Annotated in this window: 49 protein-coding genes, 3 tRNA genes and 1 pseudogene (2 of these 53 cut by a window edge); 34 read left to right on the top strand and 19 right to left on the bottom strand. The window is 60.7% G+C overall.

The window, feature by feature from the left end; translation table 11 throughout:
- The 13 genes from QD356_RS09075 to ihfA all read left to right on the top strand — a co-directional run.
- A protein-coding gene (locus QD356_RS09075) for a sulfatase-like hydrolase/transferase (RefSeq protein WP_192837595.1) crosses the window boundary here: on the top strand, window positions 1-1,238 show its 3' portion. It extends 613 nt beyond the left edge of the window; 1,238 of the gene's 1,851 nt are visible here — the last part of the coding sequence; its start codon lies off the left edge, out of view; the stop codon is at window positions 1,236-1,238.
- 1 nt (window position 1,239) lies between these two features.
- Entirely contained in the window at window positions 1,240-2,592 is a 1,353-nt protein-coding gene (locus QD356_RS09070; protein ID WP_192837596.1) for a UDP-glucose/GDP-mannose dehydrogenase family protein, read from the top strand.
- Complete coding sequence (locus QD356_RS09065) at window positions 2,589-3,722, top strand: glycosyltransferase family 4 protein (RefSeq protein WP_192837597.1); 1,134 nt, start codon at window positions 2,589-2,591, stop codon at window positions 3,720-3,722. The genes QD356_RS09070 and QD356_RS09065 overlap by 4 nt, the downstream gene beginning before the upstream one ends.
- Before the next feature lie 231 nt (window positions 3,723-3,953).
- Complete coding sequence (locus tag QD356_RS09060; protein ID WP_082388255.1) at window positions 3,954-4,466, top strand: DUF2489 domain-containing protein; 513 nt, start codon at window positions 3,954-3,956, stop codon at window positions 4,464-4,466.
- A gap of 20 nt (window positions 4,467-4,486) precedes the next feature.
- Entirely contained in the window at window positions 4,487-5,641 is a 1,155-nt protein-coding gene (locus tag QD356_RS09055) for an amidohydrolase (RefSeq protein ID WP_192837598.1), read from the top strand.
- Between the two features lie 277 nt (window positions 5,642-5,918).
- Window positions 5,919-6,794, top strand: a complete 876-nt coding sequence (locus tag QD356_RS09050) for an OmpA family protein (protein WP_043335655.1) — start codon at window positions 5,919-5,921, stop codon at window positions 6,792-6,794.
- 338 nt (window positions 6,795-7,132) lie between these two features.
- Window positions 7,133-9,031, top strand: a complete 1,899-nt coding sequence (gene thrS, locus QD356_RS09045) for a threonine--tRNA ligase (protein ID WP_043335653.1) — start codon at window positions 7,133-7,135, stop codon at window positions 9,029-9,031.
- A 34-nt stretch (window positions 9,032-9,065) separates the two neighbouring features.
- Entirely contained in the window at window positions 9,066-9,605 is a 540-nt protein-coding gene (gene infC / locus QD356_RS09040) for a translation initiation factor IF-3 (protein ID WP_082388253.1), read from the top strand.
- Between the two features lie 100 nt (window positions 9,606-9,705).
- On the top strand, window positions 9,706-9,900 hold the full coding sequence (gene rpmI, locus QD356_RS09035; protein WP_043335648.1) for a 50S ribosomal protein L35: 195 nt from the start codon (window positions 9,706-9,708) through the stop codon (window positions 9,898-9,900).
- Window positions 9,901-9,945: 45 nt separating this feature from the next.
- Window positions 9,946-10,299, top strand: a complete 354-nt coding sequence (rplT, locus tag QD356_RS09030; protein ID WP_043335644.1) for a 50S ribosomal protein L20 — start codon at window positions 9,946-9,948, stop codon at window positions 10,297-10,299.
- A 358-nt stretch (window positions 10,300-10,657) separates the two neighbouring features.
- Complete coding sequence (pheS, locus tag QD356_RS09025; RefSeq protein WP_166018712.1) at window positions 10,658-11,677, top strand: phenylalanine--tRNA ligase subunit alpha; 1,020 nt, start codon at window positions 10,658-10,660, stop codon at window positions 11,675-11,677.
- Window positions 11,678-11,733: 56 nt separating this feature from the next.
- Window positions 11,734-14,118, top strand: a complete 2,385-nt coding sequence (gene pheT / locus QD356_RS09020; RefSeq protein ID WP_192837599.1) for a phenylalanine--tRNA ligase subunit beta — start codon at window positions 11,734-11,736, stop codon at window positions 14,116-14,118.
- A gap of 26 nt (window positions 14,119-14,144) precedes the next feature.
- Window positions 14,145-14,501, top strand: coding sequence for an integration host factor subunit alpha (gene ihfA, locus QD356_RS09015; RefSeq protein WP_107336300.1), 357 nt, complete (start codon window positions 14,145-14,147; stop codon window positions 14,499-14,501).
- 163 nt (window positions 14,502-14,664) lie between these two features.
- Here ihfA and QD356_RS09010 read toward each other — a convergent pair whose 3' ends face one another.
- Both QD356_RS09010 and QD356_RS09005 read right to left on the bottom strand, forming a co-directional pair.
- Window positions 14,665-16,059 (bottom strand): potassium transporter TrkG, encoded by a 1,395-nt coding sequence (locus tag QD356_RS09010; protein WP_192837600.1) that lies wholly within the window; start codon window positions 16,057-16,059, stop codon window positions 14,665-14,667.
- Complete coding sequence (locus tag QD356_RS09005) at window positions 16,056-16,709, bottom strand: TrkA family potassium uptake protein (RefSeq protein WP_043335637.1); 654 nt, start codon at window positions 16,707-16,709, stop codon at window positions 16,056-16,058. The genes QD356_RS09010 and QD356_RS09005 overlap by 4 nt, the downstream gene beginning before the upstream one ends.
- Before the next feature lie 463 nt (window positions 16,710-17,172).
- Between QD356_RS09005 and QD356_RS09000 the strand changes: the two genes are divergently transcribed.
- Window positions 17,173-18,636 carry a sodium-dependent transporter gene (locus tag QD356_RS09000; protein ID WP_192837601.1) on the top strand — a complete coding sequence of 488 codons (1,464 nt, stop codon included), beginning with the start codon at window positions 17,173-17,175 and terminating at the stop codon, window positions 18,634-18,636.
- 143 nt (window positions 18,637-18,779) lie between these two features.
- On the opposite strand, the gene lapB is transcribed toward QD356_RS09000, so the two are convergent.
- From lapB to QD356_RS08985, 3 genes are all read right to left on the bottom strand, one after another.
- Window positions 18,780-19,958 carry a lipopolysaccharide assembly protein LapB gene (gene lapB / locus QD356_RS08995; RefSeq protein WP_043335632.1) on the bottom strand — a complete coding sequence of 393 codons (1,179 nt, stop codon included), beginning with the start codon at window positions 19,956-19,958 and terminating at the stop codon, window positions 18,780-18,782.
- Complete coding sequence (locus QD356_RS08990) at window positions 19,959-20,264, bottom strand: LapA family protein (RefSeq protein ID WP_054555462.1); 306 nt, start codon at window positions 20,262-20,264, stop codon at window positions 19,959-19,961. It abuts the gene before it with no gap.
- Window positions 20,265-20,506: 242 nt separating this feature from the next.
- On the bottom strand, window positions 20,507-20,803 hold the full coding sequence (locus QD356_RS08985) for an integration host factor subunit beta (RefSeq protein WP_043335630.1): 297 nt from the start codon (window positions 20,801-20,803) through the stop codon (window positions 20,507-20,509).
- 269 nt (window positions 20,804-21,072) lie between these two features.
- Between QD356_RS08985 and QD356_RS08980 the strand changes: the two genes are divergently transcribed.
- Window positions 21,073-21,348, top strand: coding sequence for a succinate dehydrogenase assembly factor 2 (locus QD356_RS08980; RefSeq protein ID WP_043335628.1), 276 nt, complete (start codon window positions 21,073-21,075; stop codon window positions 21,346-21,348).
- Window positions 21,308-22,201 (top strand): hypothetical protein, encoded by an 894-nt coding sequence (locus tag QD356_RS08975; protein WP_192837602.1) that lies wholly within the window; start codon window positions 21,308-21,310, stop codon window positions 22,199-22,201. Before QD356_RS08980 ends, QD356_RS08975 begins: the two co-directional genes overlap by 41 nt.
- Window positions 22,202-22,254: 53 nt before the next feature.
- Here the strand turns inward: QD356_RS08975 and nadB are convergent, their stop codons facing one another.
- The gene (nadB, locus tag QD356_RS08970) at window positions 22,255-23,961 is read right to left on the bottom strand and encodes an L-aspartate oxidase (RefSeq protein ID WP_192837603.1); all 1,707 of its coding nucleotides are present in this window, start codon (window positions 23,959-23,961) and stop codon (window positions 22,255-22,257) included.
- Window positions 23,958-25,262 carry an FUSC family protein gene (locus QD356_RS08965; RefSeq protein ID WP_192837604.1) on the bottom strand — a complete coding sequence of 435 codons (1,305 nt, stop codon included), beginning with the start codon at window positions 25,260-25,262 and terminating at the stop codon, window positions 23,958-23,960. The genes nadB and QD356_RS08965 overlap by 4 nt, the downstream gene beginning before the upstream one ends.
- 567 nt (window positions 25,263-25,829) lie before the next feature.
- Here QD356_RS08965 and QD356_RS08960 point away from each other — a divergent pair.
- Entirely contained in the window at window positions 25,830-27,221 is a 1,392-nt protein-coding gene (locus QD356_RS08960; RefSeq protein WP_192837605.1) for a class II fumarate hydratase, read from the top strand.
- A gap of 105 nt (window positions 27,222-27,326) precedes the next feature.
- Here QD356_RS08960 and glpD read toward each other — a convergent pair whose 3' ends face one another.
- Window positions 27,327-28,829: a glycerol-3-phosphate dehydrogenase gene (glpD, locus tag QD356_RS08955; protein WP_192837606.1), complete on the bottom strand. Its 1,503-nt coding sequence runs from the start codon at window positions 28,827-28,829 to the stop codon at window positions 27,327-27,329.
- Window positions 28,830-29,455: 626 nt separating this feature from the next.
- A complete protein-coding gene (locus QD356_RS08950; protein ID WP_192837607.1) occupies window positions 29,456-30,247 on the bottom strand; it encodes a DeoR/GlpR family transcriptional regulator in 792 nt (263 codons plus the stop codon).
- 471 nt (window positions 30,248-30,718) lie between these two features.
- On the opposite strand from QD356_RS08950, the gene glpK reads away from it, so the two are divergent.
- From glpK to QD356_RS08920, 6 genes are all read left to right on the top strand, one after another.
- Window positions 30,719-32,251, top strand: coding sequence for a glycerol kinase GlpK (gene glpK, locus QD356_RS08945; RefSeq protein ID WP_192837608.1), 1,533 nt, complete (start codon window positions 30,719-30,721; stop codon window positions 32,249-32,251).
- Window positions 32,252-32,253: 2 nt separating this feature from the next.
- The gene (locus QD356_RS08940; protein ID WP_052384798.1) at window positions 32,254-32,976 is read left to right on the top strand and encodes an MIP/aquaporin family protein; all 723 of its coding nucleotides are present in this window, start codon (window positions 32,254-32,256) and stop codon (window positions 32,974-32,976) included.
- 216 nt (window positions 32,977-33,192) lie between these two features.
- A complete protein-coding gene (locus QD356_RS08935; RefSeq protein ID WP_192837609.1) occupies window positions 33,193-33,915 on the top strand; it encodes an MIP/aquaporin family protein in 723 nt (240 codons plus the stop codon).
- 352 nt (window positions 33,916-34,267) lie between these two features.
- Window positions 34,268-34,344, top strand: a tRNA-Val gene (locus tag QD356_RS08930).
- Between the two features lie 37 nt (window positions 34,345-34,381).
- A tRNA-Val gene (locus tag QD356_RS08925) sits at window positions 34,382-34,458 on the top strand.
- 50 nt (window positions 34,459-34,508) lie between these two features.
- Window positions 34,509-34,585, top strand: a tRNA-Val gene (locus QD356_RS08920).
- A 114-nt stretch (window positions 34,586-34,699) separates the two neighbouring features.
- Here QD356_RS08920 and QD356_RS08915 read toward each other — a convergent pair.
- From QD356_RS08915 to QD356_RS08895, 5 genes are all read right to left on the bottom strand, one after another.
- Entirely contained in the window at window positions 34,700-35,740 is a 1,041-nt protein-coding gene (locus tag QD356_RS08915) for an alpha/beta hydrolase (RefSeq protein WP_192837610.1), read from the bottom strand.
- 164 nt (window positions 35,741-35,904) lie between these two features.
- Window positions 35,905-36,393, bottom strand: coding sequence for a GAF domain-containing protein (locus tag QD356_RS08910; protein ID WP_131432461.1), 489 nt, complete (start codon window positions 36,391-36,393; stop codon window positions 35,905-35,907).
- A gap of 218 nt (window positions 36,394-36,611) precedes the next feature.
- Window positions 36,612-37,430: a MetQ/NlpA family ABC transporter substrate-binding protein gene (locus tag QD356_RS08905; RefSeq protein WP_043335679.1), complete on the bottom strand. Its 819-nt coding sequence runs from the start codon at window positions 37,428-37,430 to the stop codon at window positions 36,612-36,614.
- A 160-nt stretch (window positions 37,431-37,590) separates the two neighbouring features.
- On the bottom strand, window positions 37,591-38,244 hold the full coding sequence (locus QD356_RS08900) for a methionine ABC transporter permease (RefSeq protein WP_107336314.1): 654 nt from the start codon (window positions 38,242-38,244) through the stop codon (window positions 37,591-37,593).
- Window positions 38,225-39,268, bottom strand: a complete 1,044-nt coding sequence (locus QD356_RS08895; RefSeq protein ID WP_192837611.1) for a methionine ABC transporter ATP-binding protein — start codon at window positions 39,266-39,268, stop codon at window positions 38,225-38,227. The genes QD356_RS08900 and QD356_RS08895 overlap by 20 nt, the downstream gene beginning before the upstream one ends.
- A 691-nt stretch (window positions 39,269-39,959) precedes the next feature.
- Between QD356_RS08895 and QD356_RS08890 the strand changes: the two genes are divergently transcribed.
- The 8 genes from QD356_RS08890 (at window position 39,960) to QD356_RS08855 (ending at window position 46,990) form a co-directional block, all read left to right on the top strand.
- On the top strand, window positions 39,960-40,571 hold the full coding sequence (locus QD356_RS08890) for a riboflavin synthase subunit alpha (RefSeq protein WP_192837842.1): 612 nt from the start codon (window positions 39,960-39,962) through the stop codon (window positions 40,569-40,571).
- A 300-nt stretch (window positions 40,572-40,871) separates the two neighbouring features.
- A complete protein-coding gene (locus QD356_RS08885; RefSeq protein ID WP_192837612.1) occupies window positions 40,872-42,173 on the top strand; it encodes an NCS2 family permease in 1,302 nt (433 codons plus the stop codon).
- A complete protein-coding gene (locus tag QD356_RS08880; RefSeq protein ID WP_043335609.1) occupies window positions 42,173-42,718 on the top strand; it encodes an adenine phosphoribosyltransferase in 546 nt (181 codons plus the stop codon). Before QD356_RS08885 ends, QD356_RS08880 begins: the two co-directional genes overlap by 1 nt.
- 171 nt (window positions 42,719-42,889) lie before the next feature.
- On the top strand, window positions 42,890-43,387 hold the full coding sequence (gpt, locus tag QD356_RS08875) for a xanthine phosphoribosyltransferase (protein WP_043335607.1): 498 nt from the start codon (window positions 42,890-42,892) through the stop codon (window positions 43,385-43,387).
- A 1-nt stretch (window position 43,388) separates the two neighbouring features.
- Complete coding sequence (gene ung / locus QD356_RS08870; protein WP_192837613.1) at window positions 43,389-44,090, top strand: uracil-DNA glycosylase; 702 nt, start codon at window positions 43,389-43,391, stop codon at window positions 44,088-44,090.
- Between the two features lie 67 nt (window positions 44,091-44,157).
- Complete coding sequence (gene neuC / locus QD356_RS08865; RefSeq protein WP_192837614.1) at window positions 44,158-45,282, top strand: UDP-N-acetylglucosamine 2-epimerase; 1,125 nt, start codon at window positions 44,158-44,160, stop codon at window positions 45,280-45,282.
- The gene (locus QD356_RS08860) at window positions 45,279-45,956 is read left to right on the top strand and encodes an acylneuraminate cytidylyltransferase family protein (RefSeq protein ID WP_192837615.1); all 678 of its coding nucleotides are present in this window, start codon (window positions 45,279-45,281) and stop codon (window positions 45,954-45,956) included. Before neuC ends, QD356_RS08860 begins: the two co-directional genes overlap by 4 nt.
- Window positions 45,953-46,990: an N-acetylneuraminate synthase family protein gene (locus tag QD356_RS08855; RefSeq protein WP_192837616.1), complete on the top strand. Its 1,038-nt coding sequence runs from the start codon at window positions 45,953-45,955 to the stop codon at window positions 46,988-46,990. The genes QD356_RS08860 and QD356_RS08855 overlap by 4 nt, the downstream gene beginning before the upstream one ends.
- A gap of 61 nt (window positions 46,991-47,051) precedes the next feature.
- Here the strand turns inward: QD356_RS08855 and QD356_RS08850 are convergent, their stop codons facing one another.
- Window positions 47,052-48,035, bottom strand: coding sequence for a polysialyltransferase family glycosyltransferase (locus QD356_RS08850; protein WP_192837617.1), 984 nt, complete (start codon window positions 48,033-48,035; stop codon window positions 47,052-47,054).
- Between the two features lie 309 nt (window positions 48,036-48,344).
- Entirely contained in the window at window positions 48,345-49,277 is a 933-nt protein-coding gene (locus tag QD356_RS08845; protein WP_192837618.1) for a glycosyltransferase family 8 protein, read from the bottom strand.
- A 332-nt stretch (window positions 49,278-49,609) separates the two neighbouring features.
- Between QD356_RS08845 and upp the strand changes: the two genes are divergently transcribed.
- The 3 genes from upp (at window position 49,610) to QD356_RS08830 (ending at window position 53,061) form a co-directional block, all read left to right on the top strand.
- Window positions 49,610-50,239: a uracil phosphoribosyltransferase gene (gene upp / locus QD356_RS08840; protein WP_043335602.1), complete on the top strand. Its 630-nt coding sequence runs from the start codon at window positions 49,610-49,612 to the stop codon at window positions 50,237-50,239.
- A gap of 121 nt (window positions 50,240-50,360) precedes the next feature.
- Complete coding sequence (locus tag QD356_RS08835) at window positions 50,361-51,647, top strand: uracil-xanthine permease family protein (protein WP_192837619.1); 1,287 nt, start codon at window positions 50,361-50,363, stop codon at window positions 51,645-51,647.
- Between the two features lie 190 nt (window positions 51,648-51,837).
- On the top strand, window positions 51,838-53,061 hold the full coding sequence (locus QD356_RS08830; protein ID WP_225996321.1) for a glycosyltransferase: 1,224 nt from the start codon (window positions 51,838-51,840) through the stop codon (window positions 53,059-53,061).
- A 523-nt stretch (window positions 53,062-53,584) separates the two neighbouring features.
- On the opposite strand, the pseudogene QD356_RS17840 reads toward QD356_RS08830, so the two are convergent.
- The 3 genes and pseudogenes from QD356_RS17840 to QD356_RS08815 all read right to left on the bottom strand — a co-directional run.
- Window positions 53,585-53,794: pseudogene (locus tag QD356_RS17840) on the bottom strand (helix-turn-helix domain-containing protein); the annotation flags it as partial.
- A 183-nt stretch (window positions 53,795-53,977) separates the two neighbouring features.
- Window positions 53,978-56,248, bottom strand: a complete 2,271-nt coding sequence (locus tag QD356_RS08820; RefSeq protein WP_192837621.1) for a cache domain-containing protein — start codon at window positions 56,246-56,248, stop codon at window positions 53,978-53,980.
- Window positions 56,245-57,671 carry the 3' portion of a sigma-54 dependent transcriptional regulator gene (locus QD356_RS08815; RefSeq protein WP_192837622.1) on the bottom strand. 151 nt of this gene lie beyond the right edge of the window, so only the last 1,427 of its 1,578 coding nucleotides appear in the window; the start codon falls outside the window, past its right edge — the gene reads right to left on this strand; its stop codon occupies window positions 56,245-56,247. Before QD356_RS08815 ends, QD356_RS08820 begins: the two co-directional genes overlap by 4 nt.

Genomic DNA, 57,671 nt, shown 5'->3' with positions numbered 1-57,671 from the left:
AGGAGCGCTACAAGGCGCTGATGGCGGATGACTATGATTTCGGTGGCGTCTCGCGCAGCCCCGAGGTGTCGGATGATGCTGTCTTCGTCCTGATCATCGGCGAATCCCAGCGCCGCGATCAGCTGTCGCTGTATGGCTATTCCCGCGCCACGACGCCGAATCTCGATGCGCGTCGCGACGAGCTGGTGGTCTTCGATCAGGCCATCGCGCCGGCGCCGCAGACCGTGCTGGCGGTACCGATGCTGGCCAGTCTGACCGACCCGCGAACCTTCTCGCCGCGCTACCTGGACGCCAATCTGATCTCGTTGGCCAATCAGGCCGGCTATCATACCGAGTGGCTGTCGCGCCAGGGGCTCGATATCACTTCCGAGCGTACCTGGATCACCGCCATCGCCCAGCGTGCCGATGTCGCTCGCACCATCATGACCGACTATGACGATGGCTTGCTGGATGCACTTGATGACGCGCTGGCGCGCGAGGTCGAGGGGCCGCGGCTGATCGTGCTGCATCTCTACGGCAGTCACCCGCCGGCCAGCCTGCAGTATCCGGACTCACTGCGCTATTTCCTGACCCCGGACAGCCGCTCGCCGCTGACCGATGCCTACGATGACAGCATCCGCTTCACGGATCAGGTGATCGAGGGCGTCTTCCAGCGCCTGGAGGGGCGACCCGCTGGCGTGCTCTATCTATCGGACCACGGTCTCGAGCATGACCCGCTCAGTGACGCCTATGTGCATGGCGGTGATCGCCCCAGTCAGGCGCCGTACCGCATTCCGCTATGGCTGTGGCAGACGGGGCAGGCGCCCAATCCCGCGCGCGAGCTGACACGCCTGCGCTCGCACGCCGATGAGCCTTTCGCCAGTTTTGACCTGCCCTATCTGGCCAGCGACTGGCTGGGCATCCGTTTCTCCGGTGACAAGCCGTGCCTGTCCCCCTGGGCGGTCTGCTATCAGCCGCGTGAGCGTCATCCGGTGCTGGACCAGCTGGGACGATTGAACTTCTATGAAGCCCTGCCGTCGGACTTTCTTTCCCGACCTCTCGCACCGGGTGCCGAAGAGCTCGAGGAAGCGGTCGAGGCGACCACCGAGCTGCTGGAGCGTCCGGAGTTCATGTCCGGGCAGGGCGCGAAACGCGACGGGCAAGCCCCACAACCGGATTCCCGCGTGACGCCGTCGGAGGATTCGTCGGCGTTCACCTTGTCACCTGCTTCATTACCTTCAGAAACCCTCAAGGACTGACATGAAAATCACTGTCTTCGGAACAGGCTACGTAGGCCTGGTGACTGGCACCTGTCTGGCCGACGTCGGCCATGACGTGATCTGCATGGACGTTGATGCGGCCAAGATCGATGGCCTCAAGCAAGGCGAGATCCCTATCTTCGAGCCGGGGCTGGAGAGCATGGTGCTGCGCAATGTCGAGGCCGGCCGCCTCAACTTCACCACTGACGCCCGTCAGGCCGTCGAGCACGGCGTGCTGCAGTTCATCGCCGTGGGCACACCGCCGGACGAAGACGGCAGCGCCGACCTCAAGTACGTGCTTGCGGTGGCCGGCACCATCGGCGAGCACATGAATGACTACAAGGTCATCATCGACAAGTCCACCGTGCCGGTGGGCACGGCAGATCGTGTCACGGCGCGAGTCGCCGAAGTGCTTGCCGAGCGCGGCGAACGTGTCGACTTCGATGTCTGTTCCAACCCGGAATTCCTCAAGGAAGGCGCGGCGCTTGAGGACTTCACGCGTGGCGCGCGCATCGTGGTCGGCACCGATTCCGAGAAGGTGCGTGAGCGCATGCGCGAATGCTACGCCCCCTACAACCGCAACCATGAAAAGCTGATGTTCATGGATGTGCGCGCCGCCGAGCTGACCAAGTACGCCGCCAACGCCATGCTGGCGACCAAGATCAGCTTCATGAACGAGATCTCCAATCTGGCCGAGCGCCTGGGCGCGGACATCGAGGAAGTGCGTCGCGGCATCGGCAGTGACCCGCGTATCGGCTACCACTTCATCTATCCCGGTTGTGGCTATGGCGGTTCCTGCTTCCCGAAGGATGTCCAGGCATTGGCGCGTACTGCCAGTCAGGTCGGCTATGACGCCGAGCTGCTGACCGCCGTGGAATCCGTCAACAAGCGCCAGAAGGTCACGCTGTTCGACAAGCTGTCGCGGGCCTTCGATGGTGATCTCAAGGGCAAGACCATCGCCGTCTGGGGGCTGGCCTTCAAGCCCAACACCGATGACATGCGCGACGCGCCGAGCCGCACGCTGATGGAAGCGCTGTGGGCCGCTGGTGCGACCGTGCAGGCCTATGACCCGGAAGCGATGAAGGAATGCCGCCGCATCTACGGCGAGCGCGACGACCTGGTGCTGGTCGCGGACCGTCAGCAGGCGGTCAAGGGTGCCGATGCGCTGGTGGTGTGCACCGAGTGGAAGGAATTCCGCACCCTGGACGGTGAGTGGCTCAAGGCGCAGCTCGGTTTCCCGGTGGTGGTCGATGGCCGCAACCTGTTCGAGCCCGCCGCCATGAAGGCCGCCGGCCTGATGTACTACGCGGTCGGTCGCGGTGACTCCATGCGCCGTGTGCAGGAGGCGTCGTGAGCACTGGTGCAGGCAAGCTGGCCGCGATCGCCATTCGTCAGGTCGAGAAGAATACCGGTGCCAGCCGCAATGCCTTCGAGCAGGCGGATGCGTTGCGCGCACTGGGCTATCGGGTGGTGATTCTCGCCGAGCGCGGCAAGCCTGAGCTGGCTCGCTCCCACGGCGCGGAGCTGGTGCGCCTGTGGCGGTGGCCCTTCAAGGGGGCGTATCGACGTTTCTGGTTCAATCGCCGTGTTCAGGCCTGGGTCAGCCGTCATGCGCCCGACCTGCTGATCAGTCATGGTGACTGCGAAAGCCCGGATACCGTCTATCTGCACAATTGCGTGCACCTTGCCTCGCAGTGCATCCATGGCCGTGAGCTGCCTCGCGACCACGAAGTGGCGGCGATTCATGATCACGTGCTCAAGGGTGGCAAGTTCCGTCAGGTCGCGGTCAATTCGCGCATGATGGGCGAGGACCTGATGGCGCGCTACGGTATTGCGCCTGAGCGGATCGAGATCAGCTACCCGGGCTATGGCCCGGTGCAATTCACGGTAGATCGCGCGCGCGCAGGGCGCACCGCCCAGCGTGAGGCATTGGGCGTGGCTGAGGATGAGCTGCTGGTCGGTCTGGTGTCATCCGGCAACTTCACCAAGCGCAACGTGGCAGGCTTCGTGGCGATGGCAGCGCTGATGGAGCAGGCCTCACCGGGCCGCTATCGCTTCCTGGTGGTAGGCAAGGATGATGCCGCGCCTTACCAGCAGCAGGCCAGGGAGGCGGGCATCGCCGAGCGCATGATCTGGCGCTCGACCATTCCCGAGGTCGAGACGCTCTACGGTGCGCTGGACCTGTTCGTGATGCCGGCCCATATCGAGGAATTCGGGCGTGTCGCGCTGGAGGCGATGGCCTGTGGTGCGCCGGTGCTGCTCAATGCGCGTGTCGGCTCGGCCGAGCTGCTCGATGACTACCCTGAGCTGGTCATGGCGGCAGAGTCCACGCCACAGCAGTGGGCCGAGCGCTGCATCCATCTGCTCGAGAGCGACACGCAGGCGCTGAGCGCTGCGCTGGCCAGCCTGGCACGCAATTACTCGCATCAGGCGCAGAATCTCAAGCTCAAGGCCAGCTTCGAGGCCTTGATGGCGGGGCGGTGAAGATCTGTGCTGACAGATTGACCGCTCGCGTGCCGGACGAAGCATGAGTGCGACAGAGAAAAGCGTGCAAGAGTGAATGACACGACTGGCCCCGTATCCCTGATGCGGGGCCTTTTGTTGACGCAAGGCGTGGGTGAGGGCGGGCTACGTGGTCATCGGTCGCAGTGCCCCGCCTTGGGTGTCGCGTGTGCAGTCCCTATACTCATGGCTTGTTTACCGCAGGAGAAAGGCATGTCCCTGACTATCAGCATCATTCTGGCCGTCATCGCGATCATCATCATCGCGGGATTGGCGTTCTATGCCCTCAAGCTGCGCCGCGAGGTCAAGGTGCGTGAGGCGCGTCGCGAGCAAGAGCTCATCCAGGCGCGCGCCAACTGTCTGGAAAGCCTCGAAGCCATCGCACGCGCCATGCAGGCCGGGCAGGTCGACATGGTGGAAGGCGGTCTGCGCTGCAAGGTGTTGATCGAGATTCTCGATACCAGTCTGGCCGAAGATGACGTGCTCTCGGTCTTTGGTGTCCTGCATGGGCGGGTGTCACACCTGCACACCCATTCGGCGCGCAAGGAGCTGTCGCCGCGTGAGCGTCTGGCCGAAGACAAGGAGCGCATCGCCGTCGAGGAAGCGCTGGCGGAGCCGCTGCAGCTGGCGGCGAGTCGCGTGCTGAGCAACATGGAATTCTGGCATCAGCATTACCTGGGGCGCAAGCGTCCCGCTTCGCCAGCAGATCTGGGGCAGGCCGTCTGATGAGACTTCAAGAGGCAGGCATGAACACGACACTTTCCTTGCTGGGCACGCCGCTGGCCGAGCTGCGTCACGCGCTGCACCGTTCACCGGAACTCTCCGGACAGGAAGCCGCCACGGCCTCCTGCATCGCCGGCTGGATGCAGGAGGCCGGCGCCGAGGTGGTCAGCGGGCTGGGCGGGCATGGTCTGGCCGCCATCTTCCGCGGCGCCGAGCCAGGCCCGCGCGTCATGCTGCGCTGTGAGCTGGATGCGCTGCCCATCGATGAGGCGCCGCGCGGCGACTGGTCCTCCTGCCATCCGCATGTCGGGCACCTGTGCGGCCATGACGGCCACATGAGCTGGATGCTGGGCGTGGCGCAGCGCCTGGCGGCGTCTCCGGTTGCCATGGGCGAGGTGGTGTTGCTGTTCCAGCCCGCCGAGGAAACCGGTGAAGGCGCGCGCGCCGTCGTGCGCAGCAAGGCCTTTGCCGCGCTCAAGCCGGACTATCTCTATTCGTGCCACAACTTGCCGGGGCGCCCCCTCGGGGAAGTCAGCGTGCGCGACCATGCCTTCACCTGTGCCTCACGCGGCATGATCGTGCGGCTTTCCGGGCTCTGTGCACATGCGGCCCACCCGGGAAATGGTCGCAGCCCGGCGATGGCCATGTGTCGCATCATGCAAGGCCTGTCGCGTCTGCCGTTGCAATTTGCCGATGAGACCGGACTTGCGATGGTGACCCTGATTCATGCGCGCCTGGGCGAGGTCGCGTTCGGCACCTCACCGGGCGACGCCGAGGTGATGGTCACCCTGCGCACCGAGAGCGATGACATGATGAAGGCGCTAGCCGAAGCGGCGGTGTCACTGGCGCGCAGCGAGGCGGAAGAAGACCGTCTGGGCATCGATGTGGACTGGTGTGACACCTTCGATGCGACCTGGAATTCGCCTGAGGCGAACGACATGATTCGCCGCGTGGCGCGACAGCAAGGGCTTGATTGCGTGGAACTTTCTCAGGCACATCGCTGGTCCGAGGACTTTGGCGTGCTGGCACGTGACTGCCACGCCGCCATGTTCACATTTGGCGCAGGTGAGGAAATGCCGGGGCTTCACCACCCCGATTACGATTTTCCTGATACGCTGTTGGCGCCCGGCGTCGAGATTTTCGAGGGGCTGGTTCGCCAGCACCTTGGAAGAGAGTAAAACAGGGGTTTTACAGCGTCGCCATTCTGATACAGTTAGTGTCAAAGTTTTTCGACGTTGCAAAAAACACTGTTTTCCTTCACCGTATGCCTGAGGATCGGTACCGTTTTCAAGGGAAACAGACCCGATCAGAGCTGGAAGGACGCACCTGCATGTGCTTTCTTCTTAAAGGAAGATTTGAATAAAATTCCTTTCATCGTAACGAGTTCGGCTCTTATACTGAGTCGATACGTAACACCCTCGTTACATATTGCGCTGTGTTAAGAAGGAGTCTTACATGAAAAGATCTACGACTGGCCTGGTTCTGGGTTCTGCATTGGTTGTTGGCCTGTCTGGCTGCGCAAGCTCTGCTTCCCAGTCTTCATCTGCTGAGAAGCCCTGGTACAGCCAGCCGTTCGTCTGCGGTCTGGCCGGTGGCCTGATCGGTGGCGGGATTGGTTACGGCGTCTCTGGCGACAGCGACGAAGACACCGGCGCTTCTCTGGGTGCTGTCGGCGGCGCGACCGCTGGCGCACTGCTGTGTGCTGACGATGCTCCGAAGTCCATGGACGACGATGGCGACGGCGTGCCGAACGACCGTGACGAATGCCCGGGGACTCCGGCAGGCGTCGCTGTTGATGCGAAAGGCTGCCCGCTGGACACCGACGGTGACGGCGTTGCTGACTACAAGGACCAGTGCCCGGGTACTCCGGCCGGCGTCACTGTTGACGCGAAAGGCTGCCCGCTCGATTCCGACGGTGACGGCGTGCCGGACTACCAGGACCAGTGCCCGAACACCCCGGCCGGCGCCAAGGTCAATGCCCTGGGCTGTGTCGCTGACCTCGTCCTGCGTGACGTGAACTTCGAGTTCGACTCCGCCAAGCTGACTGCCAACGCCGAGAAAGTGCTGAACGGTGTGGCGGCCAAGCTGGTCTCCAACGAGAACGTCCGCGTTCGCGTCGAAGGTCACACTGACTCCGTGGGTTCTGACTCCTACAACAAGCAGCTGTCCCAGAAGCGTGCTGACTCCGTGAAGGCCTACCTGGCTTCCGAAGGTGTTGGCGCCAACCGTATCCAGACTGTGGGTTACGGTGAAGAGCAGCCGGTCGCCAGCAACGATACCGCTGCAGGCCGTGCCGAAAACCGTCGTGTCGAGCTTGCTGAAGTCAAGTAAGCCGAACGCGGTAAGCTGAATCAGACGGGGCGCCTCAGGGTGCCCCGTCTGCGTTCGTGTCGTGCATGGCCTCCAGTGGCTCAAGCGTATCTTTACGACTTTTGAACGGGCTGCTAAGGTCTTGCCTCGTTCATGTTCCCGCGTTATGTGTCCACACCCTGACTGGTCGCTCGATCATCATGGGGCAGTGGGCGGCGCCCCAGGCATTGTAGGCCGGGGTCAGTAGCGTGAGGGGCGTGATCGTCATTGCCCCCATTTCGAGCCGACGCCCCGCGTTCGGCCAAATTCGCTTCACGTGACCCTTGGTAAGGGCCACCACTGAACGCAAGGAATTCTTCATGCCTATCGTTACTCTGCCTGACGGCAGCCAGCGTACCTTCGATACCCCGATTTCCGTGATGCAGCTGGCCGAGTCCATCGGTCCCGGTCTTGCCAAGGCCTGTGTGGCCGGCAAGATCAATGGCGTCGAGGTCGATGCCGCTGACATGATCACCGAAGACGCCAACGTCGCCATTCTCACGGCGCGTGATGCGGAAGGCCTGGACGTGATTCGTCACTCCTGCGCGCACCTGATCGGTCATGCCGTCAAGCAGCTCTACCCGGAGGCCAAGATGGCCATCGGCCCGGTCATCGATGACGGTTTCTATTACGACATCGACTTTGGCCGCTCGGTCACCCCGGAAGATCTCGAGACCATCGAGAAGCGCATGAAGCAGTTGATCGACAGCGAGTACGATGTGGTGCGTGAGTATGTCTCGCGTGACCAGGCCATGGCCGCCTTCGAGAAGCGCGATGAGCCGTACAAGCAGGAGATCATCGAGGGCATCGGCGAAGGCGACACCATCCGCCTTTACCACCACGAAGAATACACCGACATGTGCCGCGGCCCGCACGTGCCGAATACCCGTCACCTGAAGCACTTCCAGCTGCTCAAGCTGGCCGGTGCCTACTGGCGTGGTGATTCCACCAAGCCGATGCTGACCCGCATCTATGGCACCGCCTGGCCAGACAAGAAGCAGCTCAAGGCCTACCTCAAGCGTCTCGAGGAAGCCGAGAAGCGCGATCACCGCAAGCTGGCCAAGAAGCTGGACCTCTTCCATATGCAGGAAGAAGCGCCGGGCATGGTGTTCTGGCACCCGAATGGCTGGACCATGTATCAGGTGCTCGAGCAGTACATGCGTCGTATCCAGCGTGCCAATGGCTACCAGGAGATCAAGACGCCGCAGGTGGTCGATCTTTCGCTGTGGAAGAAGTCCGGGCACTGGGGGCATTACAACGAGCTGATGTTCACCACCGAGTCCGAGAAGCGTGAGTACGCGGTCAAGCCGATGAACTGCCCGTGTCACGTCCAGGTCTTCAATCAGGGTCTGAAGAGCTACCGTGACCTGCCGCTGCGTCTGGCCGAGTTCGGCTCCTGCCACCGCAACGAGCCGTCCGGCTCTCTGCATGGCCTGATGCGTGTGCGTGGCTTCACCCAGGATGACGCCCACATCTTCTGTACCGAGAATCAGGTCGAGTCCGAGGCCGAGGACTTCATCCGTCTGACGCTGGAAGTCTACCGTCAGTTCGGTTTCGAAGACGTCGAACTGAAGCTCTCCACCCGTCCGGAATCCTTCATCGGTGAGCCGGAAGCGTGGGACAAGGCCGAAGCCGGCCTGCAGGCAGCACTGGATGCGACTGGCCTGCCGTGGGAGCTGCAGCCGGGTGAGGGTGCCTTCTATGGACCAAAGATTGAATTCTCTCTGCGAGATTGTCTGAATCGTGTCTGGCAGTGTGGTACTCTACAGCTCGACTTCAATCTGCCTGAGCGTCTCAGTGCCCAGTTTGTCGATGAAAGTGGAGAGCGTCGCATGCCGGTCATGTTGCACCGCGCGATTCTCGGCTCCTTCGAGCGCTTCCTCGGCATCCTGATCGAGCACCACGCAGGCGCGATGCCATTCTGGCTCGCCCCGGAGCAGGTTGTCGTAATGAATATCACGGATTCCCAGGCAGAATATGCCAAGGATCTGGTCTCCCGCCTCGAGAAACATGACATCCGTGTCAAAGCAGACTTGAGGAACGAGAAGATCGGCTTTAAAATCCGTGAGCATACTCTGCAGAAGGTTCCTTACCTCATCGTCGTTGGCGACAAGGAAGTGGAAGCTGATGCAGTAGCTGTCAGAACCCGTTCCGGTGAAGACCTCGGCACCATGAAAGTTTCAGAATTCATGGAACGCCTGAAGGAAGAACAGGTCTGACAGTAACGAATTTCAGCCAAACGGAGACGCAACGATCAAGCGGAATAATCAGCGCGGACGCCCCCAGGAAAAGCGGGCTCCCATCAATGACCGTATTCGTGCGGACGAAGTCCGCCTCATCGACGCAGATGGCGAGCAGGTTGGCGTAGTGTCAACCAAAGATGCGCTTGTCAAGGCCGAAGAGGCAGGGCTCGACCTCGTCCAGATTTCCAATGCCGACCCCATCGTCTGCAAGATCATGGATTACGGCAAGTTTCTTTTCGACGAGAAGAAACAGAAGAATCTGCAGAAGAAGAAGCAGAAACAGATCCAGGTCAAGGAAGTCAAATTCCGTCCTGGTACCGATGAAGGCGATTATCAGGTCAAGCTACGCAACCTGACTCGCTTCATCGAAGGCGGAGACAAGGGTAAGGTAACCTTGCGCTTCCGTGGTCGCGAAATGGCGCACCAGGACATCGGCCGCAAGCTGATGGAACGGATCGCCGGCGACCTCTCGGAGCTCGTGACCGTCGAGTCCTTCCCGAAAATGGAAGGCCGTCAGATGATCATGATTCTCGCGCCGAAAAAGAAGTGATCCATAGGCAGTAAAACGGACACATCAGGGTCACGCCTGCGGGCGTGGCTCTTTTTGTCGGCCCTGGATTTTCTCAAGAAACCGAGCGGAGTTAATACTCATGCCGAAGATCAAGACTAACCGCGGCGCTGCCAAGCGCTTCAAGAAGACTGCCAACGGCTTCAAGCACAAGCAGTCCTTCCGTAGCCACATCCTGACCAAGAAGTCGACCAAGCGTAAGCGTCAGCTGCGTGGCATGAAGCAGGTTCACGCTGCAGACAAGGCGCTGATCCAGCGCATGCTGCCGAACCTGTAAGCCGTCCTTACCTCGGTCCAACTTTCTTAATATCAGGAGTACGCTATGTCCCGCGTCAAGCGTGGCGTCGTCGCACGTCGCCGTCACAAGAAGATCATGAAGCAGGCCAAGGGTTACTACGGAGCGCGTTCACGCGTCTTCCGCGTAGCCAAGCAGGCTGTCATCAAGGCCGGCCAGTACGCTTACCGTGACCGTCGTGTCCGCAAGCGTCAGTTCCGTGCCCTGTGGATCGCGCGTATCAACGCTGCGGCCCGCATCAATGGCATGTCCTACAGCCGCTTCATCGCTGGCCTGAAGAAGGCCAATATCGAGATCGACCGCAAGGTCCTCGCCGATATCGCGGTTCACGAAAAAGCTGCCTTTGCTGCCATCGTCGAGAAGGCCAAGGCTGCTCAGTAAGTGACCGGATCAGATGTCGCCCAGTCCCGGCGAGCCGCTCAGGTGGCGAACCGGGCCGTGACTGTCGAATGCTTGCATTGGACAACTCAGGCGGTATCGAGATGACGTGTTACGTCACAGGGGAAGAGCAGCCGCTCTTCCCCTGTTTTTGTTTGGCCTGCCGTCAGAGAACCGGCGGTGGGTCAGCAGCGACATGAACGGGACTGGCCGCGTTGTGGGCCGGTCTCTGGCAAGGGCGCGATCGTCTGTGTGACTCACCGCAGGCGGAGCGCTCTCCCTGCCGACCTTCGGGTCGGCGCGACTTCCATTGGTGGCGGACATTGCCGCGCCAGTGACTCAAGCGATCGGAGCTGAACGGATGGAACATCTTTCCACCCTGGTGGACGAAGCACGCACCGCGATCCAGGCGGCCGAAGACGTCCAGACCCTCGACGAGGTACGGGTACGTTTTCTCGGCAAGAAGGGCGAGATCACCGCACTGCTCAAGGGCCTCGGCAAGCTGTCCCCCGAAGAGCGTCCCAAGGCCGGTGAGACCATCAACGAAGCCAAGCAGCTGCTGAGTGGCGAGTTGGATGCACGTCGCAATACGCTGGAAACGGCGGCGCTCAATGCGCGTCTTGCCGCCGAGCGCGTCGATGTGACCCTGCCGGGCCGTGGTGAGCCGGTAGGCGGCCTGCACCCGGTCACCCGCACGCTTGAGCGTATCGAAAGCTTCTTCTCGCACATCGGTTACGGTGTCGCAGAAGGGCCGGAAATCGAAGATGACCATCACAACTTCGAAGCGCTGAACATCCCGTCGCATCACCCGGCGCGCGCGATGCATGACACCTTCTATTTCGACGCCACGCGTCTGCTGCGGACCCACACCTCACCGGTGCAGGTGCGCAGCATGAAGGCCAGTGAGCCGCCGCTGCGCATCGTCTGCCCGGGCCGCGTCTATCGCTGTGACTCCGATCTGACCCATACCCCGATGTTCCACCAGGTCGAGGGTCTGCTGGTCGACGAGAATGTCAGCTTCGCCGACCTCAAGGGCACCGTCGAAGAGTTCCTGCATGCCTTCTTCGAGCGTGATGACCTGGAAGTGCGCTTCCGTCCGTCCTACTTCCCGTTCACCGAACCGTCCGCTGAAGTCGATATCCAGTGCGTGATGTGTGCCGGTGACGGCTGTCGTGTCTGCTCCCACACCGGCTGGCTCGAGGTGATGGGGTGCGGCATGGTGCATCCGGAAGTCTTCCGTCACTCCGGTATCGATAGCGAGCGCTTCCGCGGCTTCGCCTTCGGCATGGGCGCGGAGCGTCTGGCGATGCTGCGTTACGGCGTCAACGACCTGCGGTTGTTCTTCGAGAACGACCTGCGTTTCCTTCGCCAGTTCAGCTAGGCACTCATTCACGTATCGCGCCTTGAGGGCGTGAACTTACGGAACAGGACAGCAAGATGAAATTTTCCGAACAGTGGCTGCGTGAGTGGGTGTCGCCGGAACTGAACACCCAGCAGCTGGCCGATCAGGTCACCATGGCCGGTCTGGAAGTCGATGGTATCGAAGCGGTCGCCGGTGAGTTCACCGGTGTGGTCGTGGCCGAGGTCAAGGACAAGCAACCGCACCCGGAGGCTGATCGCCTCAATGTCTGCCAGGTGGATGATGGCAGCGGTGCACTGGTGCAGGTCGTCTGTGGCGCGCCGAATGTCGCCGCTGGCCAGAAGGTGCTCTTCGCTCAGGTCGGCGCCAAGCTGCCGGGCGACTTCAAGATTCGCAAGGCCAAGCTGCGCGGTGTCGAATCCCGCGGCATGATCTGCGGTGCCTCCGAGCTGGGTCTGGAAGCCGAAGCCTCCGACGGCATCATGGTGCTGGCCGCGGACGCGCCGGTGGGCCGTGATGCACGTGACTTCCTGAGTCTTGACGACAACGCCATCGAGGTCGATCTGACCCCGAACCGCGGCGACTGCCTGAGCGTCAAGGGTCTGGCGCGCGAAGTCGGCGTGCTCAACCGTCTCGCCGTCACGGCGCCGAGCATCGAGCCGGTCGCCGCCCAGATCGACGATACCTTCCCGGTCACCGTCAGCGCGCCAGAGGCGTGCCCGCGCTATCTGGGACGTGTCGTGCGTGACGTCAATGTCGCCGCGACCTCGCCGCTGTGGCTCGAGGAGCGCCTGCGTCGCAGTGGTATCCGCAGCATTGACCCCGTCGTCGACGTCACCAACTACGTGCTGCTCGAACTCGGCCAGCCGATGCACGCCTTCGATCTGGCACGCCTGAACGGTGGCATCGAGGTGCGCATGGCAGCCGCTGAAGAGCCGCTGACGCTGCTCGACGGTCAGGAAGTCGCACTGCGTGACGACACCCTGGTTATCGCCGACGAGAAGGGCCCGCTGGCCATCGCTGGCGTGATGGGCGGCGAAGGCAGTGGTGTGAACGCCGAGACGCGCGACATCTTCTTCGAGTCGGCCTTCTTCGCGCCGTTGAGCGTCGCTGGCAAGGCGCGCAGCTACGGCCTGCACACCGACAGCTCGCATCGTTTCGAGCGTGGTGTGGACGCCCAGCTGCAGCGTGATGCCATCGAGCGCGCGACGGCCCTGCTGCTCGAGATCACCGGCGGCAAGCCGGGCCCGATCATCGAGGTCGCCAGCGACGCAGCGCTGCCCAAGGCCGCCGTCGTCAGCCTGAGCGGCGCCAGTGTCGAGCGCACGCTGGGCATGGCGCTGCCGGATGACGAAATCGTCGAGATTCTCGAGCGTCTGGGCATGCAGGTCGCCGCGAATGGCGATAGCCAATGGCAGGTGACGGTGCCGAGCTGGCGTTTCGATGTCAGCATCGAGGCTGACCTGATCGAAGAGCTGGCGCGCATCCACGGCTACAACAATCTGCCGGTCAGCCGTCCGAACGCGCGTCTGGCACCGGCCGTGGCCAATGAGACCACCCAGCCGCTGACCAGCCTGCGTCGTCAGCTGGTGGCGCGGGGCTATCAGGAAGCGATCAGCTACAGCTTCGTCGCCCCTGAGCTGCAGAAGACGCTGGACCCGCAAGGGGTGGCGCCGGCACTGGCCAACCCGATTTCCAGCGACATGGCCGTGATGCGCAGCTCGCTGCTGCCGGGGCTGGTCAAGGCGCTGAGCCACAACCTGAATCGTCAGCAGTCGCGCGTGCGCCTGTTCGAGACCGGGCTTGTGTTCCGCGGTGAGCTGGACTCCCTCGAGCAGACGCCGATGATCGGCGGCCTGATCACCGGTGCACGTCTGCCGGAAGGCTGGAATGGCGGTCGTGACAAGGTCGATTTCTTCGACCTCAAGGGCGATGTCGAGGCACTGCTGGCACTGGGCGGCAATCTGGATGCCTGGCGCTTCGAAGCCGCCGAGCATCCGGCACTGCACCCGGGTCAGTGCGCTCAGCTGTTCTTCAATGGCGAGCCGGCGGGCTGGATGGGTGCCCTGCACCCGGCGGCGCGCGCCGAGCTTGGCCTGAAGGTCGAGGTGTTCGTGTTCGAGATCACGCTGGCCTCTGCCTGCGCAGGCCGTCTGCCGCGCTTCGCGCCGCTCTCCAGGTATCCGGAAGTGCGTCGTGACCTGGCCTTCGTGGTCGAAGAGGGCGTTCACGTGCAGTCGCTGCTCGACGCCATCCGCTCGCAAGCCGGTGAATGGCTGACGGACCTGCGCCTGTTTGACGTCTATCAGGGGCAGGGGGTAGCCGATGGTCACAAGTCGCTCGCCCTGGGCTTGACCTGGCAGCATCCTTCGCGCACGCTGAATGATGAGGAAATCAATCAGTTAGTCGATGCGATCGTCACCGATGGCCACACACGTTTCGGGGCGGCGCTGAGAGCATGAGTCGCCACTTGAACGAGGGAGCGGACATGGGAGCGTTGACCAAGGCGGAACTTGCCGAGCATCTGCACGCAGAACTCGGCATGTCCAAGCGCGAAGCCAAGTCGATGGTAGAGGTATTCTTCGACGAGATTCGCGGTTGCCTGCGGGAAAATGAACAGGTGAAGCTGTCCGGTTTCGGCAACTTCGATCTACGTGACAAGCGCGAACGTCCGGGGCGCAATCCCAAGACAGGCGAGGAGATTCCGATCTCCGCGCGTCGCGTGGTGACATTCCGCCCAGGTCAGAAGCTCAAGGCCCGAGTGGATGAGTACGACGGCGAGACGCACGCACATCAGCGTCTTGAAGAGCATGATGACCACGATGATCATGATGATGATCACTGAGGTCATTGCCTGACCTCACCCGCCGCTCCCTGAGCGGGTGACCATGCTCACGAAAGCCCCGACGCCCTGCGTCGGGGCTTTCGTCGTTCTGAGGCGTCGTTCTGAGGCGTCGTTCTGAGGCGTCGTTCTGAGGCGTCGTTTCTTGTGTTATCGCTGTGCGCCATCAGCCGATCGAGAGCTCGGTACGCGCATAGCTGATGCCGGGGCGGCTGCGGGTCGCCAGCAGGTAGCCGAGGGCGAGTGGTCCGGTGCGGCCCAGCAGCATGGTCGCGATGAGCAGCAATTGCCCGCCGGGCGAGAGCTCGGGCGTCAGGCCGTGGCTCAGGCCGACGGTGCCGAAGGCCGAGACGGTCTCGAAGGCCAGCGACAGGAAGGCGTGGTCCGGGTCGGTGATGGTCAGGCCGAACAGCATGCTGAAGATCAGCAACATCGCCGCCAGTGCCACGGCGATCGACTTGAAGACGGTGTCATCGCCGATGCGGCGGCCGTGCAGGGTAGGGGAGGGCTCGCTGCGCAGAAAGGCACGTGTGGTCAGCAGCAGCACCACGAAGGTGGTCAACTTGATGCCGCTGGCCGTCGAGCCGCTGCCGCCGCCGATGAACATCAACGCCATGGTCCACAGGGTCGAGGCTTGTGTCATCTCGGCGGAATCGATGACGCTGAACCCGGCGGTGCGCGGTGTGATGGCCATGAAGGCAGCGGCGAGCAGGCGTTCGCCGTGACTGGCCATGGCGCCCAGCGTGCCGGGGTTGCGCCATTCAAGCGCCAGTATCACCACCAGGCTCAGCAGGTTGAGCGCCACGGTGGCTTCGATCACCAGGCGTGTCTGCACCGAGAAGCGTGACGGCTGCAGCAATACGCGCCAGCCATGTTGGCGCCGCCGCTCGCGCAGCTCGCCGATGACGGCAAAGCCGATGCCGCCGGTCATGAACAGGACTCCGATCACGCCGCTGGTCAGGGGGTTGGCCGCCTCGCGCATCAGGCTGTCCGGCCACAGGGTGAAGCCGGCATTGTTGAAGGCCGAGACCGAGTGGAAGAGGCTCAGCCAGAGCCCCTCCTGCCAGCCGTACTCTGGCACCCAGTCCAACGCCAGCAAGGAGGCGCCTGCCAGCTCGAGCGTCAGCGCAAAGGCGGTGATGATCTTGAGCAGGCGGCCTATCTCGCGTGAGCTGCTGCGATTGAGTGCCTCGCGCAGCAGACTGGTCTGATGCATCGGCAGGCGCTGGCCCAGCATCACCAGCGACAGGGCGGCGATGGTCATGAAGCCGAGACCGCCGAGCTGGATCAGTATCAGCACGACGGTCTGGCCCGCGAGGGTGAAGTCGCTTAGCGGAGTGACGGAGAGTCCGGTGACCGTGACGGCAGAGGTTGCGGTGAACAGCGCCGACAGCCAGCTCAGCCCTTGCTGGTGCATGCCGGGCAGTTTCAGCAGGCAGGCGCCCAGCATGCCGAAGCCCAGAAAGCCGCTCAGCAGAATCTCCGGCGGCGACAGATGGATGATGGGCCCGCGTGGGCTGCGGGTCAGGGGGCGGAGATAGCGCCGGTAGCGCTGCCTCATAGATGCGCTCCCAGCTTGCGCAGCGCGCTCAGCTCGCCGATCAGGACCAGATGGTCACCGGCGGCCAGTCGCGTGCTGCCGGAGGGTTGGCGGTCGAGGGTCTTGCCCTTGCGCAGCGCGATCACGCTGATGTCGTCATCGATGGGCAGCTGATCGAGCTGCTGGCAGTCATCGCCCAGTCGTGCACTGACTTCCAGTTCGACCACGAACTGGTGATCGCCGAGATGGATGAAGTCGACCATGGCGTGGTAGGCGAGGCTTTCTGCCACACGCACGCCCAGGTCGTACTCCGGATGCACGATGTGATCGACACCCAGACGACTGAGCAGCTTGTGGTGTGCATCCGAGGTGGCCTTGACCCACAGCTCCCTGGCGCCGAGCTCCTTGGCCAGCAGCGCGCAGATCAGGCTCTGTTCCATCGAGTCGGCCAGATCGATCAAGACGGCGTCGTACTGCTCAAGCCCCAGCTCCTGCAGGGCATGTTCGTCGGTGGGGTCTGCGATCACGGCCTGGTTGAGCAGGTCTGCCACGGCATTGAGGCGCTTCTCATCGGCGTCCACGCCGAGCACTTCATGGTCATGGCGCCTGAGCTCCCGCGCGACGGTGCTGCCGAAATAGCCCAGTCCGATAACCGCGAATTGACGATGCATGACGACTCCTTGTCTGCGCTGCTGGGTGAGGCCAGACGCTCTTTGTCCAGACGCTCTCTGGCCAGGCATTCTCAGGCTTAGCGCTCTCTGGCCCAGCACTCTCTGGCCCAGCCCTCTCTAGCCAGAGCGTTCTGGTCTGCGTCTCTTGAATGAGCCTACTCCAGTGATGCGGTGATGTCGGGTCCTTTTGCGGCGCGGGGCGTCTCAGGCGAGGTTGCTTGTCAGGCCTGGGAGGCAGGTATCGTTTCAAATGTTACCAATTTGAAGCATCTAATGTAGAGTGATTGCCGTCATGTGGTGATGGCGGTTTCGCAGAGGAATTCTGAGGGAATCGTGGTGATTTTCGATGGGAATCGCGGACGAACCTGCTTCATATCAGTAAAATGGTCTGTGTGAGCACCCAAGACGGCCAGGCGTTGCGTCGATCACCACTGGCTCACAACAATAACTCGTAAGGTATTCCATGACGGCAAGACAGCAACCCAAGAATCTCTGGATCAGTCGCTGGGGCTTCATCCTTGCAGCTACCGGTTCCGCGGTAGGGCTGGGCAATATCTGGAAGTTTCCCTATATCACCGGTGAGTACGGCGGTGGCGCCTTCGTGCTGGTGTATCTGGCCTGCATTCTCGCCGTGGGCGTGCCCGTGATGATGGCGGAGATCGCCTTCGGGCGGCGCGGGCGCGGCAGCCCCATCGAGGCGATTGCCAATCTGGCGCGTGAAGCGGGGGCCAGTCCGTTGTGGAAGGTCTTCGGCTGGATCGCGATGCTGGCCGGCTTCATGATCCTGTCGTTTTATGTCGTGGTGGCGGGGTGGTCGTTCAGTTACCTGTGGAAGATGGCCAGTGGCGCGCTGTCCGGACACAGCGTCGCGGAGCTGGGCGCCATCTTCGAGGCCGGCAACGCCAACCCCTGGGCGCTGGGTGGCTGGGCCACGTTGGTGACGGTGGTGACGATGCTGATCGTCGGGCGCGGGGTGCAGGACGGCGTCGAGAAGAGCGTGCGCTGGATGATGCCGGGCATGGTGATCATGCTGCTGATCATGATCGGCTATGCCCTGACCTCGGGCAACTTCTCGGCAGGCTTCCACTTCCTGTTCGATTTCGATGTCACGCGCTTGAGCAGCGAAGGGGTGCTGGCCGCGCTGGGGCATGCCTTCTTTACCCTGTCGCTGGCCTCCGGCGCCATCCTCACCTACGGCTCCTACCTGCCGTCGGGCACTTCCATCGCCCGCACTACCTTCACGGTGGCGATTGCCGATACCCTGGTGGCACTGATGGCGGGTCTGGCGATCTTCCCGATCATCTTCGCCAATGGCATGGACCCGTCCTCCGGGCCGGGGCTGATCTTCATGAGTCTGCCGGTGGCCTTCAACCAGATGCCCTTCGGGCAGCTGTTCGGGGTGCTGTTCTTCGCCATGCTCTCGATCGCCGCCCTGACCTCCGCCATCTCGATGATCGAGGCGACCGTCGCCTGGCTGAGCGAGAACCGCAATATGAGCCGCACCAAGGCCTCGTGGCTGGCTGGCAGCGTGCTGTGGCTGGTGGCGATGTTCGCGATGCTGTCGTTCAATCTCGGCGCGGACTGGTCGCTGGCCGGCAAGCACTTCTTCGACTGGCTCGATTACCTGACCTCGCGCTGGATGATGCCGATCGGTGGCATCGCCATGGCGCTGCTGGCCGGGTTCGTCTTCAAGAGCAGCATGCTGCGCGATGAGCTGAATCTGAGCGATGCCGGCTATCGTCTGTGGCTGTTCATGATTCGCTATGTCAGTCCGGTCTGCATTCTGGCGATCTTCGTCGATGCCCTGGGCGTCGCAGAGCTGTCATTCGGTGACTGGCCGTATTTCGTGGCCGTCATCCTGGCAGCCTGTCTCGTGGGCGAGCTGCTCTCGCCACGCCTGCGCGAGCGTGCCGCCGAGCAGGGCTGATATGCTCGGTAGTGTCAGTTCGATAGCGCCAGCCCGGAAGTCATCAAAGCGGCATGAAAAAGCCCCCTGCAGCGTGCTGCAGGGGGCTTTTCGTTCTGGTGTCTGTGGTCTGTCTGCTGGTATCTGTCTAACAGCTGGCGCCGTTACTCGCCTTCCAGACCGGTGATCGGCTTGACCGTGCCCCAGTGGCGGCACTTCGGACATTGCCAGAGCAGCATCGAGGCTTCGAAGCCGCAGCGATGACAGCGATGGCGAGGACGCGCCTGGATCAGTTGCTGGGTATGACGCTTGAGCAGATTGAAACGCTCGGTCTCGCGCTCGTCGGCATCCAGCAGGTAGAGATCGAGCAGATAGTCGACGCCGCGCAGGCTGGGGTGACGATGCAGCTGCTCGCTGGCGAAGCTGGCGGCGGCCTCGACACCCTCGCGGCGCTCGATCAGTTGCGCAAGGCTGATTACCGTCGTGGTGTAGGGCGCGCGCTCGACTTCCTGATGCAGCAGGCGTACCAGGCCGCTCTCGTCATCCAGCATGCGAAAGGCGTTGCCCAGTGGCTCGAGGATGATGGGGGTGAAGCCGGTGTCCTGACGCGGAATGCGCTGCAGCAGGCGGATGCACTGCTTGTAGTTGGCATGATCGAATTCGATCTCGGCCAGCATCCAGTTGGCGCGTACGCATTTCTCGTCGGTGGAGAGCGCCTGCTTGAGGCGCTTGCGGGCCATTGCCTGGCTGCCTTCGGCGATATCCAGCGCGGCCAGTTCGCAGTGCCAGTGAGCCGCCGCGCGGCGGATGCCGCCTTCCTGGCGCAGAATTGCGTGGGCGACTTCGAGTGCGGCCTCCCATTCGCGTTCCCGCTCGAGGAGGTCGATCAACAGGCGGCGGCCGGCACGCCGATGGCTGTCGTGCTGCGCTTGCTTGAGGAGGGTTTCCAGCAGCTTCTCGGCGCGGTCATAGACACCGCTGCGCATGAAGTCGCGGGCCAGTTCCAGCTGGACACGCTCGCCCTGTTCGCTATCCAGGGCAGGGCGGGCCAGCAGGTTCTGGTGAATCTTGACGGCACGATCGACTTCGCCGCGACTGCGATAGAGATTGCCCAGCGCGATGTGGGTATCGACGGTGTCGCTGTTGACTTCCAGGGCCTGAACGAAGGTTTCGATGGCACGATCAGGCTGCTCGTTGAGCAGATGATTGAGGCCGACGAAGTAGTCGCGGGACAGGGTGGCAGGAGCCGGTGCTTGTTCATCGGGGCGACGATCACGCCGCCCCAGCCAGAATCCGATGGCGATGGCCGCCATCAGCAATCCCAGCAATATCAGATCAGGCATTTATGCCACTTCCTTGATCTCCTGGATGCGCAGTTGGTCCAGTTCCTTGCGTTGCTGCTGGTTGCGACGCTGGGCACGGGTCAACAGCGTGCGCAGTCGCAGGTACATGCCGGTCATCGCGACCATGCCAAGCACGACGCCGACGGCCAGCGAGAACAGCAGCCACATGGAAAGGGACGCAGCAGGCAGCTCTACCCAGATGAGGTCGAGGGGCACGGCTTGCTGGTTGTGAACGGCAAAGAGAATACCGACCAGCAGGACGATCAGCAGGATCACGGCCAGAACGAGACCTTTTAGCCAACGCATAACGGTTTCCTTGTCATGAAATGCAGTCGTGAATCATCTGGGAGCGAGTGTATCACTGCCCATCGCGCGAGTCTTGGCGGCGACGCCGTGAGGTGGGTGGCTGTCGTCTCTGGCATGACGGCTTGAGCAGATGTCGGCCGGCGCTGAGCCAGCCGGCCCCGTCACGCCGGGTCTTCCTCTGCGGACAGCGCTGTCAGTCAGCCGCGCCGTCGTCTTTAGCACTGTCATCGGTCGCGCTGTCGTCAATACCCCAGGGCGCGACTGGCATCGACCTGCTCGCGCAGCTCCTTGCCGGGCTTGAAGTGGGGGACGAACTTGCCATCCAGGTCCACCGGCTCACCGGTCTTGGGGTTGCGCCCCAGTCGTGGCTCACGATAGTGCAGCGAGAAGCTGCCGAAACCGCGAATCTCGACGCGACCGCCGTGGGCCAGGGCGTCTGTCACATCATCGAGGATGATGCGAACCGCGGCCTCTACATCCTTGAGCGACAACTCAGGCTGTCGCATGGCTATCTGTTCGATCAGCTCGGACTTGGTCATCGGATCTCTCCATGCCTGCACCTTTCTCGCGAAAGGCGTTCGTGATGCGGCAGCCGGGCGACCTCTTGTCACCGGACAGGCACACGCATCCTTGTGATTGTTATCTCCTCAGCATAATGGGCAAATCCTGAGAAAACAACGCACTAGGGACATCATTGCCGATCACGGCACGGATTGCCAATTCCTGCCCGAGCAACGGGTCAACGGATGCCGCTGACGCCCCCCTCGGGTATACTGCGCGCATTGATGTGACGACTGAGGTTCAGGCAATGGAAGATGTGATTCGCAAGCGGCTTCATTGGCATTCGCGTCGCGGCATGTGGGAGCTCGATCTGCTGCTGCTGCCGTTTCTGGAGCAGCGTTTCGACGCCTTGAGCGAAGACGACAAGGCGCTCTATGTGCAGCTGCTGGCCGAAGAGGATCAGGATCTCTTCGTGTGGCTGATGAAGCGCGACCCGTGCGGCAATGCCGAGTACCAGCGCCTGATCAACATGGTGATCGCCAATGCCGAGAATGGCGAGCGCGATCAGTTCAAGGGCCTCTAGGCAGGCGTTCGCGACCCACGCCAGCCTGCGCGTCGGGCTGTTGGCGGCGAGTCTCGCCTTGTGGGTCTGGCTTGCCGAGCTGGCGACTGGCCAGTTCGTTGTCAGTACCTGGTGGACCTGTCAGTGGCAATTTCTACGCAATGCCCTGCCTTTCGAGGCGGGGCATTGTGCGTTTGAGGGGCTCGCTCAGCTGCCGGATGGCGTCATGGCGCTGCTGGGCGTGTTGGGGCTGGGCTGGCTGCTGCAGGCTGGAGAGCTGGTGTCGTGGTGGCGCCAGGCTCGGCGGCGTCTCAAGGACCCCGAGGCGCGAGTCTGGCTGGCCCTTGGGGGCAGCCTCTGCGCCGATGCGGCGCTTGCGAGCGGTGGCCAGGCGCCAGTGCCGGAGAACGAGGCTGAAGCCGAGAGCGAAGCAGAGAGCGAAGTCGAGACCGAAGCCAGTGACACCCCGCCTGCGTCAGAGGCGCGCCATCGTCACCCGGAGATGCAGCTCTGCTGGTGGTGGGCCGATGGTGCCTCACGCAGCTGGCAGCCCGTCAACGTGCGCTGTCTGTGGTGCTCACCACGTCTGCTGGGGCTCGAGATCTCGCCGCAGGGTTTCGGGCCACAGGGGGTGGGACCACAGAGGGTGGGGCCACAGGGGATGGGGCTACAGGGCTTGAGAGCGCAGGGCGCGGACCAGCAGCACCTGAAGACCCAACGGGTGTGGCTGTGGCCGGATAGCGCCTCCAGCGAAGACCTTCACCAGCTGCGGCTGTGGTTGCTGTGGCCGCCCTTGCCGCATGGCTTGCCGCGTCAGCCGCCGCCATTGGAGACCCTGCGGCGCGTCGCTGCCCAGGGCTCCCGCCCACGCTGAGCCTGCTCATGGGCCTTTTCATGGGTCTTCGCATAAGCCTTCTCAAGAGCCGCTCAGGTCGCGGCAGAGAAGGCCGAGAGACGAATGACGCTATCGCGGGCACGCGGCGCCGGCATCGGGAAGTCGCGGATGAAGTGCAGGCCGCGTGACTCATGACGTTGATGGGCGCTGAGCAGCAGCAGTGGTGCCAGCGTCAGAGCCTGATAGAGCTCAAGATGATCAAGCCCTGCCCGCGGCGCTGAAGCTTGCCTGTGCTGCTCGGGCTCCGCCGTTTGCCCCGCCTCCAGCGAGACCCACTGCGCTATCTGCTTCAACGCCTCCCTCAGGCCGTGCTGGCTGCGCTCGATCCCCGCCTGCAGACTCATCAGCTGGCGCAAGCTGTGCAGACGCGTGCGCGCCTCGTCGACGCTCAGACGCATCACGCAGCGCCAGACCTGACCATTGTCGGCAAGCTGTGTTAGCAGGGCGGCGTGCTGCGGCATCAGCGAGTCGAGCGTGCTCATCAGGCGTGGCTCGTCGGCGCGACGCGGCTGTCCCAGCGCTTCACCACAGGCGCGCGCCTGCACCAGGCACTCGAGCAACGAGTTGCTGGCCATGCGATTGGCGCCGTGCAGGCCCGTGCAGGCGACTTCGCCGATGGCCCACAGCCCGGGCAGGTCGCTGGCGCCATCCAGCCCGGTGGCGATGCCGCCGCAGCTGTAGTGGGCGGCAGGGACGACGGGAATCGGTGCATGACGAATATCGATCCCGCGTGCCAGGCAGTGCTCGGCGATGGTCGGGAAGTGGTGCTCGATGGCCTCGGCCCCCAACGCGCTGATATCCAGACAGACATGCTCGAGACCGTGCGTGCGCATCTCGGCGAGGATGGCGCGTGCCACGACATCACGCGGCGCCAGCTCCAGACGCGGATCATGATCGGCCATGAAGCGATGCCCATCCGGGCGCAGCAGCAGTCCCCCTTCGCCCCGTACCGCCTCGGAGATCAAAAAGGGCGTGCCATCGGGGTCATACAGGCAGGTGGGATGAAACTGCTGGAACTCCAGGTTCATCAGGCTGGCGCCGGCGCGGGTCGCCATCGCCATGCCATCACCGACGCTGGCGCTCGGGCTGGTGGCGTGGGCGAACAGGCCGCTGGCACCGCCGGTGGCCAGTACCAGGTCATTGGCGGCCAGCCATTGGCGCTGGCCCGTGCCGTCCATCACCCACAGACCACTGGCGCGACCCGCGTTGACCGCGATGTCGACGGCCAGCAGGTCTTCGAGAATCTCGATGTTCGGGTGGGCTTCGACATGGGCGCTGAGCGTATCGAGCAGCGCCCGCCCGGTGGCGTCGGCGGCGTGGATGATGCGGCGGCGACCATGCCCGCCTTCACGGGTGAGGTGGAAGGGGTAGCTGGCGTCGGCGTCGGCCGGGGTGAAGGGCACGCCAAGCGCGATCAGCCATTCGATGGCCTCCCGCGAGTGACCGACGGTGAAGCGCACCGCACGTTCGTTGCACAGGCCATCGCCGGCAATCAGGGTGTCGGCGACATGGGATTCCACATCGTCCTCGGGCGCCAGCACCGCCGCGATACCGCCCTGCGCCCAGCGGCTGGCGCCCTGGGCCTCACGCGCCGGACGCAACAGCGTGACGCGGCGGGTGCGCGGGCCGGGAGGCAGGCGATTGGCGAGGCTGAGGGCCAGGGTCAAACCTGCCGCGCCGCCACCGACGATCAGCACGTCATGCTGGCTTGCGGGAGTCACTCCGGATACTGAGTTCATGTGTCTTTCCTGGCAGTCTCATTGCCGGCCGAGTCCGGCTGGTGCCTGTCGTGGCGGTCTGGCTCATCGCTGCTGTTGTCACTGATGCTGTCATCACTCGCCGGCGCTTCGCTGACCGAAGAGTGATGATCGCCAGCGCTGTTCTCGCGCCTGGTGGGGGCTGCCGTATCGCCCGGTGTCGGGTCTTCGGGCAGGAACAGGCGGCGTGCATCACTGATCAGGCCATGCCCCGGCAGTCGGCGTTGCAGGCGCTGGCTCGGCAGCCGCTCCAGCAAGGCCAGGCGCTCGCCCAGGGCTTCGGTCAGGCGTGCCAGTTCGCGATTGAGCCACAGGTAGCCTGCCGGGCTGAACAGCGCACGGCCGTTGCGGCTTTCGACATTGCGGACATCGGCATAGCGTTGCAGGTCGAAGGGCGTCACCGTCAGTTCGATGCTCTGGCCGGTGCGCACCTGAAAGGCCAGGGTGCCCAGGGCGCGGGCCAGACGATGCTGGGCATCGCGCAGGCCATCCAGCCCCTCGATGAATTCATGCCCCTCGCGGGTGTTCCAGTGGGTTTCCTGCAGCAGCTCGATGGTCGAGATCATGCGGCGCTCGAAGGACAGGATTTCCTCGATGTCGGCACGATTGATGCGGCCTTCCTGAGCGACGGCATCGACCAGTCCGCGCTGCTTGACCAGCTGTGCCGAGGTGGCACGCACCAGCGCGAGCCCCTCATTGACGCCTTCACGCTCGGCCTTGGTATGGCCGTGGTAGAGGCGTGCCAGCTTGTCGAGGTTGTCGGCCAGCAGGAAGCGGAAGACATCTGTCGCCTTCTGGGGCAGCAGCACCATGCTGACCACGATGCTGATCAGGGTACCCAGCACCACATTGAAGACGCGCCACAGCCCGATGCCGAGATCATGATTGCCATCACCGATCACCATCAGCAGCGTGACGCAGAACAGCAGCGAGCTGTAGCCATAGCGATTGCTGAAGGTGGCATTCAGTGCCAGGGCGATGCCGACGATGCTCCAGAAGGGCACCACGCCGGGCAGCGGCTCGGCGACCAGAATCAGGATCAGGCCCCACAGGCCGCCAAGCAGCGTGCCGACCAGACGTTGCCAGCCCTTGTCAATGACACCGCCGACGTGCGGCAGGTTGCCCATGACCATCACGGTGCTGACCAATGCCCAGGAACTGTGCGGCAGGCTGAACAGTTCGATGATGGAAAAGCACAGCGTCAGGGCGACGGTCACGCGCAGGATATGCAGGCGCTGGCGGTGCAGATAGGTGAAGTAAGGGTTGTGCGAGAACCATTTCATGATGCGATCTCCCCTCCGGCTGGCACGAGGAAGTGAGGGATGGGGCGCACCGCACACACGGCGGGTTTCAGCAGCGAAGAGGTGGACATCAGGTTCGCGGTCATTCCGTCGACAGGATTCAAGAGGCGTGGCCAAGGGGGCCATGACCATGGTGGAAGCGCTGCACAGTGTAACCGACCCCTCAAGGTCGTCCCAGAGGCTTTCAGGCCCTTGCGGCGCAATGTGACGCTGCGCCCTTGCTCTGCGAATGTTACTGATGGCGCTCAGGGCAGAGACCGGATGGCGGGCAAGAAAGGCCGGTCAAGAGAAGGGGCAAGAGGGATAGGCAAATAGGAGCAGGCAACGAGAGATGCGTACAGAGAGCGCCATCAAAGGAAAAGGTCGAAAAATGGCGATTGTTATTGATAATCACTCTCATGAAGTGGCTTGATTGGTATCCTGTGCGCCCCCAAGTGATCATCAGGGGATTGAAGCTGGCGATCAGGTCATCGATCACGTTGTTGCCAGCCGCCCACCAGTGACGCCAGCCAGGTGCGACGTCATATGCAACAGCACAGGGAGACAAGCATGAGCAGCCAGACCCGCCGTGAACGCGACAGCATGGGTGAACTCGAAGTGCCGGCCAGCGCACTCTATGGCGCCCAGACTCAGCGAGCGGTCGACAACTTCCCCGTCAGTGGCCAACCGTTGCCTGCTGCCTTCATTCGTGCCGTGGCGCGTATCAAGCTGGCCGCCGCCGAGGTCAACCGTGACCTGGAGCTGCTGGATGACGTGCGTGCCGAGGCGATCATCAAGGCGGCACGCCAGATCATTGACGGCGAGCATGCCGATCAATTCCCGGTCGATGTCTTCCAGACCGGTTCCGGCACCTCGACCAACATGAACGTCAACGAGGTGCTGACGCAGCTTGCCAATCAGCATCTGGGCGACAAGGACGTGACCGTCGGCGCCAACGACCACGTCAACATGGGCCAGTCGAGCAATGATGTCATCCCGACGGCCATTCATCTGTCCGCTGTCATCGCTGTCTCGGACACCCTGTTGCCGGCGCTGCGCCATCTGCATGAGGTGATCTCCCGCAAGGCCTCTGAAGTGGATGACGTCGTCAAGACCGGTCGCACTCACCTGATGGATGCGATGCCGATTCGCATGAGTCAGGAGCTGGGTGCCTGGCAGGCTCAGGTCGGGCAGGCCATCGAGCGCATCGAGCAGGTGCTGCCGCGCCTGGAGCGCCTCGCCCAGGGCGGCACCGCCGTCGGCAGTGGCATCAACGCGCATCCGGAATTCGCCGAGCGCATCGCCGACCGCCTCTCGCACCAGACCGGCCATGCCTTCCGTCCCGCCGAGAGCTTCTTCGCGGCGCTGTCCTCCCAGGACACGGCAGTCGAGCTCTCCGGCCACCTGCGTACCTACGCCGTGGCGATGATGAAGATCAGCAACGACCTGCGCTGGATGAATTCCGGCCCGCTGGCAGGGCTGGGCGAGATCGAGCTTGAGGCCCTGCAGCCGGGCAGCTCCATCATGCCGGGCAAGGTCAATCCGGTGATTCCCGAGGCGGCCGCTCAGGTGGCGGCGCAGGTAATGGGCAATGACGCCACCATCGGCATCGCCGGGCAGAGCGGCAACTTCCAGCTCAATGTCATGCTGCCGCTGATCGCCAACAACCTGCTGTCCTCGATCACGCTGAGTGCCAATGTCAGCCGCCTGCTGGCGGACAAGGCCATTGCTACCTTCAACGTGCGTCAGGACAACATCGAGGCACCGCTGGCCAAGAACCCGATTCTGGTCACGGCGCTCAATCCGGTGATCGGTTACAACGAGGCGGCGCGAGTGGCCAAGGTGGCCTATCAGGCCGGGCGTCCGATTCTGGATGTGGCCGAGGAAGAGACCGAGTTGTCACGCGAGGAGCTGGAGCGTCTGCTCGATCCGGCCAAGCTGACGGCGGGCGGTATCCAGTAAGTCGTCAATACATGACCAAAAATCCCGCCTGTCCTTGAACGAAAAGCCCGCCCCTCCGGCAAGGAGGGGCGGGCTTTCTTTCGCTGATGGCTCAGCCGGTTTTCATCAGGCAGCGCGTGCCAGCAGGCGTTCCTTGAGGTAGTCGCCGATGCGCGTCTTCTGCTCATCGCTCAGGCGCAGTGTCAGCTTGGTGCGGCGCCAGACGACATCCTGCACCTCACGCGCCCATTCGTGCTCGACCAGGTAGTCGATCTCGGCGGCGCTCAGGCCGGCGCCGAAGTCCTCGCCCAGGCCCGCCTCGCTCTTCTTGCCGTCGAGGAAGTGCAGGCACAGGCTGCCGTAGCTTGAGGCGAAGCGTCGGGCGCGTGCTTCGCCGAGGAACGGGTAGTCGCGCTGCAGCTGGCGGGTGAAGGCTGCGCGGCTCTCGATATCGCCACCGGGCAGGGCCTTCTCGTGGGTCCACGGCTCGCCCATGCTCGGCAGCAGCGGCTTGAGGTCTTCGAGTGCCGATTCGGCCAGCTTGCGATAGGTGGTGATCTTGCCGCCGAAGATGGACAGCATCGGTGCGCCGCTGTCATCCAGATGCAGGGTGTAATCACGCGTCATCGCGGACGGGTCTGCCGACTCGTCGTCGCACAGCGGGCGCACGCCGGAGAAGGTCGAGACCACGTCATCGCGGCTCAGCTTGCGCTTGAAGTGATGGTTGACCACCTCGAGCATGTAGTCGGTCTCATCGCTGGAGCAGGCCACCTCGGAGGGGTCGCCCTTGTAGCGCACGTCAGTGGTGCCGATCAGGCTGAAGTCTTCCTGATAGGGCAGCACGAAGACGATGCGCTTGTCCTTGTTCTGCAGGATGAAGGCACGATCGTCGGTGTTGATGCGCGGCACGATCAGGTGGCTGCCCTGGATCATGCGGATGCCGTAGCGCGGCGTGCGTTCGGTGGCGCCCTTGATGAAGGACTCCACCCAAGGGCCTGCCGCATTCACCAGGGTGCGTGCGCGGCGGATGAAAGTCTCGCCGCTGCTGACATCTTCAAGTGTCAGCTCCCAGTGGCCCTCGACATCACGGGCGCCGACACAGCGGGTGCCCGTCATGATCTCGGCGCCTTGCTCGCGCGCCTGCAGTGCATTGGTGATGACCAGACGGGCATCATCGACCCAGCAATCCGAGTATTCGAAGCCTTGGTTGATCTCGCTGACCAGCGGGCTCTGCTCGCCGAACTTGAGGCCCTTGGAGGCTGGCAGGGTCTCGCGCTTGCCGATGTGGTCATACAGGAACAGACCCGCGCGAATCATCCACGCCGGACGCAGATGCGGCTGGTGCGGCAGGATGAAGCGCAGCGGCCAGATGATATGCGGCGCCTTCTTGAGCAGTACCTCGCGCTCCTGCAGGGCTTCGCGCACCAGACGGAACTCGTAGTGCTCCAGATAGCGCAGGCCGCCGTGGATCAGCTTGCTGCTGGCGGAGGAGGTCGCGCTGGCGAGGTCGTTCTGCTCGCACAGGGCCACGCTCAGGCCACGGCCGCTGGCATCGTTGGCGATACCGGCGCCATTGATGCCGCCGCCGATGATGAAGAGGTCAAGAAGTGCATCGTTGTCGCGGGACATGGGCTGCTCCTGCTCGTGCCCGGCGCTACCGGGTGGGGCGAATGAGTCTGCACCGGCAAGGTGCGCGATAATAGGTTTTCGAAAGTGAACATAGCTTAGCAAAAGTCGAACATCAAGGGGATTTTTCTGCGCTGATGGCTTTCGAAAGTGATCATTTGGGCGAGTGTCTGGCAACCGAGGATTGCCTGATATTCAACCTGTTGTCTTGCCGGTGTTTTTTCTCAGTCTCTGATCATGGCGTGACATTTTCATGAAGCGCCTGGCTGTCATGTTGCCGCGCGGGCGGCGCAGACGATGCCCGCAGTGACTGATCAAGCGTCATGACGGGTTATCCGGAGACGAAGCGGTGCCGCTGGGCAGCGGACAGTCAGCAGCTGGGTAGCTTTCGTGATATGCGAGGTTGCATCGGTGCAAAGGGGGCAAAAGGGGGAAAAGGGGGAAAAGGGGGAAAAGGGGCGAGGGGGAAGAAGGAAAGGGGCAAGAAGGAAAGGGGGCGAGGGATAAGGGATGAGAGCCGGGCCAGGCTGCACGTCGGCGTATTGCCTGGCCCCTTGATGCGCGATGACCTGATTGCGCGATGACTTGTTGGTGAGGCGACTAGTGGGTTGGGTGACGCGTCATCGAGCTCAAGTGCCACCACTCTCGTCCGACGACTCGTCACCGGCGACATGCAGCGCGACTTCGTGCTGACGCATCAGGGTCAGGATGCTTTCCGGGGGCTGGATGTCGGTGAAGAGCGCATCGAGCTGACTCAGGTTGCCCTGGCGCACGACCGCATTGCGCTGGAACTTGGAGTGATCCGCGATCAGGAAGACCTGGCGTGAGTTGTGGATGATCGCCTGGGCGACACGCACTTCCTGATAGTCGAATTCCAGCAGCGAGCCATCTTCATCGATGCCGCTGATGCCAATGATCCCGAAGTCGACCTTGAACTGGTTGATGAAGTCGATGGTTGCCTCGCCGATGATGCCGCCATCGCGGGAACGCACCATGCCGCCGGCCACGATGACATTGAAATCCTCCTTGTGCTGGAGGATGGCCGCCACGTTCAGGTTGTTGGTGATGACCTCAAGCCCGTGGTGATCACACAGCGCCTCGGCCACCATCTCGTTGCTGGTGCCGATGTTGATGAACAGCGAGGCGTGGTCAGGAATCTGCCTGGCCAGGGCGGCCGCCATGCGCCGCTTGGCGCCCAGGTTCAATGTCTTGCGGGTGCTGTAGGCGGTGCTGACGGTACTGGACTCAAGCCCCGCGCCCCCGTGCACGCGCTTGAGCGCGCCGGCCTCGGACAGCTGATTGAGGTCGCGACGAATGGTCTGCGGCGTGACCTCGAAGTGACTGGCCAGCTGCTCGATGGAGGCATATCCCTGACGCGTGATCAGTTCGACAATGGCGCGATGGCGCTTTGGCTGCATCATCCTGCTCTCTTGTTGTCAGCGGCTTGCGGATCGTGAGTTCACTTCATGTCAGGAAGCGCGCATCACGGTTGCCGTTGGGGAGTGGGGTCGTCCAGTGAGGCTACATCCTAATCCAACAGGGGGGAGTCAGTGCAATTTGACGAATGGCGTCAAGGTGTTGCGAAGCTGCAACAGGCCATGTCGGCGCATTGGGCATGAGACCAAGGTACAATGATATTGATTGGTAATACGTTTGTGATAGCGCGCATTTGGCGCTAACGTTTGCAGCGATATTCGAAGACGAACATTTCGTGTTCGGTTGTGATGGTTCAAGAGGAAGTGTTCTCGCTGCGCCTGCCAAGCGCGAAGAGGACAAAGCCAACCCGCTTTCTCCTGTCGCCCACACATGATACCCGAGCCAATATAGTGAAGTACCGCAGTCTCCGCTGACGTGTACTCTCAGAAGCAGCCTCGAAGCCAAGGACAGTCATAATGTCTAGCCCCAAGCCAGAGAAAGACTCTCGCGTCGATGGACCCACGCGCATTCTCGCGATCGACCAGGGTACCACCAGCTCCCGCGCCATCCTGTTCGATCGTGAAGGGACGGTGACAGGTCTGGCCCAGGAAGAATTTCCGCAGCATTTCCCGGACAGCGGGTGGGTCGAGCACAACGTCGATGATATCTGGGGATCGGTGAAGCGCACCGTGCGTCAGTCGCTGATCAATACCAATGTCGGCGCCGAGCAGGTGGCCGCCATCGGGATCACCAACCAGCGTGAGACCACCATCGTCTGGGACCGCGAGACCGGCGTGCCGGTCTACAACGCCATCGTCTGGCAGGACCGACGCACCCACGAGTACTGCCGTGAGCTTTCCGATGCCGGTCATGGTGACATGATCCAGCAGAAGACCGGTTTGCTGATCGACCCATATTTCTCCGCGACCAAGCTGCGCTGGATTCTCGAGAACGTCGAAGGCGTCCGCGCACGTGCCGAGAAGGGCGAGCTGGCCTTCGGTACCGTCGACAGCTACCTGATCTGGAAGCTGACCGCCGGCAAGCGTCACGTCACCGATGCCACCAACGCCTCGCGTACCTGCCTGTTCAACATCGTCGAACAGTGCTGGGACAGCGAGCTGCTGGAGCTGTTCGGTATCCCGGAATGCCTGCTGCCGGAAGTGCTGGATTCCAGTGATGATTTCGGCACCACCGATCCGCAGCTGTTCGGGGCGGCAATGCCGATCCGTGGCGTGGCAGGCGATCAGCAGGCGGCGCTGGTCGGGCAGGCCTGTTTCACGCCGGGCATGAGCAAGAGCACCTATGGCACGGGCTGCTTCATGATCATGAACACCGGCGAGAAGATGGAGCTGTCCAGGAACCGTCTGCTCACCACCGTCGGTTATCGCCTCAACGGCAAGCCGACCTTCGCCATGGAAGGCAGCATCTTCGTGGCGGGCGCCACCGTGCAGTGGCTGCGTGATGGCCTGAAGCTGTTCTCCGATGCCTCCGAGACCGAACCGCTGGCGCGTGCGGCCAAGGCCGACCATGGCGTCTACATGGTGCCGGCCTTCACCGGCCTTGGGGCACCGCACTGGGACCCGCAGGCGCGTGGCGCGATTCTGGGGCTGACCCGTGGCACTGGCATCACCGATATCGTGGCGGCCGGCCTGCAGTCGGTGTGCTATCAGACGCGTGACCTGCAGGAGTGCATGCTGGATGACGTGGCCATCAACTGCGCGAATCTGCGCGTGGATGGCGGCATGGTCAGCAACAACTGGGTGATGCAGTTCCTGTCTGACATGCTGGGCGTGAAGGTGGATCGTCCGCGCGTGCTGGAAACCACGGCGCTGGGCGTCGCGTATCTGGCCGGCCTGCATATCGGCTGGTATGAAAGCCTGGATGAGATCAGCGAGCTGTGGCACTGCGAGCGTACCTTCGCGCCGGAAATGGCGGAAGAGCAGCGTGAGCGCCTCTACGCCGGCTGGCTGGAAGCGGTGGAAAGAGTGAAAAGCGACGGAGGCCACTGAGCATGTGGACCGATGTCATGACAGGCGAGTTTCTCGGCTGTCTGTTCCTTATCCTGTTCGGCGGTGGCGTGGTCGCCAATGTGGTGTTGTCTGACACCAAGGGCAATGGTTCCGGCTGGATCGTGATTACCACCGGCTGGGGCTTTGCCGTGATGATCGGCGTATTCGTGGCCGTCTCGACCGGTTCGCCCCAGGCGGACCTCAATCCGGCGGTGACGCTGGCCAAGTATCTGCTCGGGGTGCATGCCACCCTCATGGATGTGGCGCGACATGTCATCGCGCAGATGCTCGGCTGTTTCGCCGGTGCCGTGATGGTGTGGCTGGCCTATCTGCCGCACTGGAAGCGCACCAGCGATGCTGGCCTCAAGCGGGCGGTGTTCTGCACGGACCCGGCAGTCGAGTGTCGTCTGGGCAACATGCTCAGCGAAGTGATCGGGACCGTGGTGCTGATCTTCGGTATCGGCGCCATCGTCGGTTCCGGCACCATCAGCGCTGGCCTGCTGCCGTATCTGGTCGGCATGCTGGTGTGGGCCATCGGCCTCTCGCTGGGTGGTGCGACCGGTTATGCCATCAACCCGGCACGTGATCTGGGCCCGCGTATCGCGCACTCCTTGTTGCCGATCCACGGCAAGGGCGCCTCCGGCTGGGGGTATGCCTGGGTGCCGATCGCCGGCCCCCTGGCGGGTGCCTTGATCGCGGCCTCGATGTGGCATCTGCTGCTGTAACAAATCCTTGCCGCAATCCGCTGGAGTAGCCCCCTGCTCCTGTGGCACTGTAGCCTGACTTCGCCCCGTCCCTCGACGGGGCGAAGTCATTTCGGGTCTCCGCCTTTTCTCGCCATCCCCCGGCGATAGCACCACTCCATCGTCATGGGGCGCGTTCGTGCGGGCGAGAAGTGGCGGTAGACGACTGACAGGGGGCAAGTGGCGGAGGTCATCAAGATGTGGACTGACGTCATGACGGGCGAGTTTCTGGGCACTACCTTCATGATTCTGCTGGGAGGTGGCGTGGTCGCCAATGCGATGCTCAGGGGCACCAAGGGAGCGGGTTCCAGCTGGTTGATGATCAATGCCGGCTGGGGATTTGCCGTGATGGTCGGGGTGCTGGTCTCGACCTCGACGGGGTCGCCCTACGGCGATCTCAATCCGGCGGTGACGATCGCGAAATACCTGCTGGGCGTGCATACCGACGAGCTCAAGGTCGCCAGGATGATGCTGGCGGAGCTGCTGGGCTGCTTCATGGGGGCGGTACTGGTGTGGGCGGCCTATTATCCGCATTGGGAGGTGACCCGAGACCCGCTGCGCAAACGCGCGGTCTTCTGTACTGATCCGGCAGTGGCCAACAAGGCGGCCAATGTCATCAGTGAAGCGATCGCGACGGTGGTGCTCATCTTCGCCATCGGCAGCATGGTCGACAGCGCGCTGATCACCGATCAGGCGCTGCCGTATCTGATCGGTGTGCTGGTCTGGGCGATCGGCCTGTCACTGGGTGGGCCGACCGGCAACGCGATGAACCCGGCGCGTGACCTGGCGCCGCGTATCGCGCATTGGGTGTTGCCGATTGCCGGCAAGGGCAGTTCGGGCTGGCAATATGCCTGGGTGCCGATCGCCGGACCCTTGCTGGGGGCCGTGTTGGCAGCTGTGCTGCGTCGGGTCTTCCTCTAGCCGTCGAGGCGCTGCGGCCAGCCATTGTCGTGTCCGTGCGCTGCCAGCCAACCTTGTGCCATTCGGCAAGAGTGGCTGGCGGCGTAGGGCAGGGCAGGGCAGATCAGATCAGACCGGGTGAGTTCTTTTCAGGCCTGGCCGCGATGACGTGCCTCGCTTGCGTGCCGCACGCGCGGCCGATCCGTGCCCGCTCTGTGTCCGTTCTTTTTACCTGATCATGGCAAGGCGGAATGGCGAGAAAATTTTTTATCATCAGGGGGTTGCATCAAAACGGGAGTTGCGTAGAATACGTCCTCGCTGACAGGGCAAAGCACTTCGCATCACACTGCTTCGCATTTCAGCATGCTGACATAGGACCATAGCTCAGTTGGTTAGAGCGCCACGTTGACATCGTGGAGGTCGGCGGTTCAAATCCGCCTGGTCCTACCAGCATCGGCACTGATGGCAACATCACGCCACTTGATTCAGGACCATAGCTCAGTTGGTTAGAGCGCCACGTTGACATCGTGGAGGTCGGCGGTTCAAATCCGCCTGGTCCTACCAAGCCGTTCCACGGTATGTTTCAAGTGTTCCTATGTCATCTGCCACACTTCAGGACCATAGCTCAGTTGGTTAGAGCGCCACGTTGACATCGTGGAGGTCGGCGGTTCAAATCCGCCTGGTCCTACCAGATTCCAGAAAACGCCCGACTCATCGAGTCGGGCGTTTTCGTGTGCGTGTCCTGAAAATCTGACGCGGGATTGGTGTGTGGCGGCCGCGTGACATCTGGCGCGAGTGGCGACGCTCAGGCAAGCGTCTCGTCGAGGAATTCGCGTGCTTCCTTGAGGGCGGCATTGGCAGCGCTCAGCAGCGGAGCGAAACCGACGAACACATGTGGCATGTCCGGCCACAGGCTCAATGTGACGGGCGAGCCGCAGTCCTGCGCCTGAGTGGCGTAGCGACGGCTGTCATCGAGCAGGATTTCCGCCTCGCCGCACTGGATCAGCGTTGGAGGCAGGTCAAACAGATTTCCCTCCAGTGGCGAGATGCGCGGATCACTCATGTCGGTGCCGTCCTGCACATAGGCCATGCTCACGAAGGGCAGCAGATTGGGGGCGAGGATCGGGTCCACCTCGGCCTTGCGCGACAGCGAGGCGCTGCCCCAGCTGAGGTCCGTGGCGGGCGAGAAGGCGATCACTGCATCCGGCAGCCGCTCACCTGCGCTCTTGAGCGCATTCAGGGCCGCCAGGGTGAGGTTGCCGCCCGCGCTGTCACCGGCCAGCAGCAGGTGGTCCTGCGGGTATTCGTCACACAGCCAGCGCCACGCGGCCAGCACGTCCTGCAGGCCGGCCGGGAAGGCGGCCTCTGGCGCGAGGCGGTAATCCAGGGTGTAGGTCTCGGCGCGTGCCGCTCGGCCCAGACGGCTGGCCAGAGGGCGATGGCCGGCAGGCGAGCCTGCGATCCAGCTGCCACCATGCACATACAGCAGGCGACGCGGGCGCGCTAGTGCATCATCGGGTGCCGGCAATACCTCACAGACACGCTCTCCCTCGCCACCCGGCACCATCGCGAGACGCGGTGTCACGCCGGTGTCGAGAATGCTGGCGTCGGCGGCGAAGTAAGCCTCAAGCAGGGTGCGCTTGGCGCCGAGGTCATTGCCGGTGCGCGCCGTGAAGGCCTTGATACGCTCAAGATGCTTGATGACTCGCTCAAGGCCGGCATGCGCATCGTCGTGATTGTGCAGCGAGGCCTCCGCGTGTGGGGGCGGCGAATCCGGGGATGTAGAGGATGATGTGGAGGGCGAAGTAGAGAGCGACGAGGGATGAGATGGCGACCGGGATGACATGTTTGGCTCCTGTCGGGGGCGAGAGCTCTTAACCTGTCATCTCGCACGGGGCTGTGCAAGGCCTGACAGGCCGCAACGCAAACCGCCCGCCGTGCGAGTGGCGCGGCGGGCGGCAGAGCGTGATGCTGACGTTCCGGCTGTCTGTCAGGCGGGCGCTCAGTTTGTCAGGCAGGAACGCTGTCGAAGTCGCTGGAGGCGATGAAGATCTCGACCAGGCGCTCGATGCCGGCCTGATCCTCTTCGTCGAAGCGCTCGGGGCTCGGGCTGTCCAGGTCCAGCACACCCCACAGCACTTGCTGGCCGTCCTGCTCGATGAGCACCGGGATGACCAGCTCGCTGCGCGAGGCGGCGTCACAGGCGATATGGCCCGGGAAGGCATGCACGTCCGCGACACGCTGGGTGGTGCGCTCGGTGGCGGCGGCGCCACACACGCCCTTGGTGAAGGGAATCGGGTGGCAAGCCGGCTGGCCCTGGAACGGCCCCAGGTGCAGGATTTGCGGCTGACGTTGCACATAGAAGCCTGCCCAGTTGAGGTTCTCCACCGTCATGTTGACGAAGGCGGCCGTCTGGGAGGCGTTGGTCAGCCAGTCGCGGGTATCGAGGATGGCATCCAGCTGGCGGGCCAGCAGTGAATAGTCGGGGCGAGTGGCCATGAGGGCTCCTGAGGGATAGGTAAGGTGGCGAGATGGCGCAAGAATGCGGTCGCGGGTCGCCTGTTTCAAGCGTGTCCTGCGCGTGTGTCTTCTCGCGCTGCGCCGGCATCTGGGCGTGATGAGATGCGTGATGAAATGAGTTATCCACCGGATGCAAAAGCGCCGACCAGTGGTCGGCGCTTTGCGTTCAGGCGTCTGTCAGTGACGTGGGGTGAGGCTTACTTCCAGCCCGGCACCGCCGCGCCCTTGAACAGCTCTTCGGCCTTGGCTTCGACTTCCGGCGTCTGGTAGGCCTTGACCAGCTTCTGCACCTTCTCGCTGTCTTCATCGCCCTGACGCACGACGATCAGGTTGACGTACGGAGACTCGGCGCCTTCACGGATCAGCGCGTCTTCCGGCTTCAAGCCAGCCGGCTGGGCGAAGGTGTTGTTGATGAAGGCCAGGTCGACGTCCGGCAGGATGCGCGGCAGCTGGGCAGCCTCGATTTCCTTGAACTGGTAGTCATGCGGGTTCTTGGCGACGTCGATCGGGGTCGCTTCGAGGTTGCCCTTGTCGGTCAGCTCGATCATGCCCAGGTCGTGCATCAGGATCAGGGAGCGGCCTTCGTTGGAGGGATCGTTAGGCAGGGCGATGGTCGCGCCGTCCGGCAGTTCGCTGATGTCTGCGTACTTCTCGGAGTAGGCACCGATCGGGTACACGAAGGTCTTGCCGGCGCTGGCGAACTTGTAGCCACGCTCACGCACCATGGATTCCATGTACGGCTGGTGCTGGTAGGCGTTGGCGTCCAGAGAGCCATCGGCCAGTGCGGCGTTGGGAGACACGTAGTCGGTGAACTCGGTGATCTCGACGTTCAGGTCGTACTTTTCCTTGGCGATCTCGGCCGCGACCTTCATCACTTCGGTTTCCGGACCTGCGACGGTACCCATCTTGAGGGTGTTCTCGTCGGACGCGTCGTTGCCGCAGCCTGCCAGCAGGGTGGCGCCGAGCAGGGTGGCAGCGCCGGCAAGCCGCAGCGGGGAAGAAAGCGTGGTCAGCATGTTGCGCATTGATGTTCTCCTTGTGATCCGACGTGACCGGCGGGGTCCGCGGGATGTTATGAGTGACGGCTCATGGTGATGAGCCGTCACGATACCGAAAGCCGTGTGATTTGTAGATCGAACGCCACTTCTAGTTCGGTCGCTGCTCATTGGGCGGCGCTTACTTGTGGTTCGACTTGCGCACCAGATGGTCGCCCAGGCTCTGGAAGCCCTGCACCATGACGACGAGGATGACCACGGTCACCAGCATCACCATCGGGTCGAAGCGGTTGTAGCCGTAGCGAATGCCGAGATCCCCCAGGCCGCCGCCACCGACGGTACCGGCCATGGCGGAATAGCTGATCAGCGTCACCACGGTGATGGTCAGACCATTGATGATGCCGCCGCGTGCTTCCGGCAGCAGCACCTTGGTGATGATCTGCATCGGCGTGGCGCCCATGGCCTGTGCGGCCTCGACCAGCCCCGGACCGACTTCATTCAGCGCGCCTTCGATCAGGCGGGCGACGAAGGGAATCGAGGCGATGGTCAGCGGTACGATGGCGGCATTGGTGCCGATCGAGCTGCCCGCGATCAGGCGCGTCAGCGGGATGATCGCCACCATCAGGATGATGAATGGCACCGAGCGACCGATGTTGGTGATGATGCTCAGCACGCTGTTGAGTGCCGGGCGCGCGAGAATCTGGCCGGGGCGCGAGGTATAGAGTGCCACGCCCAGCGGAATGCCGAGTGCCGCGGAGATCAGACCTGCCACCGCGACCATGTACAGGGTCTCGAGGGTGGAGGACAGGACGAGTTCAAGCAGTGCGGGTGACATGACCGAGCACCTCCACTTTCAGGTCGTGGGATTCGAGATAATCGAGCGCTTGCTGGGTCTGGCGGCTATCGCCCATCAGTTCGGCGATCATCAGGCCCAGGGTGCGGTCCTGAATGGATTCCACCTTGGCCTGCAGGATGCTGACATCCACCTGGCATTCACGTGCCAGGCGGGAGATCAGCGGAGTGGAGACGGCGTCGCCGCTGAAGGCCAGGCGCACCACCGGGTGGGTGTGCGGGCCGGCCGTGGCTTCGAGGCGCTCGACCAGCGCACGCGGCGGCTCAAGCTCCAGGAAGTCATTGAGGAACTCGCGGCCAAGGCGGGTCTGCGGTGCGGTGAAGAAATCGCCCACCGAAGCCACTTCCACCAGTTCACCGCCGCTGATCAGGGCGACCTGATCGCAGATGCTCTTGACCACTTCCATCTCGTGGGTGATCAGCAGGATCGTCAGGCCCAGCTTGGTGTTGATGTCCTTGAGCAGCTCAAGGATGGAGGCGGTGGTCTGCGGGTCGAGGGCCGAGGTGGCCTCATCACATAGCAGCACCTTGGGGCGGCTGGCCAGCGCACGGGCGATGGCCACACGCTGTTTCTGACCCCCGGACAGCTGGGCAGGGTACTGGCCGGCCTTGTCGCTCAGGCCGGTCAGCTCCAGCAATGGCTCGACGCGCTTTTTGATCTCGTCCTTCGAGATGCCAGCCAGCTCCAGCGGCAATGCCACATTGGCGAAGACCGTGCGTGAGGAGAGCAGATTGAAGTGCTGGAAGATCATGCCGATCTGGTGACGAGCGCTGCGCAGGGCGGACTCGTCGAGCTCGGTCAGTTCCTGGCCATCGACGACGACGCTACCGGCGGTGGGGCGTTCGAGCAGATTGACGCAGCGAATGAGGGTCGACTTGCCGGCACCGGACAGGCCGATGACACCGGTAATGGCGCCCTGAGGGACCGTGAGGCTGGCATCCTTGAGCGCGACCACGGCCTTGTCACCACTGCCGTAAGTCTTGGAGACGTTCTTGAGTGTGATCATGGGGGTCCGAGTGGTTAAGGCACCAACCGGATTGCGGGCGAAGGTCTGTAGAGGACAGAACGTTCTGCCGGCGTCTGCGCACATGGCAGACAGCGAAGAGGGGAGCGATCCAGTGGGGAGAAAAAAGACCACCCAAGACGGGTGGCCATCAACGCTGGACACACCCTTTTAGCAGAACTTGCACCCCGTGAGACCAGCTCTCGTGGTGGGCGCCCGCAATCCGGGTACAAATCGGCGCCAAACAGATTTGAGGCGCATTCTATCAGTCACCTTGGGGGTGTCAACGACTTTGGTCTTGCGCTGGAAGTTTATTCGAACTGTCGTTCGATATGGCAATTTGGCGATACGCCCTGTAAGCCATTTCTTACAAGGCTCTTGTCGTGACGCGGGTTTCAACAGGCATCGACGGCTCTCCTGTCTTGACGGTCAGTCGGGGATGAGTTGCGGCCCGCTCCGCGCTCGCCGTGACAGCCGTGCTCGCCTGTTACGGGAGACGGGAGACGGGAGACGGGAAGCGGGTGGCGAGGGCGACAACGCCGCGCACTCCCACGGCAGACAACGCCAGCATGTCGACGGCTAGTCCACCATGCTAGGATTTCGGCTGGGCATGCCGGTCATCTCGCTGCTGCATGCCGTCCCTTATTCACGGCTTCTCGACAGCAAGAAGCAGCAGTGCAAGGAAAGATCACGCATGTTCACGGGTATCGTACAAGGCATGGCGGAAGTGGTGGCCATTGAAGAGCGCACTGACTTTCGCACGCATCAGGTCCGGTTGCCGGCGGGGCTGGAGGCGGGGCTGGAGCTGGGGGCCTCGGTGGCACACAACGGTTGCTGTCTGACCGTGACGGCGCTTGAGGGTCAACTGGCCAGCTTTGACCTGATGCGCGAGACGCTGCGTCTGACCAATCTGGGCGAGCTTGAGGTGGGCAGCGTCGTGAACGTGGAGCGAGCGGCACGCTTCGGCGACGAGATCGGCGGGCACTCGATGTCCGGACACGTGATGGCGATGGTGACCATCGATGCCATCGAGGCCACTTCGGACAATCGGCGTATCTGGTTCCAGGCGCCGGCCGAGCTGATGCGTTTTCTGTTCGACAAGGGCTATGTGGGACTTGACGGTGTCAGCCTGACGATCGGTGAGGTGCAGGGCACACGCTTCTGCGTCAATCTGATTCCTGAGACGCTCGAGCGCACCCTGATGGGCGTGCGCGCCGTCGGTGATCAGGTCAACCTTGAAGTCGACCCGCAGACCCAGGCCATTGTCGAGACCGTCGAGCGGGTCATGGCCTCCCGACTGGCATGAGGCTTGCAGGTCTGCAGCGGATCAACTCACTGGCAGGACGCCAGAACTCGTCTGACTGGTCAGGAAATATGCCGGGAATGCTCGATTCGCTGCAGACCTTTGGGTACCATGTTGCGCCTTTCGATGCCCTGCCGCTGGCGGGGCATCGTGGTTCAGGCAGGCTGAACAGGGGAAAGGCTTCATCCGACGCCCTGTGCGGCATACCTGTCCGAGCGAGTTCGTCTTGATCTGCTGATTCTGACAATCACCGACCACTGCGCCTTGCCGGACAGGCACTGCTCAAGGATAGGGGCTACCTCAATGCTGGAACGTCTTTTCAAGCTCTCCGAGCACGGTACCAATGTGCGTACCGAAGTCATCGCAGGATTTACCTCCTTCCTCGCGATGGCCTATATCATCTTCGTGGCTCCCTCGATGCTGGCCTCCACCGGCATGGATCACGGTGCCGTGTTCGTCGCGACCTGTCTGGCGGCCGCCATCGGCTGTCTGGTCATGGGCCTTTACGCCAACTACCCGATCGCGCTGGCGCCGGGCATGGGGCTGACGGCCTTCTTCACCTATACGGTCGCCGGCCAGATGGGCGTGCCCTGGCAGGTCGCGCTGGGCGCGGTCTTCCTGTCCGGGGTGAGCTTCTTCCTGCTGTCCGCCTTCAAGATTCGCGAGTGGATCATCAATGCCATTCCCGCCTCGCTGAAGACCGGCATCGCCGCGGGCATCGGCCTGTTCATGGCGATCATCGCCCTGCAGGGCAGCGGCATCGTCGTCGACGCTCCCGGCACGCTGGTCACGCTGGGCGATCTATCCTCGCCGGCGGCCATGTATGCATTGCTCTCGTTCTTTTTGATCGTCGCGCTGTCCTACCGCAAGGTGATCGGTGCGGTGATGATCGGCATACTGCTCGTCACGCTGCTGGCGACCCTGACCGGCAACAACGATTTCCATGGCTTTGCCTCGATGCCGCCGAGCATGCTGCCGACGCTGGCGGAACTTGATATCGCCGGCGCCTTCAATCTGGGCATGGTGTCGATCATCTTCGCCTTCCTGTTCGTCGATCTGTTCGATACCTCGGGCACGCTGATCGCTGTCTCCCAGCAGGCTGGCCTGACCAATGAACGTGGCCATCTGCCGCGGCTGGGACGGGCCTTGATGGCAGATTCCAGTGCCACCATGGTCGGCTCTGTCATGGGCACCTCGAACGTGACCAGCTACATCGAATCCGCCACTGGCGTGGCCGCCGGCGGACGTACCGGCCTGACGGCCGTGGTCGTGGCCGGCCTGTTCCTCGTCAGCCTGTTCCTGTCGCCGCTGGCGACCTCGATTCCGGCCTTCGCCACTGCCGGTGCGCTGCTGTATGTCGCCTGCCTGATGACGGGCGGCCTGGCACGCATCGACTGGAACGACATTACTGAAGCGGCACCGGTGGTGATCGCCACCCTGGTGATGCCGCTGACCTACTCGATTGCCAACGGGATCGCGCTGGGCTTCATCAGCTACGCCGTGATCAAGCTGTTCTCCGGCCGTTATCGTGATCTGAGCCCGGGGCTGGTGATTCTCGCCATCCTGTTCGCCTGCAAATACCTGTTCCTCGACGGAGCCCTCTAATGAGCATCTACAGCGACTACATCAAGTCTGTCATCCGCACCGTGCCGGACTGGCCCCAGGAAGGCGTCAATTTCCGTGACATCACGCCGGTGCTGCAGAACTCCGCCGCGTTCCGCAAGCTGATCGACTCCTTCGTGCACCGCTATCAGGAGATGGAAATCGACGCCATCGCCGCCATCGATGCGCGTGGCTTCATCATCGGTGCTCCGCTGGCCTACGAGCTGGGCTGCAGCTTCGTGCCGGTGCGCAAGAAGGGCAAGCTGCCGTTCAAGACCATCAGCGAGACCTACTCGCTGGAATATGGTGAGTCCACCGTCGAGCTGCACTCCGATGCCTTCCGTGAAGGCGATCGCATCCTGGTGATGGATGATCTGATCGCTACCGGCGGCACCATGCTGGCGGCCTGCAAGCTGATCGAGCGCACCGGTGGTGTGGTCGTCGAGACGGCAGCCATCATCGATCTGCCGGAAATCGGCGGCTCCGCGCGCATTCGTGAAGAAGGCCACAGTGTCTTCGCGGCGTGCAGCTTCACCGAATCCGAGTAATGCCGGCTTGACGCGATGGCCCTGTCTTCTGGCAGGGCCATCGTCGTTGCTGCGGGCAGCGAATCTGAGGCCCTTGTCCGCGCTCCGGCGTGGCTGAGTGGATCTTCCCCTTGTGCGGTGGCGCGCCAGCCACCATGCTTTCCTTCTGTTTCGTCATTGCGAGTGACCCACATGTCTTCCGAACGCTACCACGACCACTTCATCGTCTCCTGGGACCAGCTGCACCGTGATGTGCGCGCGCTGTGTCACGACCTCAGTGGTCGCGACTTCAAGGGCATCATCGCCATCACCCGCGGTGGCCTGATTCCGGCCGGCCTGATCGCCCGCGAGCTGGGTATCCGCCACATCGATACCGTGTGCATCAAGAGCTATCACGACCACATGGAGCAGGGTGGTCTGGAAGTGGTCAAGGGCGTCGACCACGACGGTGACGGCTGGCTGCTGGTCGATGATCTGGTCGATACCGGCAACACCGCACGTGCGGTGCGTGACATGCTGCCCAAGGCGCACTTCGTGACCGTCTATGCCAAGCCGGAAGGGCGTCCGCTGGTCGATGGATTCATCACCGAAGTGCCGCAGAACTGCTGGATCCAGTTCCCTTGGGACATGGGTATCGCCTACGTCGAGCCGATCGCCGAGCAGCTCAAGAAGCAAGAGAGCGATAGCTGACATGCCGTTGGAGACTGCCGCGACTGGCCGCTCCGAGGTGCTGCCTGCCGATTGGCAGGCGCATCTTGGCCAAGAGTTTCAGGCTGACTACATGCAGCGCCTGCGCGACTTTTTGCGCGCCGAGAAAGATGCCGGCAAGGTCATCTATCCGCACTCCGATGACTGGTTCCGTGCCTTCTGGCTGACGCCACTCTCCAACGTCAAGGTCGTGGTCCTCGGGCAGGACCCGTATCACGGCCCGGGCCAGGCGCATGGACTGTGCTTCTCGGTACGCCCCGGTGTGCGCCCGCCGCCTTCGCTGAAGAACATCTACAAGGAACTGGCTACCGATGTCGGCGTCGAACCCGTCGATCACGGCTTCCTAGAAAGCTGGGCGAAGCAGGGCGTCTTGCTACTCAACAGCGTGCTGACCGTCGAGCAGGGAAAGGCCGCCTCGCATCAGAAGCAGGGGTGGGAGCAATTCACCGACCGCGCCATCGACGTGATCAACCAGCACTGTGAGGGTGTCGTCTTCCTGCTCTGGGGCAGTCATGCCCAGAAGAAGGCCCGCGCTGTGGACACCCAGAAGCACCTGGTGCTCCACGCGCCGCACCCATCTCCCCTCGCAGCGCACCGCGGTTTCTTCGGCTCTCGCCACTTCTCGCAAGCCAACGCCTGGCTGGAAGCGCGTGGGAAAAAGCCGATTGACTGGCAGTTAACGTAATGTAGTGTTCTTATTTATAAATTTTAAATGGCTATATATTGCTGGTTGATTACGTTTAGAGGTATAGATGAGAAAAATATTAATTTTGACTGGTACTCGGGCTGATTTTGGCAAGCTCAAAGGAATCATGCATTTTATTGAAAAACATGATGACTTGGAGTTGCATATTTTTGGTACTGGTATGCACATGATGAAGCGATATGGATCAACATATCGTGAAATCGAGAAAGAAGGTTTTCAACATACCTACTTTGTTCCCAATCAGAACTCGAGTGAACCAATGAGCTCGGTTTTGGGCAATACAATATCTATTTTCTCTAGGTTAACTGAAGAAATTTCTCCCGATCTGATTATTATCCATGGTGATCGACTTGAAGCCTTGGCTGGGGCTGCTGTGGGGGCACTACAAAATATATTAGTGTGTCATATAGAAGGTGGCGAGGTTTCTGGCACTGTAGACGAGTTGATTAGACATTCTGTAAGTAAGCTATCTAATATACACATGGTTGCCAACGAAAGAGCAAAAAAAAGACTAATGCAAATGGGGGAAGGTAGCGAATATATATATATCATCGGATCTCCTGATCTTGATGTCATGAATAGCAAGACACTACCATCCTTACAAGACTCAAAGCGAAAGTACGAAATAGAATTTCCTACATATTCGATAGCGCTATTTCATCCTGTTACAACAGAGAAGTCTTCATTTAAAGACTATTCCTCGAGCTTTTTTAACGCGCTTAAAGCTTCTAATAAAAACTATATTGTCGTATATCCTAATAATGATGATGGTTCAGACTTCATCGTTGATGAAATTAGTCGCTTGAGGGATGATGATAATTTCAGAGTATTCCCCTCGATAAATTTTGAGCACTTTTTGGTATTGTTAGAGAATGCCGAAATGATCATTGGAAACTCTAGTGCGGGTATAAGAGAAGCACCATTTTATGGTGTTCCAACTGTGAATGTTGGTACTCGTCAGCAGAATAGGTATTCTGGTAATACAATTATTGATGTTGACTATAGCTGTGATAGTATTTTAGCTGGTATTGAAAAAGCTGCTCGGATAACTGAAGTTGCAAAAGACGATTGGTTTGGTGATGGTAATAGTTTGGCTTTATTCTCTGCAGCATTGAAAGATGATAATTTTTGGGCCACACCGACACAAAAGTTATTTATGGAGCTTGAATGAAAAAAATTGCAATCATCACCGCCCGAGGTAATTCAAAGGGTGTGCGTAGAAAGAATTTACGTAAGATAGGCGGTGATTCACTGCTCGCCATCACCTTCAAGTCTGCACTGGAATCAAATATTTTTGATAGTATCGTTGTATCTTCCGACAACGACGAGATACTAACACACGCCAAAGCATTAGGTGCCGACATTATAAAAAGACCATCATCCTTATCACAAGATGGCTCTAAAAGTATTGATGCAGTTTTGCATGCACTGGACTCAATGAAAATAGTACAGGGTGAAGTTACACTACTTCAGCCGACTAGCCCCTTCCGAACATCGGAACATATTTTAAAAGCTTATGAAGGGTTTAATGATAACGCTGTGAAAAGTGTTATTTCTGTATGTGAAATGCATGATCATCCTTTCAAGTCTTTTGTTATGGAAGGCAGTCATGCCTCACCTGTTCGTGATTTTAAAGACTTAGAATCACCTAGGCAGCAGTTGCCAGTAGCGGTCAAACCGAATGGTGCTATATATATTGTGTCAATTGCCGAATTGATTGCATATAAAACGTTCTTTGTTAAACCTTTCAGTCTTTATCAAATGACTAAAGATGCATCATTAGACATTGATACTGAAGCTGATCTTGAATTGGCAAACTATCTTTATTCTAGGAGAGCTATATGAGTTATTTTAAAATTGGTAACGTCGAAGTGGGCAATGCTTGCCACCCCGTTGTTATTGCTGAAATTGGCATTAATCACGAAGGGGATTTGACAGTTGCAAAAGAAATGGTTGATGCAGCTCACCGTGCTGGAGCTCAAATTGTCAAACATCAAACTCATGTTGTCGAAGATGAGATGTCGGACGAAGCGAAAAAAGTCATCCCCGGAAATGCCGATGTCTCGATATATGAGATTATGGCAAGGTGTGCATTGAATGAGGCAGATGAATTGAGTCTCATGCAATATGTGCAATCTAAAGGTATGGAGTTTATCAGTACGCCTTTTTCAAGAGCCGCAGCCTATCGGCTTGCAAAAATGAATATTCCAGCATTTAAAATAGGCTCTGGGGAGTGTAATAATTACCCACTGGTCAAGCTGGTAGCTTCTTTCGGTAAGCCTGTAATATTGTCTACTGGCATGAATAGCATCGAAAGTATCGAGAAATCTGTTAATATTTTGAGAGAGGCTGGAGTCCCGTTCTCATTATTACATTGCACTAATGTTTACCCAACACCTTATAATCTTGTGCGTTTAGGTGCCATGACTGAGTTAGCTCAATGCTTCCCTGATGCTGTCATTGGCTTATCTGATCATACAGTTGATAATTATGCATGTCTTGGAGCTGTAGCTCTAGGTGCAAGAATACTTGAAAGGCATTTCACCGACAAAATGTCACGTCCTGGTCCTGATATAGAGTGTTCGATGGATCCGGGTGCTCTCGAAGATCTTGTTAAAGGATCTAAAGCTATATATCAAGCAAGTGGAGGTAGTAAAGGGCCAGTTGCTGAAGAGCGTGTGACCATGGACTTTGCTTTCGCCTCAGTTGTCGCGGAAAGAGATATATCTGAAGGTAGCATGATCTCAGAAGATGATATATGGGTAAAAAGGCCAGGTAGTGGTGACTTTACCGCGGAAGACTATGAAATGCTTATAGGTAAGAAATTGAAAAGGGATGTTGTAAAAGGATCGCAGTTAAAACGCGAAGATATCTTTTGATCTAATACACGCGACCACGTTTGTCGTGGTCGCGTGTTATTTGCAATGCATTAACTGACTGTTAGTCGATTACTTCGATTCCAGATTTATAGTATTCTTCATATACATTGTTTATTGTATCTACATGTTTCGGGTTTAAATGCTCATTGGGTATTTTAAAAGAACATATAGAGTTAAAGTCAGCAATGCTTTTAAGGCTTATGAGCGCGCTGGTGTATGCGCCAGCTATCCCCCATGGCATCTTGTTTAATGTCAATATATATAGCTCTGCTGGTAAACCGAGACTATTTGTTTCGACTCCTAATGTACCTTCAATAAGCGAAAGTTTTTTTTCAGAATCTCCCCTATGGGGGATATAAATTAATTTTTTATTTTTTTTACTATAATAAGAGTTGACTTTTTCTATAAGCGAGAGTTCATTTTCTAAACTCATTATACCACCCTCACTATATTTTGAACCAAAATATAGTACAAGTTCATCATCTACTTGCTTTGTGTCATTCTTGCTTCGCAATATGCGGTAATCATTATGTATAATCCTCTCTTTTTTAGAGTCATTAAGAAAAGAGGTGAAGATAATCGGCCGCGAATAATTATCGTGCTCAATGTTCTCCTTTTTTTTGGATACGTGATGAATTCCCTTGTCGATGTATTGTTTTTTAACGGTAATGATCGCTGCTCCATCATCCGATAAATATAGATTAAGAGGTGATATGCGTTCTTTAATATCATGCATCCAAGCGCTACGAAATTCTCCCATACATAAATTGTTTACTTTGTTTTGATATTTTTTAGTGATTTCAGAAATATGTTTTCTTTTCTTAAGCCATGATAATTGTTGCAGGCGATGTTTGAAAGAAATCTCAATTACCTCGTCCCAATCGAGTGCCTCTACAGTTCTTCGAATCTGATAGTCATGGGTTTCTTTTTTACTCTCACCAGAGTATTTTACAACTAGGACATTTTTCTGCCCCTTAAACAACTGAGCTGCAAGTTCGTAGCAAGAGATAATCTGTAAGGGCGATTCAGCTAAAAACAAATTCATAAGTTACTCATTGTGGTATAAAGTATATGTCAATATGCAGTTCTTATAAGTGCAATATTTGCTGCGCTTGCCGTTTAGTCTAGAGTATACAGCTATGCTTGCGGAGTGGCAAAAAAGTAGCTTGCCTCTTTAGCTTTTTATAGTATTTTGCGATCTTATTTTTGTTGTCATTGTTATGGATTTGAAAGCCAAGATTTTCATGATGTTCCAGTAAGAGTATCCAATACAGGGAGGGGCGGATACGACTTAGTATGCAAAAAAGGTTCAGCTCTATTATGGTTGGCGCGTTAGTTCTTGCGCCAACCATGGTTAGGCGCTTTCGTGCATGTCGATCAATTGTTTGCTCATTCTTCTTCTCTTTTCGTAGAGAAATAGTTTCTGTACTGATGCATAGAATCTTATTCTTCTATGTAATGCAGTTTTGTGGGTTTTAACTGGCCATGGGGTTTTGCGACGATAAATAGTATATAATGCTTTTAATGGATGCAAGCTATGAGCATCCCAAGGTTTACTGTTTTTTCCCATATAGTGAACCATGATCGGTTCCTGAATTGATTTCAAGAATTCATTTTTATCCCTATGCTGTTCGTTCATACGCTTTTCTAAAATTTTATAGGCAGGTCGTTGAGCATTCCAAGTCAATGGAAGACGATACCATTCCCCTTGGGCGACTTTGTTAATTGCGCATTGTTCATTGTGTGCACACAATTCAGGATGAGCTAATAAAAACTCCAGCCCTCTCTTTCCTATTTTTTCTTCTTTCCACTGCTTCATATTGATAAGCATTAATCCACAGTTGAAGTAATCACCTTTTTTCAAACCAAGGCGACTATATGGAGATCTACCTATATTTTCCACAGCGGCAATTGTGAAACTTTCCCCACTGGTTTCCCTGTATATATCCAATAAATCGCCGACGACAACAGTGTCACAATCCAAACATAGAACTAGTTCTTCATCATCAAGCAATTCATCAAGGTAGAATCTGAAGTAAATTGACTTGCCGTAGCGCTTTATTTTCAGGCCACTAAATTTACTGTCGTCTAGATAAACAAATGCCACATGAGATCCATGTTTCTCTATCATGGATGTCAATGTTGATCTTGTGTCTGCTTTGAGTCCAGCGTCACCAATGATAAATTTGAGCTTTTCAGGTTCTTTACAATTGATGATTGCCGATATGATAGTGGTAGCAAGATGCGCGGAGTAATTTTCATCGCATGATATAAATATAGTTAGCATTAATTCCTCTCGTGTAAAATACTTTTGATATTTACATATGATAATGTTTGTGTGCTTTCTAAGCAATGCTGTAAGGTTGTCTCCAAGAACAGTTACTGTTCGGTTACGAAACCAACTCTGGATACCTGCTCAGGGCGAGGATTGTGTTGATGGCACGGAGGCTTAGCCCTTGTGGCTAAAGGTAAGGGGGGACAGGATGGTGGTACTTAACTTGTAAGCCTGCTTCCGCTAGAATGCGCTCAATTTACCAGCCTTCCCGCTGCTATCGTCCGAGCCGGCGGGGGTAGTGCTGCGTATCGTTTGCACCATCTTCTGTCCCAAGAGGTATTTCCATGAGCGTCCATGCCATCAATCATCCACTGGTCCAGCACAAGCTCGGCCTGATGCGTGCAGCAGGCATCAGCACCAAGAGCTTCCGTGAGCTGGCCAGTGAGGTCGCCAAGCTGTTGACCTATGAGGCAACCCAGGACCTGGAGCTGGAAACTACCACCATTGATGCCTGGAGCGGCAACGAGCTGGACGTCCAGACCATCAAGGGCAAGAAAGTGACCATCGTCCCGATCCTGCGCGCCGGCCTGGGCATGCTGGATGGCGTGACGGACCTGATTCCCCCGGCACGCATCAGCGTCGTGGGCCTGTACCGTGATGAAGAGACGCTGGAGCCGGTACCGTATTTCGAGAAGTTCGTGTCAGATCTCGACGAGCGTCTGGCCATCGTGATCGACCCGATGCTGGCGACCGGCGGTTCCATGATCGCTACGCTGGACATGCTCAAGGCCAAGGGCTGCCAGCAGATCAAGGTCATCGTGCTGGTCGCGGCGCCTGAGGGGATCGCCAAGGTGCAGGAATCCTACCCGGACATCGAGATCTACACCGCCTCCGTCGATGACCGCCTCGACGAGAACGGTTACATCGTGCCGGGTCTCGGCGATGCCGGTGACAAGATCTTCGGCACGCGCTGAGCGCCCGCCAGAGATGACAACGCCCTGCGCATCTGCGCGGGGCGTTTTTGTATCTGTCTGACCTGTCTGAGCAGTCAGGATCAGGCGGTTGACTCCTCCGCCCGTGAAAAGAAGTGCTGCCATGTCGTCTTCATCACCGTCCTCTGATACCTCCTCTCCCCATGCGTCGTCTGCCCATCTGCCCTTGCCGGAAGAGGAAGGGTTCTCGCTGACGACTCTCGTCACCGGTGCGCAGATGCTGTTCGTCGCCTTTGGTGCGCTGGTGCTGGTCCCGCTGCTGACCGGGCTTGATCCCAACGTCGCCCTGTTCACGGCCGGTGTCGGCACCCTGGTCTTCCAGTGCGTGACCAAGGCCAGCGTGCCGGTCTTCCTCGCCTCATCGTTTGCCTTCATTGCGCCCATCCAGAGCTCGGTCGCGAACTTCGGCATTCCTGCCACCATGGGCGGTTTGTTCGTCGCGGGCCTGGTCTATGTATTGCTGGCGCAATGCATTCGCCTCAAGGGGGTCGGCATCGTGCATCGCCTGCTGCCGGCCGTCGTGGTCGGTCCGGTGATCATGGTCATCGGTCTGGCGCTGGCACCGACGGCGGTGCAGATGGCCACCGGCGAATTCAGCGACAACATCTCGCATGCCCAGGCGCTGACATTGTCATTGGCCAGTCTTGGCGTGACGCTGGTGCTATCGATCTTCGGGCGTGGCATGTTGCGCCTGGTGCCGATCCTCGGCGGTATCCTGACGGGGTATGGGCTGGGGCTGGTGATGGGGGTGATCGACCTCTCGCCGGTGCATGCCGCTGAGTGGCTGGCATTGCCAAGCTTCACTGCGCCGACCTTCGAATTTTCCGCCATTCTGTTCATGATTCCCGTCGCCATCGCGCCTGCCGTCGAGCACATCGGCGACATGGTGGCGATCGGCTCGGTGACACGGCGCGACTACCTGAAGAAGCCGGGGCTGCATCGCACGCTGCTCGGTGACGGCCTGGCGACGTCGGCGGCGTCACTGTTCGGTGGTCCGCCCAATACCACCTATTCCGAAGTGACCGGCGCGGTCATGCTGACTCGCAACTTCAATCCGCGCGTGATGACGGTCGCGGCCTGTGTCGCAATTTCGCTGGCCTTCATCGGCAAGGTCGGCGCCGTGCTGCAGACGATCCCCACGCCAGTGATGGGCGGCATCATGTGCCTGCTGTTCGGCTCGATCGCGGTGGTCGGCATGAACACCCTGGTGCGCGCGGGGGATTCACTGACCGCACCGCGCAATCTGGTGATCGCCTCCTTGATCCTGGTATTCGGGATCGGTGGCATGCAGGTCGGTGGTGGTCAGTTCACGCTGCAGGGCGTGAGCCTGGCCGCCATTCTGGGCATCGTGCTCAACCTGATTCTGCCGCCGGCGAAAGAGGGAGAATGATTACCATTTGATGAGTGGTCGCAGGGAACATTTCCGCGAATGACGGTTCAGATAAATGCAACTCCCGTGTGCTGAGCGACTGGCACATGTGAGTTGCATTTTTCGTTTTCCCACCAGACGCCAGTTATCGTTTTCGCATGTCTTGCACGTGACACAAGGCGGTACTGGCGGACATTCGAAGGAGTGATGCTTGCGTACCCTGGTCGTAGTGAGAAGCCTGAAAATGGGCGGCATGGAGCGAGTGGCGGTCAATCTTGCCGACAGTCTGGCCGCGAATGACCACGAGACGCATATGGTCATCTGGCGCGGTCGTGATCAGGTGCTTGAACCGCAGGATGCCAGCGTCCAGCAGCACATCGTGCCGATTCAGCAGCGCGTCCAGCGTTCCGTCGGCGGCGCTCTGACGACACTGGCGTCACGTCTGGTGCTCAATCCCGTCATCCGTCGCTCCAATTTCGTGTGGGTCGGCAAGGCCGGTGGCGAGGAATTCGCCGCTTGGCTCGAGGAATTCGAGCAGAAACACGGCAAGGTTGACCGCATCATCTTCCGTGGCCTGGGAACCTTCGAGCAGGTGTGGGGGTTCAAGGATTCCCGTGCACGTTACGTGCTGGAAAATCGCGTCAACTTTAGCGGCCCGCAGTGGAAGCAGCGCATGTTTGCCCGCTGCCTGCTGGAGGACAAGCATCTGGTGGCGGTGTCAGAGGATGTGGCGCAAGGGGCACGTGACATCGCTCGCCAGCACGGGGTGACACCGGCGCATATCGAGACGATCGTCAATGCCTGTCCGATCACCCGGATCCGCGAGCAGGCCGCCATGGATGAGCCGGATATCCCGGCTGAACCCTTCATTCTCAATGTGGCGCGTCTGGTGCCGCAGAAAGACCATGCCCTGTTGCTCGAGGCTTATGCCCTGGCCAATCCGAAGGAGCCGCTGGTGATCGTGGGGGCGGGCAATTGCCGGGAAGCCCTGGAAACCCAGGCTGAAAGTCTTGGCATCGCCGAGCGGGTGATCTTCGCCGGTCAGCGTGACAACCCCTATGCCTGGATGCGTGCCGCCAAGCTATTCGTGCTCAGCTCGCGTGTCGAGGGCATGGGTATCGTGCTGATGGAGGCGCTGGCCTGCGGCACACCGGTGGTATCGGTGGATTGCCGTGGTGGAATACGCGAGATCCTCAAGGGCGAGCTGGAACACGCCATCGCGCCGCATTCCGCTGAAGGCCTCGCGCGACGCATGAACGAGTTGTTGGCAGAGGAGGGCTATCCGATTCGCGAGGAATGGTTGGCAGATTTCTGTCCGCACACCATGGTGGAGCGTTTCCTGGCCGAGCCGGCCACCAATGACCCCTGGGATGAGGTGCGCGAGCAGTCGCCTGATGCTGCGGGCCAGCCTCCCTCCCGCGCTGCAAGAGGCTAGCGACGCGCTTTACGCCAACTTGACCGAGCTTGCCAGGGTTGAGCTGGCAGGGCCGAGCAGCTCTCGAGTGAATGCCTGCCTAGCGACTCTGTGCGATGCATAGCCACTGGCAATCTGGGGCCTCGGCAGCGTCGGAGGTCTCGTGGTGGGTAACTTCACGGTTGGCGACTTCAGGAATGTCGAGTTCATGGCTGGCGGCTTGTGACGCCTCAGGCTTGCGCCAGTGCAGTTGATAGCGCTCCCCGGCATGCAGTCGCGCAGCATCACCACATTCGAGAAGTGCCGCCTGGCAGGCCGCCGTCGCGGGGAACTCGATACGCAGTGCGCCGAGCGTGACCAGCACCAGGCTGTCATGCGCGGCCTGCAGATAGGCGCTGCACCCCGGTGCGAGGCTGCCCAGCTCGACCTGGGGCTGTGGCGATGTCTGCCGGGATTGATCAATGCGTCGCAGCGTGAGTCCCGGTCCACAGCCCGCGATCGGCTCATGCTCGTTGCCACGCAGGATGCGTGGTGGTTCGACGGGTATCTCATCGCTGAAGAAGTCGCTCAGTGAGATCGGAAATACCTCGAGAATCTTGTTCAGCGAGCTGACGGAAGGGCTGACCGCGTCCTGCTCGACCTGCGAGATGGTCGAATTGGTCACCTGGGCGCGCTTGGCCAGTTCACGCTGAGAGAGGCCATGACGCGTGCGCAGTTCGCGCAGCCGCTTGCCCAGCGTGCGAGACGCTGCCATCTCCCCATCGTCAGTGGGCTGATCTGCCTTGCCGGCAGTGAGAGGTTCGGGGGCAGTACGGGAGCTATCGTGCGACATCAGTGGTGCCTGATTGAGTGAGCATGCGCGCAGGCTAGCACGCGGGTGGGAGTGCGTGGCAGTGCGCCTCGCAGCGCCCAGGTGAGTTCATCAGCCGCGTGTGGCTTAGGGCGAGCGACTGCTGCCCCCGGCGCTGAGCGTCTCGAGCAGATGGCGCCCTTGATCATCCTCATGATGCCGGCGTGCGATGCACGGCAGCCACAGGCAGAAGGTGGCGCCGCCCCCGGGCGTATCTTCCAGCCATAGCCTGCCCCCCAGCTGGGTGAGCAACCCGGATGAGACCGACAGGCCGATGCCCGAGCCATTGGCGCGCGTGGTGAAGAAGGGCGTGAAGATGCGCGACTTCAGGTGCTCGGGCACGCCAGCGCCGTGATCGATGACGCGTATCTCGACTCCCGCCACGGGGGCGAGCTCCGCTGTTGGCGCTGGCACTGAGGCTGGCACTGAGACTGACGTATCCGGACGGCTGTTTGGCTCGCCGTTCATCACGGCCAGCGCCGCATCACGATCACGGCTGGTGATGCACAGCGTATCCGGCGCAGGCGCCATCTCGATGGCGTTGATCAGCAGATTGACCAGCACCTGGGTCAGTTGGGCGCGGTCGGCCTCGATCAAGCGCGTCGCCGTCAGCTCATGCTGCAATTGATGGCCATGATGATCCAGCGCGTGCCTGACCAGCACCTCGACACTGTGGATCGCCTCGTCGGGATGAATCTGGCTGAGATGAGGCGCGCCGAGTGACGGTGTCAGTGAGTTGCCGTCGCCAATGTCGTTGGAGGCGAGCGGGTCGCGTGCGTACTGACGCAGGTTGTCGACCAGCGCGCGAATGCGCTCGACCTGATGGATGATGGTGGCGATTTCCTCGCGCACCGGCTCGGCCTGCTCACCGAGTATCACCTCGATCAACTCGACATGACCCAGAATCACCGCGGCGGGGTTGTTGATCTCGTGGCCGATACCCGCCGTCAGTTCGCCCAACGCCGCCAGTTTCTCGCGGGTCAGCAGGCGCGCGCGCGCTTCGCGCAGCAGGCGGACGTGCTCCTCCAGCGCCTGACTGCGTTCGCGCAGCGTGGCGGTCTGGGCGCTCAGGTCGCGAGTGCGATCCTCCACCTGGGCTTCCAGCGTCTGGGCCGCGAGCTGTATCTCGTGGCGGTGCGCTTCCAGTCGCGCCAGCATGGCGTCGAATTCCTCGGCCAGTTCATCCAGCTCATCACCGTGTCGCTGCGCCGGCCCCAGTGAGGACAGCGGGCCTATGCGCAAGCCCTCCTGGGACGGGGTATCACGCACCGCATGCACCACACGGCGAATTTGTCGGATCGGCTGCATCAGGCGCTCGATGCTGCTCCACACCAGCAACACCCCCAACAGACTGACCGCGATCAGCACCAGGCTGATATGCGTCAGCGTCTCGCGATAGAGTCGCGCGTAGGGCGCCTGCGGATAGCCCGCGTAGATCATGCCGATCCGCTGGCCATCCAGGGAATCCAGCGGGGCATAGGCGGCCACGAACCAGTCACGAACCACGAAGGCACGATTGATATAGCGCTCGCCATTGCCGATCACCTGACGCTTCACCTCCAGCGAGGCGCGCGTACCCAGCGCGCGCTCGCCGCTGGCGTCGGTGACATTGGTGGCGATGCGGACATCGTCGAGAAACAGGGTGATGGTGCCGGTGCCATCTTCCGGCAGGGTGCCGGGGCCATAGAGCAGATCGCGGATCTCATCGACCAGACGCGGATCACGGTTGAGCAGGCGGCCCGCATCCAGCGCGCCCAGCAGCTTGCCCTCGCCATCGAGGATGGGCACCAGCGCCCGCAGCAGCATGCCGCGATTTTCCTCGCGACGGGCACTGGGTTGTGCGTAGGGCGTCTGGCGCAGCGCTAGGCGCGCGCGCTCTGCAAGGGCAGGGTCCAGCGTCGCCAGTGAGTCGCTGGACAGCATGTCGAGGCCATCCAGGCTTTCGCCGCGCGCCAGTTGCGGAATCAGCGCGGCGACGCCGGGCGTCTGGCGCAACTGCTCGGTGGGCAGCCAGCGCAGCCAGTCGGCATTGAGGGTGTCCCGCATGGTATCCAGGCGCGGCACCAGCCGTGGCAACAGTTGCGCGGTCTGCTCATCGGATGCCACCAGCTGGCGCAGGTTACGACGCATCGCCTCCAGGCCATCACGCAGGCGCTGATGTTGGCTCTGCAGCGTGCGGCTCGCGACATCAAGATCGCTGCGCACGTTCATGTACAGCTGGCGGTCGGTATAGGCCGTGGTCCAGTAGGCGGTCAGGCCGACCAGCGCCAGCATCAGCGCCAGCAGCGGTGCCAGTGTCAGCAGCAGCAGCCTGCGCCGCAGCGAACCGGCGAAGTAATGGCGCAGGCGTTTGATCATGCGCTGCCGTCGGCTCCGTAGGGAGCGGCGGAGGTGGTGGCGGGGGCGGGTTGATCGCTCTCAGTACTAATCTCAGTACCACTCTCAGTGGCATTCTCAGCGCCACTGTCCTCACTGATTTGCTGCTCGGCGCGCCAGGTGGTCAGTTTGCGATCCAGCGTCTTGCGCGAGATGCCCAGCTGGCGGGCGGCGGCTGACTTGTTGTTGGCATGTCGCTCCAGTACCGCGCACAGATGGGCCTTTTCCACCGCATCCAATGACCACTCTAGCGGATAGCCGCTGCTGGCGGCCTCTTCCTCGATGGAGGTGGTCGCATCTCCGCTGTTATCCCATGCCGGGTGGCCTGATGCCTGTGCGGCCTGACTGTCGACCGGGAGGGTATCGCCGGGCAGGCGGCCGAGCAGCAAGGCGCGCTCGATGACGTTCTTGAGTTCCCGCACATTGCCGGGCCAGGAATAGTGGCACAGGCGAGTGAGATCAGAGTGCTGCCAGGGCACGGCGGGGAGGTTGAGCTCACGCGACAGTTGGCGCGAGAAATGCTGGGCCAGCGCCGGGATGTCTTCCGGGCGCTCGCGCAGGGCAGGCAGTGTCAGGCTCAGCACGTTGAGGCGATAGTAGAGGTCTTCGCGGAAGCGGCCCGCGGCCACTTCCGTCTCCAGTGTGCGGTGAGTGGCGGCCACGATACGCACGTCCACCGCCTGTTCCTGCTCGCCTCCGACGGGGCGCACGCGGCGCGTCTCCAGCACCCGCAACAGCTTGGCCTGCATCGCCAGGGGCATTTCGCCGATTTCATCCAGGAACAGCGTGCCGCCATCGGCGAAGCTGAACAGGCCATCACGGCCACGGTGGGCGCCGGTGAAGGCCCCCTTGAGGTGGCCGAACAGCTCGCTTTCCAACAGCTCCGGGCTGATGGCGCCGCAGTTGACCGGCACGAAGGCGCCGCGCCGACCGGACAGGCGATGCAGATCACGCGCCGCCAGCTCCTTGCCGGTGCCGGATTCCCCCAGAATCAGCACCGGCGAGGGCGCGGGAGCAACGCGCGCGATGATATGCGCCAGCTCCTGCATGGCAGGGCTCTCGCCCTTGAGGCTGGCCTCTTCCTGTTGATGGCGGGCATTGTCGCGCCGGAGCAGGAAGTTTTCCCGCGTCAGCTGGCGGCGCTCAAGGCAACGGTCCAGCGCGGCCTGCAACTGTTCGAGACGAAACGGCTTGATGATGAAATCACAGGCCCCGGCCCGCAGCGCGCGCACAGCGGTCTCGAGATCGGCGTAGGCGGTCATGAAGATGACATCGCTGACCGAAGAGGGCGCAAGCGCCTCATCCCAATCCAGGCCATCGCGCCCCGGCAGGCGAATGTCGAGCAGGATGAGGTCGAAGTGCAGGCGCGAGCGCAGGGCTTCGGCCTGCTCGACACTGTCGGCAC

It is taken from the genome of Cobetia sp. 2AS, from assembly GCF_029846355.1.
Classification (GTDB): Bacteria; Pseudomonadota; Gammaproteobacteria; order Pseudomonadales; family Halomonadaceae; genus Cobetia; species Cobetia amphilecti.
This window is presented reverse-complemented; position numbering and strand designations above follow the sequence as displayed.

Excerpts from the sequence above, each read along its gene's own strand:
- QD356_RS09070 (WP_192837596.1), top strand. The coding sequence starts at position 1,240 with ATGAAAATCACTGTCTTCGGAACAGGCTACGTAGGCCTGGTGACTGGC.
- QD356_RS09060 (WP_082388255.1), top strand. The coding sequence starts at position 3,954 with ATGTCCCTGACTATCAGCATCATTCTGGCCGTCATCGCGATCATCATC.
- QD356_RS09055 (WP_192837598.1), top strand. The coding sequence starts at position 4,487 with ATGAACACGACACTTTCCTTGCTGGGCACGCCGCTGGCCGAGCTGCGT.
- QD356_RS09050 (WP_043335655.1), top strand. The coding sequence starts at position 5,919 with ATGAAAAGATCTACGACTGGCCTGGTTCTGGGTTCTGCATTGGTTGTT.
- thrS (WP_043335653.1), top strand. The coding sequence starts at position 7,133 with ATGCCTATCGTTACTCTGCCTGACGGCAGCCAGCGTACCTTCGATACC.
- rpmI (WP_043335648.1), top strand. The coding sequence starts at position 9,706 with ATGCCGAAGATCAAGACTAACCGCGGCGCTGCCAAGCGCTTCAAGAAG.
- rplT (WP_043335644.1), top strand. The coding sequence starts at position 9,946 with ATGTCCCGCGTCAAGCGTGGCGTCGTCGCACGTCGCCGTCACAAGAAG.
- pheS (WP_166018712.1), top strand. The coding sequence starts at position 10,658 with ATGGAACATCTTTCCACCCTGGTGGACGAAGCACGCACCGCGATCCAG.
- pheT (WP_192837599.1), top strand. The coding sequence starts at position 11,734 with ATGAAATTTTCCGAACAGTGGCTGCGTGAGTGGGTGTCGCCGGAACTG.
- ihfA (WP_107336300.1), top strand. The coding sequence starts at position 14,145 with ATGGGAGCGTTGACCAAGGCGGAACTTGCCGAGCATCTGCACGCAGAA.
- QD356_RS09010 (WP_192837600.1), bottom strand. The coding sequence starts at position 16,059 with ATGAGGCAGCGCTACCGGCGCTATCTCCGCCCCCTGACCCGCAGCCCA.
- QD356_RS09005 (WP_043335637.1), bottom strand. The coding sequence starts at position 16,709 with ATGCATCGTCAATTCGCGGTTATCGGACTGGGCTATTTCGGCAGCACC.
- QD356_RS09000 (WP_192837601.1), top strand. The coding sequence starts at position 17,173 with ATGACGGCAAGACAGCAACCCAAGAATCTCTGGATCAGTCGCTGGGGC.
- lapB (WP_043335632.1), bottom strand. The coding sequence starts at position 19,958 with ATGCCTGATCTGATATTGCTGGGATTGCTGATGGCGGCCATCGCCATC.
- QD356_RS08990 (WP_054555462.1), bottom strand. The coding sequence starts at position 20,264 with ATGCGTTGGCTAAAAGGTCTCGTTCTGGCCGTGATCCTGCTGATCGTC.
- QD356_RS08985 (WP_043335630.1), bottom strand. The coding sequence starts at position 20,803 with ATGACCAAGTCCGAGCTGATCGAACAGATAGCCATGCGACAGCCTGAG.
- QD356_RS08980 (WP_043335628.1), top strand. The coding sequence starts at position 21,073 with ATGGAAGATGTGATTCGCAAGCGGCTTCATTGGCATTCGCGTCGCGGC.
- QD356_RS08975 (WP_192837602.1), top strand. The coding sequence starts at position 21,308 with ATGCCGAGAATGGCGAGCGCGATCAGTTCAAGGGCCTCTAGGCAGGCG.
- nadB (WP_192837603.1), bottom strand. The coding sequence starts at position 23,961 with ATGAACTCAGTATCCGGAGTGACTCCCGCAAGCCAGCATGACGTGCTG.
- QD356_RS08965 (WP_192837604.1), bottom strand. The coding sequence starts at position 25,262 with ATGAAATGGTTCTCGCACAACCCTTACTTCACCTATCTGCACCGCCAG.
- QD356_RS08960 (WP_192837605.1), top strand. The coding sequence starts at position 25,830 with ATGAGCAGCCAGACCCGCCGTGAACGCGACAGCATGGGTGAACTCGAA.
- glpD (WP_192837606.1), bottom strand. The coding sequence starts at position 28,829 with ATGTCCCGCGACAACGATGCACTTCTTGACCTCTTCATCATCGGCGGC.
- QD356_RS08950 (WP_192837607.1), bottom strand. The coding sequence starts at position 30,247 with ATGATGCAGCCAAAGCGCCATCGCGCCATTGTCGAACTGATCACGCGT.
- glpK (WP_192837608.1), top strand. The coding sequence starts at position 30,719 with ATGTCTAGCCCCAAGCCAGAGAAAGACTCTCGCGTCGATGGACCCACG.
- QD356_RS08940 (WP_052384798.1), top strand. The coding sequence starts at position 32,254 with ATGTGGACCGATGTCATGACAGGCGAGTTTCTCGGCTGTCTGTTCCTT.
- QD356_RS08935 (WP_192837609.1), top strand. The coding sequence starts at position 33,193 with ATGTGGACTGACGTCATGACGGGCGAGTTTCTGGGCACTACCTTCATG.
- QD356_RS08915 (WP_192837610.1), bottom strand. The coding sequence starts at position 35,740 with ATGTCATCCCGGTCGCCATCTCATCCCTCGTCGCTCTCTACTTCGCCC.
- QD356_RS08910 (WP_131432461.1), bottom strand. The coding sequence starts at position 36,393 with ATGGCCACTCGCCCCGACTATTCACTGCTGGCCCGCCAGCTGGATGCC.
- QD356_RS08905 (WP_043335679.1), bottom strand. The coding sequence starts at position 37,430 with ATGCTGACCACGCTTTCTTCCCCGCTGCGGCTTGCCGGCGCTGCCACC.
- QD356_RS08900 (WP_107336314.1), bottom strand. The coding sequence starts at position 38,244 with ATGTCACCCGCACTGCTTGAACTCGTCCTGTCCTCCACCCTCGAGACC.
- QD356_RS08895 (WP_192837611.1), bottom strand. The coding sequence starts at position 39,268 with ATGATCACACTCAAGAACGTCTCCAAGACTTACGGCAGTGGTGACAAG.
- QD356_RS08890 (WP_192837842.1), top strand. The coding sequence starts at position 39,960 with ATGTTCACGGGTATCGTACAAGGCATGGCGGAAGTGGTGGCCATTGAA.
- QD356_RS08885 (WP_192837612.1), top strand. The coding sequence starts at position 40,872 with ATGCTGGAACGTCTTTTCAAGCTCTCCGAGCACGGTACCAATGTGCGT.
- QD356_RS08880 (WP_043335609.1), top strand. The coding sequence starts at position 42,173 with ATGAGCATCTACAGCGACTACATCAAGTCTGTCATCCGCACCGTGCCG.
- gpt (WP_043335607.1), top strand. The coding sequence starts at position 42,890 with ATGTCTTCCGAACGCTACCACGACCACTTCATCGTCTCCTGGGACCAG.
- ung (WP_192837613.1), top strand. The coding sequence starts at position 43,389 with ATGCCGTTGGAGACTGCCGCGACTGGCCGCTCCGAGGTGCTGCCTGCC.
- neuC (WP_192837614.1), top strand. The coding sequence starts at position 44,158 with ATGAGAAAAATATTAATTTTGACTGGTACTCGGGCTGATTTTGGCAAG.
- QD356_RS08860 (WP_192837615.1), top strand. The coding sequence starts at position 45,279 with ATGAAAAAAATTGCAATCATCACCGCCCGAGGTAATTCAAAGGGTGTG.
- QD356_RS08855 (WP_192837616.1), top strand. The coding sequence starts at position 45,953 with ATGAGTTATTTTAAAATTGGTAACGTCGAAGTGGGCAATGCTTGCCAC.
- QD356_RS08850 (WP_192837617.1), bottom strand. The coding sequence starts at position 48,035 with ATGAATTTGTTTTTAGCTGAATCGCCCTTACAGATTATCTCTTGCTAC.
- QD356_RS08845 (WP_192837618.1), bottom strand. The coding sequence starts at position 49,277 with ATGCTAACTATATTTATATCATGCGATGAAAATTACTCCGCGCATCTT.
- upp (WP_043335602.1), top strand. The coding sequence starts at position 49,610 with ATGAGCGTCCATGCCATCAATCATCCACTGGTCCAGCACAAGCTCGGC.
- QD356_RS08835 (WP_192837619.1), top strand. The coding sequence starts at position 50,361 with ATGTCGTCTTCATCACCGTCCTCTGATACCTCCTCTCCCCATGCGTCG.
- QD356_RS08820 (WP_192837621.1), bottom strand. The coding sequence starts at position 56,248 with ATGATCAAACGCCTGCGCCATTACTTCGCCGGTTCGCTGCGGCGCAGG.